Origin of the sequence: Variovorax sp. KBW07, from assembly GCF_003852515.1 — a bacterium.
Classification (GTDB): Bacteria; Pseudomonadota; Gammaproteobacteria; order Burkholderiales; family Burkholderiaceae_C; genus Variovorax.
Genome location: NZ_QAJK01000100.1, coordinates 56,986 through 107,996, shown reverse-complemented (window position 1 = coordinate 107,996; position 51,011 = coordinate 56,986). Strand labels below are relative to the sequence as shown.

The 51,011-nt window shown below is 65.6% G+C and carries 50 protein-coding genes (1 of these 50 running past the window's edge); 41 read left to right on the top strand and 9 right to left on the bottom strand.

All coding sequences use genetic code 11. The features are described 5' to 3' along the window. Positions 1–136: 136 nt before the first annotated feature. On the bottom strand, positions 137–1,321 hold the full coding sequence (gene metK, locus DBV14_RS20490; RefSeq protein ID WP_124461494.1) for a methionine adenosyltransferase: 1,185 nt from the start codon (positions 1,319–1,321) through the stop codon (positions 137–139). A 221-nt stretch (positions 1,322–1,542) separates the two neighbouring features. Here metK and DBV14_RS20485 point away from each other — a divergent pair, with 221 nt between their 5' ends. Together DBV14_RS20485 and DBV14_RS20480 are read left to right on the top strand one after the other, a co-directional pair. Further along, positions 1,543–2,445, top strand: coding sequence for a lysophospholipid acyltransferase family protein (locus tag DBV14_RS20485; protein ID WP_124461492.1), 903 nt, complete (start codon positions 1,543–1,545; stop codon positions 2,443–2,445). Beyond that, positions 2,442–3,326 carry a lipid A biosynthesis acyltransferase gene (locus DBV14_RS20480; RefSeq protein ID WP_124461490.1) on the top strand — a complete coding sequence of 295 codons (885 nt, stop codon included), beginning with the start codon at positions 2,442–2,444 and terminating at the stop codon, positions 3,324–3,326. The genes DBV14_RS20485 and DBV14_RS20480 overlap by 4 nt, the downstream gene beginning before the upstream one ends. Here DBV14_RS20480 and DBV14_RS20475 read toward each other — a convergent pair. Both DBV14_RS20475 and yihA read right to left on the bottom strand, forming a co-directional pair. Beyond that, positions 3,320–4,234, bottom strand: a complete 915-nt coding sequence (locus DBV14_RS20475; RefSeq protein WP_124461488.1) for an alpha/beta fold hydrolase — start codon at positions 4,232–4,234, stop codon at positions 3,320–3,322. The two genes, DBV14_RS20480 and DBV14_RS20475, sit on opposite strands and share 7 nt — an antisense overlap. A gap of 85 nt (positions 4,235–4,319) precedes the next feature. Next, a complete protein-coding gene (gene yihA, locus DBV14_RS20470; RefSeq protein ID WP_124461486.1) occupies positions 4,320–5,072 on the bottom strand; it encodes a ribosome biogenesis GTP-binding protein YihA/YsxC in 753 nt (250 codons plus the stop codon). Positions 5,073–5,144: 72 nt separating this feature from the next. On the opposite strand from yihA, the gene DBV14_RS20465 reads away from it, so the two are divergent. The 5 genes from DBV14_RS20465 to DBV14_RS20445 all read left to right on the top strand — a co-directional run bounded on the left by DBV14_RS20465 (position 5,145) and on the right by DBV14_RS20445 (position 11,276). Next, entirely contained in the window at positions 5,145–5,819 is a 675-nt protein-coding gene (locus DBV14_RS20465; protein ID WP_124461484.1) for a cytochrome c, read from the top strand. A gap of 127 nt (positions 5,820–5,946) precedes the next feature. After that, positions 5,947–8,136, top strand: a complete 2,190-nt coding sequence (locus DBV14_RS20460) for a cytochrome c biogenesis protein ResB (RefSeq protein WP_124461482.1) — start codon at positions 5,947–5,949, stop codon at positions 8,134–8,136. After that, positions 8,133–9,449, top strand: a complete 1,317-nt coding sequence (gene ccsB / locus DBV14_RS20455; RefSeq protein WP_124461480.1) for a c-type cytochrome biogenesis protein CcsB — start codon at positions 8,133–8,135, stop codon at positions 9,447–9,449. Before DBV14_RS20460 ends, ccsB begins: the two co-directional genes overlap by 4 nt. Before the next feature lie 125 nt (positions 9,450–9,574). Beyond that, a complete protein-coding gene (gene msrP / locus DBV14_RS20450) occupies positions 9,575–10,588 on the top strand; it encodes a protein-methionine-sulfoxide reductase catalytic subunit MsrP (protein WP_124461478.1) in 1,014 nt (337 codons plus the stop codon). A 31-nt stretch (positions 10,589–10,619) separates the two neighbouring features. Continuing rightward, on the top strand, positions 10,620–11,276 hold the full coding sequence (locus tag DBV14_RS20445; RefSeq protein ID WP_124461476.1) for a sulfite oxidase heme-binding subunit YedZ: 657 nt from the start codon (positions 10,620–10,622) through the stop codon (positions 11,274–11,276). Positions 11,277–11,305: 29 nt separating this feature from the next. Here the strand turns inward: DBV14_RS20445 and lysA are convergent, their stop codons facing one another. Beyond that, positions 11,306–12,598: a diaminopimelate decarboxylase gene (gene lysA, locus DBV14_RS20440; RefSeq protein WP_124461473.1), complete on the bottom strand. Its 1,293-nt coding sequence runs from the start codon at positions 12,596–12,598 to the stop codon at positions 11,306–11,308. Further along, positions 12,595–12,837: a lipoprotein gene (locus DBV14_RS20435; RefSeq protein WP_311732852.1), complete on the bottom strand. Its 243-nt coding sequence runs from the start codon at positions 12,835–12,837 to the stop codon at positions 12,595–12,597. The genes lysA and DBV14_RS20435 overlap by 4 nt, the downstream gene beginning before the upstream one ends. A 63-nt stretch (positions 12,838–12,900) precedes the next feature. On the opposite strand from DBV14_RS20435, the gene cyaY reads away from it, so the two are divergent. Then, the gene (gene cyaY, locus DBV14_RS20430; RefSeq protein ID WP_124461470.1) at positions 12,901–13,236 is read left to right on the top strand and encodes an iron donor protein CyaY; all 336 of its coding nucleotides are present in this window, start codon (positions 12,901–12,903) and stop codon (positions 13,234–13,236) included. Positions 13,237–13,245: 9 nt separating this feature from the next. On the opposite strand, the gene DBV14_RS20425 is transcribed toward cyaY, so the two are convergent. Further along, entirely contained in the window at positions 13,246–15,654 is a 2,409-nt protein-coding gene (locus tag DBV14_RS20425; RefSeq protein WP_124461468.1) for a penicillin-binding protein 1A, read from the bottom strand. A 239-nt stretch (positions 15,655–15,893) separates the two neighbouring features. Between DBV14_RS20425 and DBV14_RS20420 the strand changes: the two genes are divergently transcribed. The 11 genes from DBV14_RS20420 (at position 15,894) to DBV14_RS20370 (ending at position 26,670) form a co-directional block, all read left to right on the top strand. After that, on the top strand, positions 15,894–16,973 hold the full coding sequence (locus tag DBV14_RS20420; RefSeq protein WP_124461466.1) for a pilus assembly protein PilM: 1,080 nt from the start codon (positions 15,894–15,896) through the stop codon (positions 16,971–16,973). After that, positions 16,970–17,590 carry a PilN domain-containing protein gene (locus DBV14_RS20415; protein WP_124461464.1) on the top strand — a complete coding sequence of 207 codons (621 nt, stop codon included), beginning with the start codon at positions 16,970–16,972 and terminating at the stop codon, positions 17,588–17,590. Before DBV14_RS20420 ends, DBV14_RS20415 begins: the two co-directional genes overlap by 4 nt. A gap of 6 nt (positions 17,591–17,596) precedes the next feature. Then, positions 17,597–18,274, top strand: a complete 678-nt coding sequence (locus DBV14_RS20410; RefSeq protein ID WP_124461462.1) for a type 4a pilus biogenesis protein PilO — start codon at positions 17,597–17,599, stop codon at positions 18,272–18,274. Beyond that, positions 18,271–18,810 (top strand): pilus assembly protein PilP, encoded by a 540-nt coding sequence (locus tag DBV14_RS20405; RefSeq protein ID WP_124461460.1) that lies wholly within the window; start codon positions 18,271–18,273, stop codon positions 18,808–18,810. Before DBV14_RS20410 ends, DBV14_RS20405 begins: the two co-directional genes overlap by 4 nt. Beyond that, positions 18,807–20,969 carry a type IV pilus secretin PilQ gene (pilQ, locus tag DBV14_RS20400; RefSeq protein WP_124461459.1) on the top strand — a complete coding sequence of 721 codons (2,163 nt, stop codon included), beginning with the start codon at positions 18,807–18,809 and terminating at the stop codon, positions 20,967–20,969. Before DBV14_RS20405 ends, pilQ begins: the two co-directional genes overlap by 4 nt. A gap of 23 nt (positions 20,970–20,992) precedes the next feature. Continuing rightward, on the top strand, positions 20,993–21,541 hold the full coding sequence (locus DBV14_RS20395) for a shikimate kinase (protein WP_124461457.1): 549 nt from the start codon (positions 20,993–20,995) through the stop codon (positions 21,539–21,541). A 34-nt stretch (positions 21,542–21,575) separates the two neighbouring features. Then, positions 21,576–22,685 carry a 3-dehydroquinate synthase gene (gene aroB / locus DBV14_RS20390; protein ID WP_124461455.1) on the top strand — a complete coding sequence of 370 codons (1,110 nt, stop codon included), beginning with the start codon at positions 21,576–21,578 and terminating at the stop codon, positions 22,683–22,685. A 73-nt stretch (positions 22,686–22,758) separates the two neighbouring features. Beyond that, positions 22,759–23,889 (top strand): deoxyguanosinetriphosphate triphosphohydrolase, encoded by a 1,131-nt coding sequence (locus tag DBV14_RS20385; RefSeq protein ID WP_124461453.1) that lies wholly within the window; start codon positions 22,759–22,761, stop codon positions 23,887–23,889. A 53-nt stretch (positions 23,890–23,942) separates the two neighbouring features. Further along, a complete protein-coding gene (locus DBV14_RS20380) occupies positions 23,943–25,205 on the top strand; it encodes a CynX/NimT family MFS transporter (RefSeq protein WP_124461504.1) in 1,263 nt (420 codons plus the stop codon). Further along, positions 25,202–25,777, top strand: coding sequence for a DUF1415 domain-containing protein (locus DBV14_RS20375; RefSeq protein WP_124461451.1), 576 nt, complete (start codon positions 25,202–25,204; stop codon positions 25,775–25,777). Before DBV14_RS20380 ends, DBV14_RS20375 begins: the two co-directional genes overlap by 4 nt. Then, entirely contained in the window at positions 25,774–26,670 is an 897-nt protein-coding gene (locus DBV14_RS20370; RefSeq protein WP_124461449.1) for an SAM-dependent methyltransferase, read from the top strand. The genes DBV14_RS20375 and DBV14_RS20370 overlap by 4 nt, the downstream gene beginning before the upstream one ends. 16 nt (positions 26,671–26,686) lie before the next feature. Here the strand turns inward: DBV14_RS20370 and DBV14_RS20365 are convergent, their stop codons facing one another. Beyond that, on the bottom strand, positions 26,687–27,406 hold the full coding sequence (locus tag DBV14_RS20365; RefSeq protein ID WP_124461447.1) for a DUF1266 domain-containing protein: 720 nt from the start codon (positions 27,404–27,406) through the stop codon (positions 26,687–26,689). Positions 27,407–27,474: 68 nt separating this feature from the next. Between DBV14_RS20365 and DBV14_RS20360 the strand changes: the two genes are divergently transcribed. From DBV14_RS20360 to DBV14_RS20255, 22 genes are all read left to right on the top strand, one after another. Further along, entirely contained in the window at positions 27,475–28,170 is a 696-nt protein-coding gene (locus tag DBV14_RS20360; protein ID WP_124461445.1) for a transposase, read from the top strand. Positions 28,171–28,358: 188 nt separating this feature from the next. Beyond that, complete coding sequence (locus DBV14_RS20355) at positions 28,359–33,113, top strand: glutamate synthase-related protein (protein WP_124461443.1); 4,755 nt, start codon at positions 28,359–28,361, stop codon at positions 33,111–33,113. A gap of 35 nt (positions 33,114–33,148) precedes the next feature. Beyond that, positions 33,149–34,627, top strand: a complete 1,479-nt coding sequence (locus DBV14_RS20350) for a glutamate synthase subunit beta (protein WP_124461441.1) — start codon at positions 33,149–33,151, stop codon at positions 34,625–34,627. 67 nt (positions 34,628–34,694) lie between these two features. Further along, the gene (locus tag DBV14_RS20345) at positions 34,695–35,555 is read left to right on the top strand and encodes an ABC transporter ATP-binding protein (RefSeq protein ID WP_124461439.1); all 861 of its coding nucleotides are present in this window, start codon (positions 34,695–34,697) and stop codon (positions 35,553–35,555) included. Then, the gene (gene mlaE / locus DBV14_RS20340; protein WP_124461437.1) at positions 35,552–36,334 is read left to right on the top strand and encodes a lipid asymmetry maintenance ABC transporter permease subunit MlaE; all 783 of its coding nucleotides are present in this window, start codon (positions 35,552–35,554) and stop codon (positions 36,332–36,334) included. Before DBV14_RS20345 ends, mlaE begins: the two co-directional genes overlap by 4 nt. Positions 36,335–36,376: 42 nt before the next feature. Next, a complete protein-coding gene (gene mlaD / locus DBV14_RS20335; protein WP_124461435.1) occupies positions 36,377–36,865 on the top strand; it encodes an outer membrane lipid asymmetry maintenance protein MlaD in 489 nt (162 codons plus the stop codon). A gap of 26 nt (positions 36,866–36,891) precedes the next feature. Further along, complete coding sequence (locus DBV14_RS20330; RefSeq protein WP_260397145.1) at positions 36,892–37,608, top strand: VacJ family lipoprotein; 717 nt, start codon at positions 36,892–36,894, stop codon at positions 37,606–37,608. Between the two features lie 165 nt (positions 37,609–37,773). Further along, positions 37,774–38,442, top strand: a complete 669-nt coding sequence (locus tag DBV14_RS20325) for a phospholipid-binding protein MlaC (RefSeq protein WP_124461431.1) — start codon at positions 37,774–37,776, stop codon at positions 38,440–38,442. 19 nt (positions 38,443–38,461) lie between these two features. After that, the gene (locus DBV14_RS20320) at positions 38,462–38,737 is read left to right on the top strand and encodes a lipid asymmetry maintenance protein MlaB (protein ID WP_124461428.1); all 276 of its coding nucleotides are present in this window, start codon (positions 38,462–38,464) and stop codon (positions 38,735–38,737) included. A gap of 164 nt (positions 38,738–38,901) precedes the next feature. Next, positions 38,902–39,849: an ABC transporter ATP-binding protein gene (locus tag DBV14_RS20315; RefSeq protein ID WP_124461426.1), complete on the top strand. Its 948-nt coding sequence runs from the start codon at positions 38,902–38,904 to the stop codon at positions 39,847–39,849. Beyond that, positions 39,846–40,610 carry an ABC transporter permease gene (locus DBV14_RS20310; RefSeq protein WP_124461424.1) on the top strand — a complete coding sequence of 255 codons (765 nt, stop codon included), beginning with the start codon at positions 39,846–39,848 and terminating at the stop codon, positions 40,608–40,610. Before DBV14_RS20315 ends, DBV14_RS20310 begins: the two co-directional genes overlap by 4 nt. Positions 40,611–40,630: 20 nt before the next feature. After that, the gene (locus DBV14_RS20305) at positions 40,631–40,873 is read left to right on the top strand and encodes a BolA family protein (protein ID WP_007835251.1); all 243 of its coding nucleotides are present in this window, start codon (positions 40,631–40,633) and stop codon (positions 40,871–40,873) included. A gap of 42 nt (positions 40,874–40,915) precedes the next feature. Then, positions 40,916–42,205, top strand: a complete 1,290-nt coding sequence (murA, locus tag DBV14_RS20300) for a UDP-N-acetylglucosamine 1-carboxyvinyltransferase (RefSeq protein ID WP_124461422.1) — start codon at positions 40,916–40,918, stop codon at positions 42,203–42,205. Then, complete coding sequence (hisG, locus tag DBV14_RS20295) at positions 42,202–42,843, top strand: ATP phosphoribosyltransferase (RefSeq protein WP_124461420.1); 642 nt, start codon at positions 42,202–42,204, stop codon at positions 42,841–42,843. Before murA ends, hisG begins: the two co-directional genes overlap by 4 nt. A 16-nt stretch (positions 42,844–42,859) precedes the next feature. Then, complete coding sequence (hisD, locus tag DBV14_RS20290) at positions 42,860–44,230, top strand: histidinol dehydrogenase (RefSeq protein ID WP_124461418.1); 1,371 nt, start codon at positions 42,860–42,862, stop codon at positions 44,228–44,230. 35 nt (positions 44,231–44,265) lie between these two features. After that, positions 44,266–45,081, top strand: a complete 816-nt coding sequence (locus DBV14_RS20285; protein ID WP_124461414.1) for a hypothetical protein — start codon at positions 44,266–44,268, stop codon at positions 45,079–45,081. 7 nt (positions 45,082–45,088) lie between these two features. Beyond that, positions 45,089–45,469 carry a hypothetical protein gene (locus DBV14_RS20280; protein WP_124461412.1) on the top strand — a complete coding sequence of 127 codons (381 nt, stop codon included), beginning with the start codon at positions 45,089–45,091 and terminating at the stop codon, positions 45,467–45,469. Continuing rightward, entirely contained in the window at positions 45,466–46,557 is a 1,092-nt protein-coding gene (gene hisC / locus DBV14_RS20275) for a histidinol-phosphate transaminase (protein ID WP_124461411.1), read from the top strand. The genes DBV14_RS20280 and hisC overlap by 4 nt, the downstream gene beginning before the upstream one ends. Continuing rightward, positions 46,554–47,171, top strand: a complete 618-nt coding sequence (gene hisB / locus DBV14_RS20270; protein ID WP_124461410.1) for an imidazoleglycerol-phosphate dehydratase HisB — start codon at positions 46,554–46,556, stop codon at positions 47,169–47,171. Before hisC ends, hisB begins: the two co-directional genes overlap by 4 nt. Positions 47,172–47,190: 19 nt before the next feature. After that, positions 47,191–47,847, top strand: coding sequence for an imidazole glycerol phosphate synthase subunit HisH (gene hisH, locus DBV14_RS20265; RefSeq protein ID WP_124461408.1), 657 nt, complete (start codon positions 47,191–47,193; stop codon positions 47,845–47,847). A 63-nt stretch (positions 47,848–47,910) separates the two neighbouring features. Beyond that, a complete protein-coding gene (hisA, locus tag DBV14_RS20260; protein WP_013539719.1) occupies positions 47,911–48,654 on the top strand; it encodes a 1-(5-phosphoribosyl)-5-[(5-phosphoribosylamino)methylideneamino]imidazole-4-carboxamide isomerase in 744 nt (247 codons plus the stop codon). A gap of 18 nt (positions 48,655–48,672) precedes the next feature. Then, a complete protein-coding gene (locus tag DBV14_RS20255; protein ID WP_124461406.1) occupies positions 48,673–49,851 on the top strand; it encodes an AAA family ATPase in 1,179 nt (392 codons plus the stop codon). Positions 49,852–49,867: 16 nt separating this feature from the next. Here the strand turns inward: DBV14_RS20255 and DBV14_RS20250 are convergent, their stop codons facing one another. Further along, positions 49,868–50,776, bottom strand: coding sequence for an amino acid ABC transporter substrate-binding protein (locus DBV14_RS20250; RefSeq protein ID WP_124461404.1), 909 nt, complete (start codon positions 50,774–50,776; stop codon positions 49,868–49,870). 11 nt (positions 50,777–50,787) lie between these two features. Further along, positions 50,788–51,011, bottom strand: the 3' end of a protein-coding gene (locus DBV14_RS20245; RefSeq protein WP_124461402.1) for a dicarboxylate/amino acid:cation symporter. Its footprint extends 1,084 nt past the window's final position; 224 of the gene's 1,308 nt are visible here — the last part of the coding sequence; its start codon lies beyond the right edge, outside the window; the stop codon is at positions 50,788–50,790.

The following is a 51,011-nucleotide window of genomic DNA, read 5'->3' as shown; positions in this document are numbered from 1 at the left end:
CAGTCGCACAAACCAAGAATGCCCCCGCCCCCGAATGCACCCGCCCCAAACCACAACGCCATGAAAAAAGCCCCAACGCGAAAGCGCAGGGGCTCTTGGTAACAGGGTCGCCTACAGCAAAGGCGACCGGGGCCGTTCAGCGCAGACCAGCAGCAGCGCGCAGTGCCGCCGCTTGCGTCGTTGCTTCCCAGGTGAACTCCGGCTCTTCGCGGCCGAAGTGGCCGTACGCCGCCGTCTTCTGGTAGATCGGGCGCAGCAGGTCGAGCATCTGGATGATGCCCTTCGGACGCAGGTCGAAATGCTCGCGCACAAGTTCCGCGATCTTCTCGTCGGGGATCACGCCCGTGCCTTCCGTGTACACCGTGATGTTCATCGGTTCAGCCACGCCGATCGCGTACGCCACCTGGATCTGGCACTGGCGTGCAATGCCGGCAGCCACGATGTTCTTGGCCACGTAGCGCGCTGCGTAGGCAGCCGAGCGGTCGACCTTCGACGGGTCCTTGCCCGAGAACGCGCCGCCGCCGTGCGGGCACGCGCCGCCGTAGGTGTCGACGATGATCTTGCGACCCGTCAGGCCGCAGTCGCCCTGCGGGCCGCCGATGACGAAACGGCCGGTCGGGTTGATCAGGAAGCGCGTGTCCTTCAGCCATTCCTTCGGCAGCACCGGTTTGATGATTTCCTCGATGATCGCTTCGTTGAACGAAGCCTTCATCTTGGTCTGCGTCTCGCTCTGGTCGGGATGGTGCTGCGTTGACAGCACGACGGTGTCGATACTGTGCGGCTTGCCGTCCACGTAGCGCATCGTGACCTGGCTCTTTGCGTCGGGACGCAGGAAGGGCAGGCGGCCGTCCTTGCGCAGCTGTGCCTGGCGCTCCACGAGGCGGTGCGCGTAGTAGATGGGCGCGGGCATCAGCTCGGGCGTTTCGTCGCAGGCGTAGCCGAACATCAGGCCCTGGTCACCGGCGCCGGTGTTCAGGTGGTCGTCCGATGCGTGGTCCACGCCCTGGGCGATGTCGTTGGACTGCTTGTCGTAGCAGACCATCACGGCGCAACCCTTGTAGTCGATGCCGTACTCGGTGTTGTCGTAGCCGATGCGCTTGATGGTGTCGCGCGCGACCTGGATGTAGTCGACGTGCGCGTTGGTCGTGATTTCGCCGGCGAGCACCACGAGGCCGGTGTTGGTCAGCGTTTCGGCGGCCACGCGGCTGCGGGGGTCCTGCTCGAAGATAGCGTCCAGGATGGCATCCGAGATCTGGTCGGCGACCTTGTCGGGGTGGCCTTCGGAAACGGATTCGGAAGTGAAGAGGAAATCGTTCGCCATTTGTTCAAAGCTCCTTGAAGTTGATTGGCGCGTTGCCAACTCTGCGGAGCCCTGGCGAACGCTTTAGCAGAGTGTCGAAAGAATCGACGGGGCACAATCGCTTTGCGCTTGTGTTTGTCGCCCTGCAAGTTGTTCCGTAACTCGGCGACAATTTGCATTCTATTCGAGCCGCGCAATACCATGCGCGCGCGTCCGTTTTTCGACTCCCCTCCCGTTTTTCCATGATCACCCTGTTCCGCCTGCTTGCCCGCGTGCCGATGCCGTTGATGCATCGCCTCGGCGCCATGCTGGGCTGGCTGGTCTGGTGGTGCGCGCCGGACTACCGCCGCCGCTTCAAGGCCCACGCCGAGCGCGCGGGCTTCGCGCCCGACCAATACCGTCCCGCCATCGCCGCCGCCGGCAAGATGGCTTCCGAACTGCCCTGGCTCTGGCTGCGCCCGCACGGCGAAACCGTGCTGCCGCGCGTGGTGCGCTGGGAAGGCGTCGAAGCCTTCGAAGCCGCCATGCAGGCCAAGAAGGGCGTGATCCTGGTGGCCCCCCACCTGGGAAGTTGGGAAATGTGCGGCCAGGCCATCGGCGAACGCTTCCTGGCGGCCTACGGGCCCATCACCGCGCTGTTTCGCCCGGCGCGCAAGAAATGGATGGCCAACCTGATCGCCGCGGGTTCGCGCGACAGGCCCGGCCTGCAGACACTGCCGACCAACAACAGCGGCGTGCGCGGCCTGATCCGCACCCTGCGTGGTGGCGGCTACACCGGCATTCTTCCCGACCAGGTGCCGCCGTTGGGGCAGGGCGTCTGGGCGCCTTTCCTGGGGCGGCCGGCCTACACCATGACCCTGCTTCCGCGCCTGGCGCAACAAACCGGTGCCGCCTGCTTCCTCAGCGTGTGCGAACGGCTGCCGCGCGGCGCCGGCTACGTGATCCGCTTCGAGCCCATCGTCGGTACGGCGCTGACCGATCCGGCGGCATCCATCGAGGATGCCGCCGCCGCCATGAACGACGCCATCGGGCGGCTGATCCACAGCCTGCCCGGGCAGTACGTGTGGGACTACGCCCGCTACAAGGAGCCGCGCGCCGAGCGCGTGGCCGCTGCCACCACCGCCTCCACCGGGGAGGCGCCATGAGCCTCGGTTCCCAACTCGGCATCGGCTTCATGCGGGCGATTGCGCCGCTGCCGCTGCCGTTCGTGCGCGGTTTCGGCGCGTTGCTCGGCCGCATCCTGCATACCGTGGCCGTGCCCCGCCGGCGCGTGGTCGACACCAACCTTGCCGTCTGCTTCCCGGAGAAATCGGAGGCCGAGCGCCGTGCCATCGCGCGCGAGACTTTCGTCTTCGTGGCCCAGTCGTGGCTGGACCGAAGCTGGCTCTGGCACGCGCCCGAGAAAGTGGTGGCGAGCCGCCTCAAGGTGGTCGGCGCGGCACCGGAGATCCGCGAAATCGCCGATGGCGACGCGCCCATGATCCTGTTCGCGCCGCATTTCTACGGCCTGGACGCTGCCGCCACCGCGCTGACCATGCACACGGCCCGGCCGTCGGCCACCATCTACACGACCCAGCGCGACCCGATGGTCGATGCCTGGATTCGCGAGGGCCGCACGCGCTTCGGCGACGTGGCCGCGCTGAACCGGGTCGATGGCATCAAGCCGGTGCTGTCGGGCCTGCGCAAGGGCGGGCTGCTGTACCTGCTGCCCGACATGGATTTCGGCCGCGACCAGACCATCTTCGTGCCGTTCTACGGTGTGCAGGCGGCCACCGTGCCCTCGCTCTCGCGTTTCGCGCGGCTGGGCAAGGCCAAGGTGGTGCCGATCGTGTCGAAGCTCACGCCGGGCGGCTACGAAATCCAGGTGCTGCCGACCTGGCAGAACTTTCCCACCGACGATGTCGAGGCCGACACGGCGCTCATGAACGAGCGGCTGCAGGGCTACATCGACACGATGCCTTCCCAGTACTACTGGGTGCACCGTCGGTTCAAGACGCGCCCCGAAGGCGACCCCCCGATCTACTGAGCGCGCTGCAGGAAGGCCTCGATCTCCCGGGCCACCAACTGCGGCTGCTCATGCACGATCCAGTGGGTCGCGTTGGGCACTTTCTTGACTTCGAGCTTGGGCACGTAGTCTTCGAGCCCTTCGAGCAGGCCTGGCAACAGCGCCGCGTCGTCGAGCGCCCAGAACACGAAGGTCGGCACGTTCACCGTGAGCCGTTCGCGCGGCAGCACCGGAATGCCGTCGATGGTCTGGCCCGGCAGCGGCGGCTTCATGGGCGTCACGCGGTACAGGTTGCAGGCCCCCGTGAGGCCCGCGCCCCAGACTTCGCGGTACTTCTGCTTCACTTCTTCGGTGAGCCAGCCGAAGCCATCGGGGCCGGCCTTCATCAGCGTGAAGAAGGGCCACATGCGCTTGAAGTCGTCGGCGGCCAGCAGCGCTTCGGAATCGGGGCGCGCCAGGAAGTTCATGTACGCGCTGGCCTGCTGCTGCGCCGGGTTCTCGCGCAGTTCGCGCGTGAAGGTGCCCGGGTGCGGCGAATTGATGATGACCAGCTTGCCGACCTGCTCGGGAAAGGCGTTGGCATAGCCCCAGCCAAAGGCGCCGCCCCAGTCGTGGGCGACCAGTGCGGCCATGCGGCCGTCGGCGCTTTCGGTGGCGACGAGCTGCTGGATGTCCTGGATCAGCAGTTGCGCCTTGTAGGCGGCCACTTCGGTGGGCGCGCTCGATTTCTCGAAGCCGCGCAGGTTGGGGGCCACGCAGCGGTAGCCCCCATGGGCGGGGTCCGAGAAGTACGCGAGCAGTTCGTCCCAGATGAACGCGGCTTCGGGAAAGCCGTGCAGGAACACCATCAGCGGCTGGCCCGGCTTGCCGGCGGCGCGGCAACTCAGGGTGGTGCCGTTGGGCAGGCTGCGTTGGAAGGTCTCGATCATGCTTCTTGTCTCCTTGGGTTGACTGTCGCTATTCTTTTGATAGTGAACCATGCACGCTGGACGGCCGATGCAGCCTGTTTGGGGTTCAGGCCTCCTCGGGCGGCTCCTGTGCTGGCGTCGGCTGCGTCGCCGGTGCGGCTGCTCCATCTGGATGCACCCAGCGCCACAGCAGCTCGGCCGCTTCGCCCACGCCCTGCTTTTTCAGGGCCGAGAACAGTTTGACCTCGCCGCCGCCGGCGTTCAGTCGCGTAATCGACAGCACCTTGGCGGCTTCGCTGCGCGTGAGCTTGTCGGACTTGGTCAGCAGCACGAGGAACTTGAGCCCTTGCTCCACCCGTGGGCGGATCACGTCGAGCAGGATCTCGTCGAGCTCGGTCAGGCCTTGCCGCGGGTCGCACATCAGCACCACGCCGCGCAGGCTCTCGCGCGTCATCAGGTAGTTGCCCATCACGCGTTGCCAGCGCAGCTTGGCTTCCTTGGGCACGGCCGCATAGCCGTAGCCGGGCAGGTCGGCCAGCACCGCGTCGTCGACCTTCTGCTTGCCGATGCCGAACAGGTTGATGTGCTGCGTGCGGCCCGGTGTCTTGGAGGCGAAAGCCAGGCGCGTCTGCTGCGTCAGGGTGTTGATGGCGGTCGACTTGCCCGCGTTCGAGCGGCCGACGAAAGCGATTTCGGGCAGGTCGACTGGGGGCAGGTGCTCCAGCTGGGGCGCGCTGGTCAGGAAGTGGGCGGTGTGCAGCCAGCCGAGCGCAACACGCTCGCGTTCGGCAACTTGGGGGTCCGCAGGCTGAGCCGCGCGGGGAGGGTAGGCGGCGGACTTGCGCGGCGGGGTGGGCATCTACGGACTTTCGAAACTAGACCCACATTGTAGAATCGTGAGGTTTTGCGCCATAAATTCGAAGCCCCCGATATGAAGTTGTTTGCCAATATTCTGCTTGCAGCCCTCATGGGCGTCGCAGCCAGCGCGAGTTTTGCAGCCGATGAGCATGCAGCGGCCCCCGCCGTCGCAGCGCCCGCGAAGCCGGCCAAGCCCGACCCCGCCAAGGGCGACACGGTGTTCAACGCAACGCCGGCGAACAGCCAGAGCTGCGCTTCGTGCCACAACGCGGATGGCAATTCGGCCATCGCGGCCAACCCGAAGCTGGCGCAACAGCATCCCGAATACATCCTCAAGCAGCTCCAGGACTTCAAGTCCGGCAAGCGCAAGAGCGCCATCATGAAGCCGCTGGCCGCGGCGCTGTCCGAAGAAGACATGCGCAACATCGCCTGGTTCGTGGGCTCGAAGAAGGTCAAGCCGGGCTTCTCGAAAGACAAGGACACCATCGCGCTGGGCGAGAAGATCTACCGCGGCGGCATCGGTGACCGCCAGATCCCGGCCTGCGCCGGCTGCCACAGCCCCAACGGCGCCGGCATGCCCGCCCAGTACCCGCGCCTGGGCGGCCAGAACGCCGAGTACACCGTGGCGCAGCTGGTGGCCTTTCGCGACAACGTCCGCCTGAACAGCGCGCCCATGAACGGTGTCGCCGCCAAGCTCAACGACCGCGAAATCAAGGCCGTGGCCGACTACATCGCCGGCCTGCGCTGATGCCGGCGCGCCTTCGAGCGTGAACTAACCGCCGATAACAACCCCAAACAAAGGGCGGGCCGATCCAGCAGGATGGATGGCCCGCCCTTTTGTTTTTTTCTTCTCTTTTCTTTCTAATTTCCGCCCGATGTCCGTCTCCACTCATGGCCTTCGCGTTCATCGCGGCCCGCAGGTGCTTCGCGCCGGGGTGGAGCTGTTCTCGTCGATGCGCTTCGCGATCGCGCTGCTCACCGTCATCTGCATCGCCTCGATCATCGGCACGGTGATCAAGCAGCACGAGCCGATCAACAACTACATCAACCAGTTCGGCCCGTTCTGGGCCGAGCTGTTCCGGGCCGCCCGGCTCGACTCGATCTACAGCGCCTGGTGGTTCCTGCTGATCTTGCTGTTCCTGGTGATCAGCACCACGCTGTGCATTGCGCGCAACACGCCGCGCATCCTGATCGATCTCAAGACCTTCAAGGAAGACATCCGCGCGCAGAGCCTGAAGGCCTTCGGCCAGCGCGCCGAAGCGCAGCTCGGCGAGGCGCCCGACGCCGCGGCCAACCGCATCGGCCAACTGCTGGTGAGCGGTGGCTGGAAGGTCAAGCTGCAGCAGCGCGAAGCCACCGGTGACGGCAAGTCGGCAGGCGGCTGGATGGTCGCCGCGCGTGCCGGCGGCGCCCACAAGCTGGGCTACATCGCGGCCCACAGCGCGATCGTGCTGGTGTGCATCGGCGGACTGCTCGATGGCGACCTCGTGGTGCGCGCGCAGACCTGGTTCAACGGCAAGAGCGTGTTCACGGGCGGCGGCATGATCGCCGACGTGGCGCCCGAGCACCGGCTGTCGGCCAGCAACCCGACCTTTCGCGGCAACATCCTCGTGCCCGAAGGCGGGCAGGGCAGCGTGGCCATCCTTAACCAGTCCGATGGCGTGCTGCTGCAGGAGTTGCCGTTCTCCATTGAGCTGAAGAAGTTCATCGTCGATTACTACTCGACCGGCATGCCCAAGCTGTTCGCGAGCGAGGTCGTGCTGCACGACCGCGAGACCGGCGAGCAGGTGCCGGCGCGCATCGAGGTCAACCATCCGGCGAGCTACAAGGGCGTGGAGATCTACCAGTCGAGCTTCGACGACGGCGGCTCCAAGGTGAAGCTCAAGGCGGTGCCGATGGCGGCCGCGGCCAAGCCCTTCGAGGTCGAAGGCATCATCGGCGGGCCGAGCACCGAGATCACCAACGGCAAGGAAAAACTCACGCTCGAATATGCGGCGCTGCGCGTGATCAACGTCGAGAATTTCGCCGACGGCGGCGCCATGGGCAGCGGCGCCGACGTGCGCAAGGTCGACCTGCGGCACAGCCTCGAGTCGCGCCTGGGCGCGGCCAACAAGACCAACAAGCCCAAGGTGCTGCGCAACATCGGCCCGAGCATCGGCTACAAGCTGCGCGACGCCGCGGGCCAGGCGCGGGAATACCAGAACTACATGGTGCCGGTCGACACCGGCGACGGCCAGCCGGTGTTCCTGCTGGGCATGCGCGAGAAGCCCGAAGAGCCTTTCCGCTACCTGCGCGTGCCGGCCGACGAGCAGGGCTCCATGGACGGTTTCGTGCGCATGCGCGCCGCGCTCGGCGACGCCGACACCCGCGCGCGCGCCATCGAGCGCTACATCGCCAAGGCGACCGATCCCAAGCGCCCTGAAATGGCCGAGCAGCTGCGCGTGTCGGCCACCCGCGCGCTGGCGCTGTTTGCGGGCAGCGAGCGTGCCAAGGCCGACGCCGCCACGCTGGGCGGCTGGCAGGCGATTGCCGAGTTCATGGAAGTCAACGTGCCCGAGGCCGAGCGCGAGCGCGCCGGCGCGGTGCTCGTGCGCATCCTCAACGACGTGCTGTTCGAGGTGCTCAATCTGAGCCGCGAGGGTGCCGGCCTGCCTGCGGTGCCGAGCGACGACAAATCGCAGGCCTACCTGACGCAGGCGGTGCTGGCCATCAGCGACGCGCATTTCTACCCGGCCCCGGTCGCGATGATGATGACCGACTTCACCCAGGTGCAGGCCAGCGTGTTCCAGGTGGCGCGTGCCCCTGGCAAGAGCGTCGTCTATCTGGGCTGCCTGTTGCTGATCGTCGGGATTTTTGCCATGCTGTACGTCCGCGAGCGCAGGCTGTGGGTGTGGCTGACGCCCCAGGGCGCCGGTTCCGCAGGCAACACAAACAGCGCAAACAACACAACGGCCGCCACGATGGCCTTCTCGGTCAACCGCAAGACCATCGACAGCGATCGCGAATTCGAGCATCTCAAGCACAAGCTGCTCGCACTGAACAAAGAAGAACCGGCGACAAAATGAACACCACGACCCTCACGCTCAATGAAAGCTGGCTCTCGCGCCGCAACCTCTTCGACTGGGTGTTCGCGGCGCTGGTACTGGCGGGTGGCCTGTTCGCCTTCACGCGCTACGCAGGGTCGATGGACTACTACGAGAAGCCGATCCTGGCCGCGGCGGTGATCTCGATGATTTCCATCGGCTGGTTCTGGCGTCCGTTGCGGGTGCTGGCCATCGTGGTGGCGGCGGCGTCGCTGCTGGCCATCACCTCGTACCAGGGCGACCTGGCGCGTGCCGACACCGTGTTCTGGCTCAAGTACTTCCTGTCGAGCCAGTCGGCCATTCTCTGGATGAGCGTGCTGTTCTTCATGAGCACGCTGTTCTACTGGCTCGGCTTCTTCGGCGGCAAGCAGTCGGACACCTTCGACATGATCGGCTCGCGCCTGGCCTGGGCTGCCGTCACGATGGCGCTGATCGGCACCATGGTGCGCTGGTACGAAAGCCACCAGCTGGGCCCGGACATCGGCCACATCCCGGTGAGCAACCTGTACGAAGTGTTCGTGCTGTTTTGCTGGCTCACGGCTGCGTTCTACCTGTACTTCGAAGAGCGATACAACACCCGTGCACTCGGTGCCTTCGTGATGCTGGTGGTCAGCGCGGCGGTCGGCTTTTTGCTCTGGTACACGATCGTGCGCGAGGCGCATGAAATCCAGCCGCTGGTGCCTGCGTTGCAGAGCTGGTGGATGAAGCTGCACGTACCGGCCAACTTCATCGGCTATGGGACCTTCGCGCTCGCGGCGATGGTGGCCTTTGCCTACCTCATCAAGGAGCAGGCCAGCGAAACGCGCTGGTACAAGCTCACGCCGATCTGGCTGCTGGGCGTGGCGCTGTGCTTCGTGCCGGTGGCCTTTCGCCAGCGCGTGCAGGAAGCGGGTGGCAGCTACTGGGTGGTGTACGCGGGAATCTCGGCGCTGATCGCGGCCGGCATCCTGCTCGGGCGCAAGCGCATCGCGGCGCGCCTGCCGGCCAACGAAGTGCTCGACGACGTGATGTACAAGTCGATCACGGTCGGCTTTGCCTTCTTCACCATCGCGACCGTGCTCGGCGCCCTGTGGGCCGCCGATGCCTGGGGCGGCTACTGGAGCTGGGACCCGAAGGAAACCTGGGCGCTGATCGTCTGGCTCAACTACGCGGCCTGGCTGCACATGCGGCTCGTGAAGGGCCTGCGCGGCACTGTAGCGGCCTGGTGGGCGCTCGGCGGCCTGGCGGTGACGACCTTTGCCTTCCTCGGCGTCAACATGTTCCTGAGCGGCCTGCACAGCTACGGCACCTTGTAGGCGCAGGCCCCGGCGGCATCTGGCCTTTTGCGAAGAATTGAAACCACGCGCCGCAATGGCGCGTAACCAAACCAGGGCAAGTCACGAACTACCCTGAGCACAACGATTCACGCGAAAGGCCTGTCATGTCGTTCCATTCCCGTTCGCCCCGCCGCGACACCAGCGGTTTTACGCATCCGCTGTCGAGCGAAATCACGCCGCGCGCCGCCTACGAAGGCCGGCGCGACATGCTCAAGCTGATGGCCGGTGGCATGGCTGGCGCGGCACTGGCCGGCTTTGCCGGGCGCGAAGCATTCGCCCAGGCCGCCGGCCCCCACAAGCTGGCATTGCTGCCGGGCGGCAAGTCGGCGGTGCCGGGTGCGATGTCGATGGAAAAGCTCACCGACTACAAGGACGCATCGAGCTACAACAACTTCTACGAGTTCGGCACCGACAAGGGCGACCCGGTCAAGAATGCCGGCACGCTGAAGACGCGGCCATGGACCGTGGAGGTCGAAGGCCTGGTCAAGAAGCCGGGCAAGTACGGCATCGAAGACCTGCTCAAGCTCAGTGCGCAGGAAGAACGCATTTACCGCCTGCGCTGCGTCGAAGGCTGGTCGATGGTCATCCCGTGGGTCGGCTATTCGCTGGCTGAGTTGATCAAGAAAGTCGAGCCGCAGGGCAACGCCAAGTTCATCGAGTTCGTGACGCTGGCCGATCCCAAGACCATGCCTTTCGTCGGCTCGCGCGTGCTCGACTGGCCCTACACCGAAGGCCTGCGCATGGACGAAGCCATGCACCCGCTGACGCTGCTGGCCTTCGGCATGTACGGCGAGGTGCTGCCCAACCAGAACGGCGCGCCGGTGCGCCTCGTGGTGCCATGGAAGTACGGTTTCAAGTCGGCCAAGTCGCTCGTCAAGATCCGCTTTGTCGAGAAGGAGCCGAGCACGGCCTGGAACAAGGCGGCGGCGCAGGAGTACGGCTTCTATTCGAACGTGAACCCGAATGTCGACCATCCGCGCTGGAGCCAGGCCACCGAGCGCCGCATCGGCGACGGCGGCGGCCTGTTCGCCAAGCGTCGCAAGACCGAGATGTTCAACGGCTACGAAGCCCAGGTCGGCCAGCTCTATGCGGGCATGGACCTGAAGAAGAACTACTGAGCCTGCCACGCCGCCTGAGGGCCATCGTCCCATGAACAAGCTGCTCATGCATCCGGCGACCAAGCCGGTCATCTTCCTGCTGTGCCTGCTGCCGTTCGCGCGGCTGGGCTACGGCGCGTTCACCGACGGGCTGGGAGCCAATCCGGCCGAGTTCCTGATTCGCGCCACGGGCGACTGGACGCTGCGCTTCATCTGCATCGTGCTGGCGGTGACGCCGCTTCGCGTGACGGCCAAATGGAATGCGCTGGCACGCTACCGCCGCATGCTGGGCCTGTTCGCGTACTTCTATGTGGTGCTGCACCTGCTGTGCTACAGCTGGTTCGACATGGGTTTCGAGTGGGGCGATATTGCCAAGGACATCGCCAAGCGGCCGTTCATCCTGGTCGGCTTCTCGGCCTTCGTGCTGCTGACGCCGCTGGCCGCCACGTCGTTCAACCGCGCGATCAAGGCGATGGGCGCGAAGCGCTGGCAGATGCTGCACAAGCTGGTCTACGTGATCGCGGGCCTGGGCCTGCTGCACTTTTTCTGGATGCGCGCGGGCAAGAACAACTTCGCCGAGGTGTTCGTCTACGCCGCGATCATCGCGGTGCTGCTTGGATGGCGCGTTTGGAACTTCGCGAGCAAGCGCAAGGCAAGCAAGCCCCGGGCGGCGGTGGCACGCAGCAGCGAGAAGCCGCTGCGCACCTGATCGATCGCGATCGATCAGGTCAGGTCAGGTCAACCATCGACCTGTTCGTTGCGCAACTGGTCTTCCATCGTCTCGCGACGGCGGATCAGCTTTGCGCTGGCGCCACTCACCAACACTTCGGCGGCGCGGGCCCGCGTGTTGTAGTTGCTGGCCATGCTCATGCAGTACGCGCCCGCCGACAGCACGGCCAGCAGGTCGCCGGCCACCACGTTGAGCGCACGGTCGCGGCCGATCCAGTCGCCGCTTTCGCAGACCGGGCCGACCACGTCGTAGGTCGGTGCGTCGCCGGCGCGGGTGCGCAGCGGCACGATCTTGTGGAAGGCCTGGTACATGGCGGGACGCGGCAGGTCGTTCATGGCCGCATCGACGATGCAGAAATTCTTGTCCTCGCCGGGCTTGGTATAGAGCACTTCGGTCACGCACACGCCGGCGTTGCCCACCAGCGAGCGGCCCGGCTCGATGACCAGCTTGCGCTGGCCGAAACCACGCGCGTCGAGCTTCGCGAGCAACTGCTGCCAGAGGTCATCGGCCTTGGGTGGCACTTCGCCGTTGTAGTCGATGCCCAGGCCGCCACCGAAGTCGAGATGGTGAATCGGCACGCCGGCCGCTTCGATGGCCTCGACCAGGTCGAGCACCCGGTCGCAGGCGTCCAGGTATGGGGAGGCTTCGGTGATCTGCGAACCGATGTGGCAGTCGATGCCGACCACTTCGAGGCCCGGCAGCTTGGCGGCATGCAGGTAGGCCCCGACCGCGCGGTCATGCGCGATGCCGAACTTGTTGCCCTTCAGGCCGGTGGAAATGTATGGGTGCGTCTTCGGATCGACGTTCGGATTGATGCGGATGCTGACGGGCGCGCGGCGGCCTTCGGCCAGTGCCACTTCGTTGAGCACGTCGAGCTCGGCTTCGCTCTCGACGTTGAAGCAGGCGATATTGGCTGCGAGGGCCTGGCGCATTTCCGCGCGGGTCTTGCCGACGCCCGAGAAAATGATCTTCGCCGGATCGGCGCCGACGGCCAGCACGCGCGCCAGTTCGCCGCCCGACACGATGTCGAAGCCGCAGCCCGCCTCGGCGAACACGCGCAGCACGCCGAGCGAGGAGTTGGCCTTCATCGCATAGCAGATGAGTGTTTCGCGGCCCTCGAAGCCGCGCTGGTATGCGGCCAGCGCGTCCAGCATCCATTGCTTCGAATAGACGAAAAGAGGGGTGCCGTGCTCACGGGCCAATGCGTCGAGCGCGAGGCCTTCGACGTGAAGCGCGCCGTCGCGGTCCGTAATGTGCGGGTGGCCGGGGTGGGGTGCGGGAGACGCGGTGCTGCTCGTCATGGCTTGCGCGCTCCGCTGCTGTTGTTGCTGTTGCTGCTGTCGGAGCCCGAGCTCGCGGCTGGGGCGCTGCTGGCTGGGGCCGGTGCCGCCTCTGTCGAAGGCGTCGCCTTCAATCCGCCGGGCGTCAGAAGCTGGGGTAGTGTGGCCCGTTGCGCGGCAGCCGGATCGTCCGGCAGATAGAGAGCGCCCTTTTGGCCGCAGGCAGCCAAACCGGCTGCCCCCACGGCAAGGCAGACCATGAGCGCAGTGCGGGCGCGAGCGCTCACTAGAATTTGGCGGAGATTCAACATGATGAAATTGTAATGACCGACACCGAGTACATGGACCGCGCCGAAGCCGCACTTGCCGCCATCGAGCAGGGCTGCGACCGCATCAACGACGCGACCGACGCCGACATCGACAACCAGAGGGTGGGCGGGATGATCACGATTTCGTTCCCGAATGGCAGCCAGTTGATCGTGAACCTGCAAAAGCCCCTGCAGGAAATCTGGCTTGCCGCGCGTTCCGGCGGCTACCACTACCGACACGATGGCCAGGCCTGGGTCGACACCAAGACCGGCGAAGAGTTCTTCGGCAACCTGTCGCGCGAGGCGACTCTGCAGGCAGGGCAGCCGCTGGCTTTCGCGGCGGCTGCCTGACCGCCATCGTCAGTTCCTGAAGAGGTCGAGGATGCGATTGCGTTCCTCGGGCGGAGGCGGGGCACTGATCGGTGCCCCGGTCAGCGACTCCACCGGCGCGGCAGGCGCCGCTTCCACGCCCAGGCTTGCAACGCCGCGGCCCGGTGCGTAGTCGTCGTAGTACCACTCGCCGCCCACGTTCACGATGCCCGAGGGCGGCGTGGCGGACAGGTCGGTCACGGGCACGCCCTTGATGGCGGTTTCCATGTAGTTGATCCAGATCGGCAGGCTCAGGCCGCCGCCGGTCTCGCGGTCGCCCAGGTTGCGCGGGGTGTCGTAGCCGATCCACGAAATGGCGGTCATCGTCGGCTGGAAGCCTGCGAACCAGGCGTCGAGCGAGTCGTTGGTGGTGCCGGTCTTGCCGTAGAGGTCAGTGCGCTTGAGCATGGCCTGAGCCTTGGCGGCGGTGCCGGCGCGGGCCACGGAATTGAGCAGCGTGTCCATGATGAAGGCGTTGCGCTGGGGAATGGCGCGGTTGGCGTCGTTGAGCAGCGGCGGCTGCTTGTCGACCAGCAGCTTGTCCTTGTGGTCGGTGATGCGGGTCACGAGGTACGGATTGACGCGGTAGCCGCCATTGGCGAATACCGAGTAGCCCACCGCCATCTGCATTGGCGTGACGGAACCGGCGCCGAGCGCCATCGGCAGGTAGGCGGGGTGCTTGTCCTTGTCGAAGCCGAAGTTGGTGATCCACTCTTGCGCATAGCGGGTGCCGATGGATTGCAGGATGCGGATCGACACCAGGTTCTTCGACTTCATCAGCGCGGTGCGCATCGACATCGGACCGTCGTAGCCGCCGCCGTAGTTCTTGGGCTCCCACGGCTGGCCGCCAGTGGTGCCGGCGTCGAAGAACAACGGGCCGTCGTTGATGACGGTGGCGGGCGTGAAGCCCTTTTCGAGCGCGGCCGAGTAGATGAACGGCTTGAAGCTCGAACCCGGCTGGCGCCAGGCCTGTGTGACGTGGTTGAACTTGTTCTTGCCGAAATCGAAGCCGCCGACCAGCGCCTTGATAGCGCCATCGCGCGGGTCCATGGCGATGAACGCGCCTTCGACTTCGGGCAGCTGCGTGATTTCCCAGGTGTTCTTGGGCGTCTTCACCACGCGGATCACCGCGCCGCGGCGGATCTTGATGTTGGGTGGGGCCTTGTCGGACAGGCCCGATTGCGCGGGCTTCAAGCCTTCGCCGGTGATCTGCACCGCGTCGCCATTGCCGCGCACCGCCGAGATTTCCTTGGCGTTGGCCTTGAGCACCACGGCGGCCATCACGTCACCGTTGTCGGGGTGGTCGGTGAGCGCGTCGTCCACGGCCTCGTCGAGCTCCTTGGGGTCGTTGGGCAGATCGACGAACTTCTCGGGGCCGCGATAGATCTGGCGGCGCTCGTAGTCCATGATGCCTTTGCGCAGCGCCTTGTAGGCCGCAGCCTGGTCGGCCGCCACCAGCGAGGTGTAGACCTTGAGGCCGCGCGTGTAGGTGCTGTCGCCGTACTGCGCGTACATCAGCTGGCGCACCGTCTCGGCGACGTACTCTGCGTGCAGGCGGTTCGGGTCGGCGGCATCGCGCAGGTGCAACTCTTCCTTCTTGGCTTCGGCGGCCTGCTCGGCGGTGATGAAGCCGGCCTCTTGCATGCGGTCGATCACGTAGAACTGGCGGCCGCGCGCGCGCTGCGGGTTGTTGACCGGGTTGTTGGCACCGGGCGCCTTGGGCAGGCCGGCCAGCATCGCGGCTTGGGCGATCGTGAGTTCTTGCAGGGGTTTGCCGAAATACGCTTCGGACGCCGCGGCAAAGCCGTAGGCGCGATTGCCCAGGTAGATCTGGTTCAGGTAGATCTCGAAGATCTGGTCCTTGCTGAGCAGGTGCTCGAGCTTGAAGGTCAGCAGCACTTCGTAGATCTTGCGGGTCAGGGTTTTTTCAGAACTCAGGTAGACGTTGCGCGCCACCTGCATCGTGATGGTCGAGGCGCCCTGGCTCTTCACGCGGTTCATGTTGGCCAGGCCTGCGCGCACCATGCCCTTGTAGTCGACGCCCCCGTGGTCGTAGAAGCGGGTGTCCTCGGCGGCGAGCACGGCTTCTTTCACGACCTTGGGAATGGCGGCGATCGGCGTGAGGTTGCGCCGCTCTTCGCCGAATTCACCGATCAGCGTGCCTTCGGCTGAGAAGACCCGCAGCGGCAGCTTCGGCCGGTAGTCGGAGAGCTCCGAGATGTCCGGCAGGTTCGGGTAGGCCACCGCAAGGGCCACGGCGACCACGCACAGGACCGACAGCACACCGGCCGCGGCGATGCCGAACCCCCAGAAAAAGAAGCGCAGCAGCCATTTCAGCCAGGCTGGTCGTGCGGGGGGTGGGGTCTTGGCTGGCCCTTTGGGGCGAGGAGTTTCTTGCATGAGGGCCCGGAGAGTCACCGGACATTATAAAAAGCCGACCCCTTCGCACGATCCGATCTTTGTGACCCTTCTGACGCTCTAATCCAAAAGTTACAGAATGCGGCTTTGACGTCAGGTTTTGACAACGATTGAAGGTTTTGCCCCCCGGGGTTGCTTGGTTGGCGCTACGCCTGCTGCTAGCATGCAACCGAACGCAAATTTTTCCATTGGTTACAAATACAGGGGGAGAGGGACCTAACTTGGCTGCTCTTGGATCATTGTTTCGTCGTCAGAACGCTCCCCTGCTGGGGCTGGACGTCAGTTCGTCCAGCGTGAAGCTGGTCGAGCTCGGCCGTGAGGCCAGCGGCAAGCTGGTTCTGGAACGCTGTGCCATCGAACCACTGGAACGTGGCTGGATCACCGACGGCAATGTCGAGAAGTTCGACGAAGTCGCGGAAGCCGTTCGGCGCGTCGTTCGCAAGAGCGGCACGCGCACCCGCAACGTCGCGCTGGCGCTGCCGCCATCGGCTGTGATCACCAAGAAGATCATTCTTCCGGGCGGCATGAGCGAGCAGGAGCTCGAGATTCAGGTCGAGTCCGAAGCCAATCAATACATCCCTTTCTCGCTGGACGAAGTCAGTCTTGACTTTTGCGTAACAGGGCCGAGTGCCACGTCCGTTGGCGACGTCGAGGTGCTGATCGCGGCCTCCCGCAAAGAGAAGGTGCAGGATCGCGAAGGCCTTGCGGAAGCTGCAGGCCTGAAGGCCATGATTCTCGACGTCGAGTCTTATGCTTCCCGGCTTGCAACAGCCCGCCTGATCGAACAACTGCCCGGCAAGGGCGTGGATTCGATCGTGGCACTGTTCGAGGTGGGCGCTTTCACGACCAGCATGCAGGTGCTGCGCAACCAGGAAGTGCTGTATGACCGCGACCAGGCATTCGGCGGTGCGCAGCTGACCCAGCTGATCGTGCGTCAGTACGGTTTTTCAGCAGAGGAGGCCGAAGCCAAGAAGCGCAGTGGCGACCTGCCGGACGACTACGGCTCCGGCGTGCTCAAGCCCTTTGTGGAAAGCATCGCGCAGGAAATTGCGCGCGCATTGCAGTTCTTCTTTACCAGCACGCCGCACAACCGCGTGGACTACGTGTTGCTGGCCGGCGGTTCGTCGTCATTGCCGGGATTGACCAATGCAGTGACGCGCCAAACTTCGTTCGCCTGCTCGCTCGTGAACCCTTTCGACGGCATGGAGTTCGGCCCGGGCCTGCGCGAGAAGAAGGTTCGTCGTGAGGCGCCTTCCTACCTGACCTCGTGCGGGCTGGCCATGCGGAGGTTTCTGCAGTGATTCTGATCAACCTGCTTCCGCACCGCGAAGCTGCGCGCAAGCGCCGGCGCGAGGCTTTCTATGGATCGCTGGGCGCCGCGGCGGTGCTCGGCGTGCTGATCGCCGGTCTCGGCTATCTCTGGTTCGAGGCTCAGATTTCGGCGCAACAATCGAAGAACGGCTTTCTGCAAGCCGAGATCAAGAAGCTCGAGGTCGAGATCAAGGAAATTTCGACACTGCAGGAAGAAATTGCAGCCCTGCGCGCACGTCAACAGGCTGTTGAAGACCTGCAGGGCGATCGCAACCTGCCAGTTCATTTGCTCAACGAGCTCGTCCGGCAATTGCCCGACGGGGTGTATCTGACCAGCATGAAGCAGGAAAATCAGACTGTCACGTTGCAGGGCATGGCGCAATCGAACGAACGTGTGTCGGAATTGTTGCGTAATCTTGGCAACAACAGTCCCTGGCTGGTGAAGCCGGAGTTGGTCGAGATCACTTCTTCGACGGTGAATCTGAGCCAGCGCGATCAACGCCGCGTGGCGAACTTCACGATGCGCATTGGCCTGACGCGTCCCACTGACGCCCAGAAGGCCGCTGCCGACAAGGCAGTGGCCGCGGCGGCGCAATCCAAGGGGTAACCGATCATGGCAAGCAATCGCCCCTCTCAAAAAATAGACGTCGCCGCCGCATTGCGGGGTTTCGGCGAGCAGTTTCGCGGGCTGAATCCGAACGATCCGTCGGTATGGCCGGCAGTGCCGCGCTATGCGCTGTGCTTTGCGGTGACCGCCCTGGTGCTGGTGGCGCTATGGTTTGTCTGGCTGACAAATTCCAATGACGAACTCGAGAGCGAGCGCGCCAAGGAAGTCGTGCTCAAGACGGACTATCAGAAAAAGGTGGCGCAGGCCGCCAACCTCGATTTGCTCAAGAAGCAGCGCGAGCAGGTGCAGCAGTATGTGACCTTGCTTGAGAAGCAGTTGCCGAGCAAAGCGGAAATGGACGCACTGCTCTCGGACATCAACCAAGCGGGGCTCGGTCGCAGCCTGCAGTTCGAACTGTTTCGTCCAGGGCAGGTGTCGGTCAAGGACTACTACGCCGAGCTTCCGATTGCTGTTCGCGTCACGGGTCGGTACCACGACATGGGGGCCTTTGCTGCCGATGTTGCCGGGCTTTCACGAATCGTGACGCTCAACAATGTGACAGTCACGCCGCAAAAGGAAAAGGACATCCTGACAATGGATGCCACAGCGCGCACCTTCCGCTATCTTGATGAAGAAGAGCGAGCCATTCAGAAACGCGCTGCGGCGCCAAAGGCGAAGAAATGAAGGTCGCAGCCAAAGTCCTGTGGCTGGCGCTGGCCGCACTGGGCCTGAGCGCATGTGACTCCGGCCAGGAAGACCTGCAGCGCTGGATGGCCGAAGAGCGCGCCCAGGTGAAGCCCTCGGTGCCGCCGATCACGGCACCCAAGAAGTTCACGCCGCAAGCCTACACCGAAGCCTCGTCGTTCGAGCCGTTCAACATGCTGAAGCTGACGCAGGCGCTGCGCCGCGAATCGAACCAGCCGAGCACGTCGGAACTGATTGCGCCTGAACTGGCGCGTCGCAAGGAATCGCTCGAAGCGTTCCCGCTCGACTCGATGGCCATGGTCGGCAGCATGAATCGCAATGGCCAGCCAGTGGCGCTGGTGCGTGTCGACAAGCTGCTCTACAAGGTGCGCGTCGGCGAATACCTGGGACTCAACTACGGGCGCATTACCCGTATCAACGAAACCGAAGTCGCCTTGCGAGAAATCGTGCAAGACGCCGCCGGTGAATGGATCGAACGCGTGGCAACGCTGCAGCTGCAAGAGAGTGCGAAATGAACCAACAAAAATCAATGATGGCACAGTGGCTGCGCGCTGCCGGGCTGGGTCTGCTGGCGTTCGGTGCAATGGCCGTGGCCCATGCGCAGAATGCAATCGAAGCAGTAACCAGTTCGACGCAGTCCGGCTCCGAAGTGATCCGGATCGATCTCGCGCAACCGCTGACGGCGGTGCCGGCCGGTTTTGTCGTGCAGGCGCCGGCGCGCATCGCGCTGGACTTCCCGGGCGTCACGAATGCCATCGGGCGCTCAGCGATCGAGGTGAATCAGGGCAACCTGCGTTCGGTCAACGTAGTCCAGGCCGGCGAACGCAGCCGGGTGGTGCTGAACCTGAAGCAAGCTACCGCCTACAAGGCCGAGATTCAGGGCAAGTCGTTGCTGGTCATCCTTGAGCCAACGGCGGGTGCTGCACTGGCGGTTTCCGCGGCGACGACTTTTGCGGAAAACCGCAATCGTGACACTCTGCCTCTTCGGGACGTCGATTTCCGTCTGGGATCCGATAGCACCGGCCGAGTCATCGTGGACTTGCCGAACAACCAGGTTGGTGTCGACGTCAAGCAGCAGGGCAAGAACCTCGTGGTGGAGTTCACCAAGTCGACATTGCCTGAAGGCCTGCGCCGTCGCCTCGATGTGGCCGACTTTGGGACCCCGGTCCAACTGATCACTTCGCAGCAGTCCGGCGACCGGGTTCGCATGACGATCGAGGGCAAGGGCGACTGGGAGCACAGCGCCTACCAGAGCGAGAACCAGTTCGTGGTGGAGATGCGGGCCCGCAAGGTCGATCCGACCAAGCTCACGCAAGGTGCTGGCTACAACGGCGAGAAGCTCTCGCTCAACTTCCAGAATATCGAGATCCGCTCGCTGCTGCAGGTGATCGCCGACTTCACGAACTTCAATATCGTGACCTCGGATTCGGTGAATGGTGCGTTGACGCTGCGGCTGAAAGATGTGCCGTGGGACCAGGCGCTTGACATCATCATGCAAGCGAAGAATCTGGGCATGCGCAAGAACGGCAGCGTGCTTTGGATTGCGCCCAAGGATGAAATCAACGCCAAGGAAAAGCTTGAGTTTGAAGCCAAGGCCGCGATCGAGAATCTAGAGCCACTCCGGACACAGTCGTTTCAGCTTAACTACACCAAAGCTATTGCCATCGCGCAAGGTTTGACCGGCACAGGCGCGTCAGCGGGGGGGAGCGGAACCACGACCCGTATCCTGAGCCCGCGTGGCAGCGTGATCGCCGAGTCGCGTACCAATCAGCTGTTCGTCTCCGATATTCCGTCGCGCCTGGCTCAGGTGACCGAGTTGATTCAAAAGCTTGATATCCCGGTGCGCCAGGTGCTGATCGAGGCCCGGATCGTCGAAGCTTCCGACACCTTCGGCAAATCGCTTGGTGTGAAGCTGGGTGGCGGCGTGATCAATCGCAACAACTCGCTCGGGACTTGGCCTTCAGTTACCGGTGGTGGTTCGACGACTTCGTCAACCACAACGGGCAACACTACAACCAGGACCTCGACCGCGACCAGCCCCACGGTAACTTTTGGCTCCCCGACCAGCAGCAACTTCATCAACTTGCCGGCCGGCGACGCGGGTGGCACGGGCAATGCAGCCGGTTCCTTCGCCCTTTCGCTGTTCAACTCAAGCTTCTCGCGCATGTTGAACTTGGAAATCTCCGCGCTCGAAGCCGACGGCAAGGGCAAGCTGGTGTCCAGCCCTCGCGTCATCACCGCCGACCAGACCAAGGCGTTGATCGAACAGGGTGAAGAAATCCCGTACCAGCAAGCGACGTCCAGCGGTGCAACTTCCATCTCGTTCCGAAAGGCGGTGCTGAAGCTCGAAGTCACGCCGCAGATCACGCCCGAAGGCAACATCATCCTGACCCTGGATGTGAGCAAGGATGCCCGAGGCATCAACACGTCGGCGGGCCCGGCCATCAACACCAAGCACGTGCAGACCGAGGTGCTGGTCGAGAACGGCGGCACGGTCGTCATCGGTGGTATCTTCGAACTTACCGAAACCAATGACGAATCGCGCATTCCGGTGCTGGGTGAAGTGCCCTATGTGGGAGCACTGTTCCGCAAGCGCGAACGCGTTGTCAACAAGACCGAAATGCTCGTCTTTATCACCCCGAAGATGATTACCGACCGCAACGCCGCGCGCTGACGCGCGGGCGTAGCAGCCACCGCGTGGCGGTCGCACTTGTCGGGTTGCCCGGCGCCGGAAAGTCCGCTGTGGGCCGGCGCCTGGGGATGCGGCTGGGCCTTCCCTTCGTTGACACGGACCATGTGATCGAGCACCGCATCGGCTGCTCGATCCGCGACTACTTCGAGCGCGAAGGCGAAATTGCCTTCCGCGACCTCGAGCAATCCGTGATCGCCGACCTCTCGGCCAATGCAGAGGGTGTGCTCGCCACCGGCGGTGGCGCCGTGCTGCGCGAAGCCAACCGCAGCCAGCTGCGCGACCATTTCCATGTGATCTACCTGCGTTCCACGCCCGAGGACCTGTTTCGGCGCCTGCGCCACGATGTCAAGCGGCCCTTGCTGCAGGTGGCCGATCCGCTGGGCCGGCTTCGCGAACTGCACGACGCACGCGATCCGTTCTACCGGGAAACGGCCCACGACGTAGTCGACACCGGCCGGCCGTCGATCGCCATGCTGGTGAACATCATCGTGATGCAGCTCGAGCTGGCCGGCATCGTCGAGCCAGGCGCCCACCCGGAAGAGCCCTCGGCCTGAGCCTGTACGGGCCGCAGCGCCTAAACTCGCGGGCATGCCTTTGTCCGTACTTTCCGCCTCGCCAGAACGCGTCGACATCCAGCTCGGCGACCGCAGCTACCCGATCCTGATCGGTGCCGGCCTGCTGGACGACCCCCAGAGCTTTGCCGCCACGCCCGCGGCCGCATCCGCCCTGATCGTCAGCAACACCACGGTGGCGCCGCTCTATGCCCAGGCGCTGCGCGCCGCCCTGGCAAGCCGGTTCCGCACCGTGCATCTGCTCGAGCTGCCCGACGGCGAAGTGCACAAGAACCTGCAGACCCTGAACCTGATCTTCGACGCCTTGCTCGGCCATGGCAGCGACCGCAAGACCGTGCTGTTCGCGCTGGGCGGCGGCGTCGTGGGCGACATGACGGGGTTCGCCGCCGCGAGCTACATGCGCGGCGTACCTTTCGTCCAGGTGCCGACCACGCTGCTGGCGCAGGTCGACTCATCGGTCGGCGGCAAGACAGCCATCAACCATCCGCTCGGCAAGAACATGATCGGCGCGTTCTACCAGCCGCAGCTTGTGCTGTGCGACCTGGACACGCTGCAGACCCTGCCGCCGCGCGAACTCAGCGCGGGCCTGGCCGAAGTCATCAAGTACGGGCCGATCCACGACATGGCCTTCTTCGACTGGATCGAAGCGAATATCGACGCATTGACGGGGCGCGAACCCGCCGCCTTGGCGTACGCCGTCAAGCGCAGTTGCGAGATCAAGGCACTGGTGGTCGGCCAGGACGAGCGCGAGACGGGCCTGCGCGCCATTCTCAATTTCGGCCACACCTTCGGCCATGCGATCGAGTCCGGCCTTGGCTACGGCGAGTGGCTGCACGGCGAAGCGGTCGGCTGCGGCATGGTCATGGCGGCGCACCTGTCGCAGCGGCTCGGCGGCATCGATGCAGCCTTTGTCGAGCGGCTTACGCGCCTGATCGAGCGCGCCGGCCTGCCCATCGTCGGCCCCGCGCTCGGCGCTGAGCGCTACCTGGAACTGATGCGCGTCGACAAGAAGTCGGAGGCCGGCGAGATCCGCTTCGTGGTGATCGACAAGCCCGGCTCGGCCGTGGTTCGCAGCGCGCCCGACGCACTTGTGCGCGAAGTGCTCGCGCAGTGCTGCGTGGAATGAGCGCCGCGCCGGGCCGCCCCAAGCAAGCTCGCTCCCGCTTGGCGGGAAGGCGCGCAGCGCCAAGGGTGCACCAATGAGCCTCGCGGCCTATGCCTGCCACCCCGCGAAGTCGCGAGGGAGGCGCCATGCCGAGCCGCCCGCGCCCACGCGCGACGCCTTCCAGCGCGACCGCGACCGCATCGTTCATTCGACCGCATTCCGACGGCTGGTCTACAAGACCCAGGTCTTCCTGAACCACGAAGGCGACCTGTTCCGCACGCGACTGACGCACTCGCTGGAAGTGGCGCAACTGGGCCGCTCCATCGCTCGCGCCCTGCGCATCAACGAAGACCTTGTCGAAGCCATCGCGCTGGCGCATGACCTGGGCCACACGCCCTTCGGACACGCCGGGCAGGATGCGCTCAATGCCTGCATGGCGGACCACGGCGGCTTCGAGCACAACCTGCAGAGCCTGCGCGTGGTCGATGCGCTCGAACACCGCTACCCGCAGTACGACGGCCTGAACCTCAGCTTCGAGACCCGCGAGGGCATCCTCAAGCATTGCTCGCGCGCCAACGCCGAGCGTCTGGAAGCGGGCGAGCCGAATGGCGTGGCGCGGCGATTTCTGGACCGCACGCAGCCGGGGCTTGAAGCCCAACTGTGCAACCTGGCCGATGCCATTGCGTACAACGCCCACGACATCGACGATGGCGTGCGCTCGGGCCTCATCAGCGTCGAGCAACTGGCCGAGGTGGAGCTTTTCGAGCGCTACCGCCGCGAGGCACTGGCCGAGCACCCGCAATTGCAAGACCGCCGCGTGCTCTACGAAACCATCCGGCGCATGCTGAGTGCACAGGTCTACGACGTGATCGACGCGACGCGCGCGGCGCTCGAAGCGCTCGCACCGGCAGACGCCGATGCGGTCCGCCAGGCCCCGCCCATCGTCGCTTTCAGCGAAACCATGCAGGCGCAATCGGACGAGCTCAAGCGCTTCCTGTTCCGCAACCTGTACCGGCATTCCCAGGTGACCCAGACCACTGACCAGGCGCAGCAGGTGGTGCGCGAGCTGTTCGACGCCTATCTGGAGCGCAACGACGAGATGCCTGTTTCCTACGCCGACCGCCGCGACAGGCAACGCGCGGTGGCCGACTACATCGCCGGCATGACCGATCGCTTCGCCATGCGCGAGCACGAGCGGTTGACGGGGCGTCGAGGCATCGCATGAGCGCGGCACCCGACCGTTCCGGCGCTGTACGAAGCGCCGACGCAGGCAATGCGATGAACCTCGCCACGCGAGTGCGCGTGCCCGCCGTCGTTTTTGCTGTCCTGCTGGGCGGCGTCAGCGGCGCCTTGCACCTTGGCAAGCTGCCGCCCGCGGTGCCTGCGCTGCAGGCCTCGCTCGGCATCGACATCGTCGAGGCCGGCTTCCTGCTGTCGCTCGTGCAGGTGGCGAGCATGACCCTGGGTCTGATCGTTGGCCTCGCCGCCGACACCATCGGCCTGCGCCGCAGCATGCTGACGGGTCTGCTCGTTCTGACGCTCGCCAGCCTGCTGGGCGGCGCGATCGGCGCCGGCCTCGTGGGTGGAGCGCACGCGGTGCAATGGCTGCTTGTCCTGCGCGCCATCGAAGGCATCGGTTTCCTGCTGACGGTCATGCCGGGGCCGGGGCTGATCCGCGCGCTGACGCCGGCGGGCGCAGACAAAGCCGCGCTGGGTTTGTGGGGCGCCTACATGCCGCTCGGCGTGGCGCTGGCGCTGCTGCTGGGGCCGGCCCTGATTGCTTGGGGCGGATGGGCCGACTGGTGGTGGCTGCTGTCGGCGGTGTCCGCGGTGGCCGCGCTCTGGGTGTGGCTCGCCGTGCCCGCCGACCGCCTGCGCCAGCCTGTCGTCGCAGGCAGCAACGTCTCCGCGGGCTGGATGCCGCGCCTGCGCGCCACGGTCGGCGCGCGCGCGCCCTGGTTGATCGCACTGACCTTCGCCGTGTACTCGGCCCAGTGGATGGCGGTGATCGGTTTCCTGCCGGCCATCTATGCCGGCGCGGGCGTGCCGGCCGGATGGAACGCGGTGCTCACGGCGCTTGCGGCTGCCATGAACATCGTCGGCAACATCGCCGGCGGCCGCTGGCTGCAGCGCGGCGTGGCGCCCGAACGCCTGCTGCAATGGGGTTTCCTGGCGATGGCGCTCGGCGGCGTGGCGGCTTTCGCGCAGATCGGGCAGGGCGCCGACGCCTCGAGCCTGCCGCCGGCGCTGCGCTACATCGCCGTCTGTGCTTTTTCACTGGGCGGCGGCATGGTGCCGGCGACCCTGTTCCTGCTCAGTGTGAGGCTGGCGCCCAGCCCGACCACCGTGTCCACCACGGTCGGCCTGATGCAGCAGGCCTCGTCGCTCGGCCAGTTCCTGGCGCCGCCCGCGGTGGCCTGGCTGGCGCACCGTGTCGGCGGCTGGCACTGGACCTGGACCGCGACGCTGGTCTGTTCGCTGGCCGGCATGGCGCTCGCGCGGCGCCTGGTGCGGAATCGCCCTGCGGCGGAGGCGGCATGACCGGCGCGGCGACAATCGATGCTCCCCAGGCCGAAGCCGACACGCGGCGCTGGCTCAAGCGCGCGGTCATCGGCCTCAACCTGTGCCCGTTCGCTAAAGCGGTGCATGTGAAGGCGCAGATCCACTACGCCGTGTACCTGCCCACTGAAGAGGCCGGCCTGATCGACGTGCTTCTTTCCGAAGCCGACGCGCTTGCCGCCCTCGACGCCACCGTGCGCGACACCACCCTTTTGATTGCACCCAACACCTTGGCGGATTTCCTGGACTTCAACGATTTCACGGCGCGTGCCGAGCGCCGCCTGGCGCGCGCCGGTTTCGACGGCGCGTTCCAGCTCGCGAGCTTTCATCCGCGGTTCCAGTTCGGCGGCACCGAGGCCGACGACATCGGCAATGCCACCAACCGCGCGCCGTACCCGACGCTGCACCTGCTGCGCGAAGACAGCGTGAGCCGCGCGGTCAAGGCCTTTCCCGAGGCGGAGGCGATCTTCGAGCGCAACATCGACACGCTCGAAGCGCTGGGCGCGGCGGGCTGGGCTGCACTCGACGTCGGCGCCGGGAGTGCAAAGCCATGAACACCAAAGCCGCGAACAAGGCCGCGAACAAACCCGTGAAAACCAACAAAGCCGCCAAGGCCGATGCTGAGCTGTCCGAAGTCCTGCGCGAAGGCCAGTCCATCGAGCTGCTGAAAGAGCTGCACATCCTCACGCGCGAGGGCCGGCTCAACCAGGACTCACGGCGCAAGCTCAAGCAGGTCTATCACCTGTTCCAGTTCATCGAACAGCTGCTGCGCGAGCTGCCCGAAGGCGGCGCCGGCGCCACGCTGGCCGACCATGGCGCGGGCAAGTCGTACCTCGGCTTCATCATCTACGACCTGTTCTTCAGAGAGCGCGAGGCAGGCCACGTCTATGGCATCGAGACGCGGGGCGAGCTGGTCGAAAAATCGCGCGCACTCGCACAGCGCCTGGGGTTCGGGCGCATGTCGTTCCTGAACCTGACGGTCGCCGAATCGGCCCAGGCCAGCGAATTGCCCGCGCAGATCGACGTGGTTACCGCGCTGCATGCCTGCGACACCGCCACCGACGATGCCATCGCCTTCGGCCTGGCGAAGAAGGCGCGTTGCATGGTGCTGGTTCCCTGCTGCCAGGCGGAAGTGGCCGCCTGCCTGCGCGAAACCAAGGCACTGGCGTTGTCGCGCACGCCACTGGCCGAGCTGTGGCGCCATCCGCTGCACACCCGCGAAATCGGCAGCCAGCTCACCAATGTGCTGCGCTGCCTGTACTTGGAAGCCAACGGCTACAGCGTGACCGTCACCGAACTGGTCGGCTGGGAGCACAGCATGAAGAACGAGCTGATCCTGGCGCGCTACACCGGCCAGCGCAAGGCCAGCGCGGCAACGCGTCTGGGCGAACTGCTGTCGCAGTTCGGGCTCGACGCGCTGGGTGACACGCGCTTCAGGCTGAACTGACTCAACCGCCCGATGCTCAGGCGGAGCGGGGCGTTTCGCGCGACGCCAGCAGATCGGCCAGCGAATCCCGCTCCGGCCACGCCACCGTCTTCCACGGGCTTCGTTCGCTCTCGAGCAGCTTCTGCGTCATCGACGCCAGCAGTTTGCGGCCGACGAAATTGCTGCCCGGCGCCTCGCGCTCGCCCGCGAGGAAGCTCTGGGCATAGTTGTCCCAGCCGCTGAAGCGTTCGACGGCCAGCTCCACCGCCGGCACCAGCCATTCCAGCGCCGTTCCGGCATTGACATAGCCGACCGCGGCCGCGCCCGTGGCCAGGTGGCTCGCGCGCCCGATCCACAGGGCCAGGTCGTCGTCGCCGGATTGCGAGGGAAGGCTTCCGACAATTTCCGCCACCACCGCCTCGGCGCTCTCGCGATCGGTGACCGAGAAGTCGCGCGACAACAGCTTTTTCCAGGACGCGATCTCCTTCGCCGAAATATCGACACACAGCAGATGCACCGCGCTGCGCTGCATTTCCTCCGCTTCCCGCAGGTCGGACGCGAAGGTCTCGCGATACACGGCGGCCAGCGCCACGGCGAAATTCTCGAAGCGCGACGAGGCTGCAACACGCGCCTCCAGCGCCGCATTGCCTTGCTGCCGCGCTGTGTCGCGCTCGGCGGCCTCCTGTGCCAGTTCGGCTTTGCCTTCCGCCACTCCTTCTTTTGCCGAATCGATCAATTCCTTGAAAAACTTGAACATTCGCCACTCCCTGATCTTGTTGGTAAACGGGCCGCTTAGGATACAAGCCCCGCGCGACAACCCACCCCATGGCCCGTCTACCCCGTCTCACACTGGCCGACATGCCGCACCACGTGATCCAGCGCGGCAACAACCGCCAGCCGATCTTCGTGGACCGGGCCGACCACGAGAAACTGCTCGCGCTACTGGCCGAGAACGCCGTGCGATTCGGTGTCGCGCTGCACGCCTACGTGCTGATGGACAACCACTTCCACCTGCTGGTCACGCCTGGCAGCACCACCGGCCTGCCGCAGTTCATGCAGTCCGTGGGGCGCAGCTATGTGCGCTACTTCAATGACCGCCATGGCCGCAGCGGTACGTTGTGGGAAGGGCGCTACAGGTCGACACTGATCCAGACCGATCGCTACCTGCTGACCTGCATGGCCTACATCGACCTCAACCCTGTGCGGGCGGGCATGGTGATGGATGCGCGCGACTTCCCATGGTCGAGCCACGGCCACTACGCTGGGCTGCGGCACGACCGGTTGCTGACGCCGCATCCGCTGTACTGGGAGCTCGGCAACACGCCGTTCGCGCGCGAAGCGGCGTATGTCGAAATGGTGCGCGGCGGCGTGCGGGCCGCCGACCAGGCTGCGCTGACCGAGGCCACCTTGCGGGGCTGGGCGGCGGGGGACGATGAATTTCTCGACTCCCTCCAGAAGGCGACCGACCGCCGCGTGGTTAAAGCAAAGGCCGGCCGGCCCCCTTCAAACTCCACTTCCTGAGCTTCCGAGCGGCATCAAGCCTTTGCCATGGCTGGATCTTTTGCTCCTGTTTTTAATATGTCCCTAATTTAATTCTGACAAGAAAACTCGGGATTTAATAAGAATCTGACCCCTATTAAAGTGTTTGGCATTCTTTGTGCATCGCAATATGCTCCCTTTCCCTGCGAAAACTGATGAAGGAGTGCGCCATGACGACGGCTGCCGAGATCGAACATCTCCAAAAACACGGTCTGTATTCCGGTGCCGATGAGCACGACGCCTGCGGTGTGGGCTTCGTGGCGCACATCAAGGGCGAGAAAAGCCATGCCATCGTGCTGCAGGGCCTGAAGATCCTCGAAAACCTCGACCATCGCGGCGCAGTGGGCGCTGACAAGCTGATGGGCGACGGCGCCGGCATCCTGATCCAGCTGCCCGACCACCTGTACCGCGAAGAAATGGCCAAGCAGGGCGTCACGCTGCCGCCGCCCGGCGAATACGGCGTCGGCATGATCTTCCTGCCGAAGGAACACGCCTCGCGTGAAGCCTGCGAACAAGAGATGGAACGCGCCATCAAGGCCGAAGGCCAGGTGCTGCTCGGCTGGCGCGACGTGCCGGTCAACCGTGAGATGCCCATGTCGCCCACCGTGCGCGCCAAGGAGCCTCTGCTGCGCCAGGTCTTCATCGGCCGCGGCAACGACGTCATCGTGCAGGACGCGCTGGAACGCAAGCTCTACGTGATCCGCAAGACCGCCAGCGCCAACATCCAGCGCCTGAAGCTCAAGCACAGCAAGGAATACTACGTTCCCAGCATGTCGAGCCGCACCGTGGTCTACAAGGGCCTGCTGCTGGCCGACCAGGTCGGCACCTACTTCATGGACCTGCAGGACAAGCGCTGCGTCTCGGCCCTGGGCCTGGTGCACCAGCGCTTCTCGACCAACACCTTCCCTGAATGGCCGCTGGCCCACCCGTACCGCTATGTCGCCCACAACGGCGAAATCAACACGGTCAAGGGCAACTACAACTGGATGAAGGCGCGCGAAGGCGTCATGTCGTCGCCCGTGCTGGGCGCCGACCTGCAGAAGCTCTACCCGATCAGCTTCGCGGGCCAGTCCGACACCGCCACCTTCGACAACTGCCTCGAACTGCTGACGATGGCCGGCTACCCCATCAGCCAGGCCGTGATGATGATGATTCCCGAGCCCTGGGAACAGCACGCCACCATGGACCCGCGCCGCCGCGCGTTCTACGAATACCACGCCGCCATGCTCGAGCCGTGGGACGGCCCGGCCTCCATCGTCTTCACCGACGGCCGTCAGATCGGCGCCACGCTCGACCGCAACGGCCTGCGCCCCTCGCGCTACTGCGTGACCGACGACGACCTGGTCATCATGGCTTCCGAATCGGGCGTGCTGCCCGTGCCCGAGCAGAAGATCGTTCGCAAGTGGCGCCTGCAGCCCGGCAAGATGTTCCTGATCGACCTGGAGCAGGGCCGCATGATCGACGACGAGGAGGTCAAGGCCACCCTCGCCAACAGCAAGCCCTACAAGCAGTGGATCGAGAACCTGCGCATCAAGCTGGACAGCGTCAAGGCCGAGCCGGTCTCGGCGCCGCTCAGCCAGGTCGCGCTGCTCGACCGCCAGCAGGCCTTCGGCTACACCCAGGAAGACATCAAGTTCCTGATGAGCCCGATGGCGCAGGCCGGCGAAGAAGGCATCGGCTCCATGGGCAACGACAGCCCGCTGGCCGTGCTCTCGAACAAGAACAAGCCGCTCTACAACTACTTCAAGCAGCTGTTCGCGCAAGTGACCAACCCGCCGATCGATCCGATCCGCGAAGCCATCGTGATGTCGCTGGTGTCCTTCATCGGCCCCAAGCCCAACCTGCTGGACATCAACCAGGTCAACCCGCCGATGCGGCTCGAAGTGAGCCAGCCGATTCTCGACTTCGCCGACATGGCGAAGCTGCGCGACATCGGCAAGTACACGCAGGGCAAGTTCAAGAGCTATGTGCTCGACATCACCTACCCGCTCGCCTGGGGCGACGAAGGCGTCGAAGCCAAGCTCGCGTCGCTGTGCGCCGAAGCGGTGGACGCCATCAAGGGTGGCCACAACATCCTGATCGTGAGCGACCGCGGCGTGAGCCCGACGCAAGTGGCGATTCCCGCCGTGCTGGCGCTGTCGGCCGTGCACCAGTACCTGGTCCGTGAAGGCCTTCGCACCACGGCCGGCCTCGTCGTCGAAACCGGCTCTGCCCGCGAAGTGCATCACTTCGGCGTGCTCGCCGGCTACGGCGCGGAAGCCGTGCACCCGTACCTCGCGATGGAAACGCTGGCGGCCATGCACGCCGACCTGCCCGGCGACCTGAGCGCCGACAAGGCGGTCTACAACTACGTCAAGGCCATCGGCAAGGGCCTGTCGAAGATCATGTCGAAGATGGGTGTCAGCACCTACATGAGCTACTGCGGCGCGCAGCTGTTCGAGGCCATCGGCCTGAACACCGCCACCGTCAACAAGTACTTCACCGGCACGGCCAGCCGCGTGGAAGGCATCGGCGTCTTCGAGATAGCCGAAGAAGCCATCCGCATGCACAAGGCCGCTTTCAGCGACGACCCGGTGCTCGCCAACATGCTCGACGCCGGCGGCGAATACGCCTGGCGCACGCGCGGCGAAGAGCACATGTGGACGCCCGATGCCATTGCCAAGCTGCAGCACAGCACGCGCTCCAACAACTGGAACACGTACAAGGAATACGCGCAGCTCATCAACGACCAGAACCGCCGCCACCTCACGCTGCGCGGCCTGTTCGAGTTCAAGATCGATCCGGCCAAGGCCATTCCGGTCGACGAAGTCGAAGCCGCTTCCGAAATCGTCAAGCGCTTCGCCACCGGCGCGATGTCGCTCGGCTCGATCAGCACCGAGGCGCACGCCACGCTCGCGATTGCCATGAACCGCATCGGCGGCAAGAGCAACACGGGCGAGGGCGGTGAAGACCCGGCGCGCTATCGCAACGAACTCAAGGGCATCCCGATCAAGCAGGGCGACACGCTCAAGAGCGTGATCGGCGCGGCCAACGTCGAAGTCGACCTGCCGCTGAACGATGGCGACTCGCTGCGTTCGCGCATCAAGCAGGTGGCGTCGGGCCGCTTCGGCGTCACCGCCGAGTACCTGCACTCGGCCGACCAGATCCAGATCAAGATGGCGCAGGGCGCCAAGCCGGGCGAGGGCGGTCAGCTCCCGGGCGGCAAGGTCACCGAGTACATCGGCAAGCAGCGCTATGCGGTGCCGGGCGTGGGCCTCATCTCGCCCCCGCCGCACCACGACATCTACTCGATCGAAGATCTCGCGCAGCTCATTCACGACCTGAAGAACACCGCGCCGCACGCGAGCATAAGCGTCAAGCTGGTGAGCGAAATCGGTGTCGGCACCATCGCGGCCGGCGTGGCCAAGTGCAAGAGCGACCACGTCGTGATCGCCGGCCACGACGGCGGCACGGGCGCTTCGCCCTGGTCGTCGATCAAGCATGCAGGCAGCCCGTGGGAAATCGGCCTGGCCGAAACGCAGCAGACGCTGGTGCTCAACCGCCTGCGCAGCCGCATCCGCGTGCAGGCCGACGGCCAGATGAAGACCGGCCGCGACGTCGCCATCGGCGCGCTGCTGGGCGCCGACGAGTTCGGCTTCGCCACCGCACCGCTGGTGGTCGAGGGCTGCATCATGATGCGCAAGTGCCATCTGAACACCTGCCCGGTGGGCGTGGCCACGCAAGACCCGATCCTGCGCAAGAAGTTCTCGGGCAAGCCCGAGCACGTCGTCAACTACTTCTTCTTCGTTGCGGAAGAAGTGCGCCAGATCATGGCCCAGCTGGGCATCCGCAAGTTCGACGACCTGATCGGCCGCGCCGACCTGCTCGACACGCGCAAGGGCATCGAGCACTGGAAGGCCTCGGGCCTGGACTTCAGCCGCCTGTTCGCGCTGCCGAACGTGCCGGCCGAGGTGCCGCGCTTCCACGTCGAGAACCAGGACCACGGCCTCGAGCGCGCGCTTGACGTCAAGCTCATCGAGAAGTCGCGTCCCGCCATCGACAAGGGCGAGAAGGTGCAGTTCATCGAAGTGGCGCGCAACGTCAACCGCTCGGTGGGCGCCATGCTCTCGGGCGCGCTGACCAAGGTGCATCCGCAGGGCCTGCCCGACGATTCGATCCGCATCCAGCTCGAAGGCACGGGCGGCCAGTCCTTCGGCGCCTTCCTGGCGCGCGGCATCACGCTGTACCTGATCGGCGACGCCAACGACTACACCGGCAAGGGCCTCTCGGGCGGCCGCGTGGTGGTGCGGCCCAGCCTCGACTTCCGTGGCGAAGCGGTGCGCAACACCATCGTCGGCAATACCGCGCTGTACGGCGCGACCACCGGCGAGGCTTACCTTTGCGGCGTGGCCGGCGAACGCTTCGCGGTGCGCCTCTCGGGTGCCACGGCGGTCATCGAAGGCACGGGCGACCATGGCTGCGAGTACATGACCGGCGGCACGGTGGCTGTGCTCGGCAAGACCGGCCGCAACTTCGCGGCTGGCATGAGCGGCGGCGTCGCCTTCGTCTACGACGAAGACGGCCAGTTCGCCACGCGCTGCAACCTCTCGATGGTTTCGCTCGACAAGGTGCTCACCTCGGCCGAGCAGACCGCCAGCGTGCATCGCAAGATCTGGCACGGTGGCGAGACCGACGAAGCCCAGCTCAAGAAGCTGCTCGAAGAGCACCACCGCTGGACCGGCAGCAAGCGCGCGCGCGAGTTGCTCGACACCTGGGCCGTGTCGCGCACGAAGTTCGTGAAGGTGTTCCCGAACGAATACAAGCGCGCCCTGGGCGAGCTGCACGACCGCAAGGTCGAGCTGGCAAGCAGCGGCAACAACGCGCACGCCGGCCTCGAGCCGCACGCGCTGGCCGCGGCACCGCAGACCGCGCCGGCTTCGGTCTGAGCGGCAACGACACACGAAGAACAGAGGAAAGCACGATGGGAAAGATCACCGGCTTCATGGAGCATGAGCGCATCGAAGAGGGCTACAAGCCGATCGAAGAGCGCGTCAAGCATTACAAGGAATTCGTCGTCGGCCTGACGCCCGAGCAGGCCAAGGTGCAGGGTGCGCGCTGCATGGACTGCGGCACGCCGTTCTGCAACAGCGGCTGCCCGGTCAACAACATCATTCCGGACTTCAACGACCTCGTGTACCGCAACGACTGGCAGAACGCCTTCGCGGTGCTCGACTCCACCAACAACTTCCCCGAGTTCACCGGCCGCATCTGCCCGGCACCGTGCGAAGCGGCTTGCGTGCTCAACGTGAACGACGACGCGATCGGCATCAAGTCGATCGAGCACGCCATCATCGACCGCGCATGGGACGAAGGCTGGGTTGCGCCGCGCGTCGCCAAGCACAAGACCGGCAAGAAGGTCGCCGTGGTCGGTGCCGGCCCCGCCGGCATGGCCGCGGCTCAACAGCTGGCGCGCGTCGGCCACGACGTGACGCTGTTCGAGAAGAACGACCGCATCGGCGGCCTGCTGCGCTACGGCATTCCCGACTTCAAGATGGAGAAGACGCACATCGATCGCCGCGTCGAGCAGATGAAGGCCGAGGGCGTGACCTTCCGTACCGGCGTCATGGTCGGTGCCGCGAAAGATCCGCTGGGCAAGGGCTCCAAGGTCACTAACCTAGCCAAGGAAACCGTCACGCCCGAACAGCTGCAGAAAGAGTTCGATGCGGTGCTGCTCACGGGCGGCGCCGAGCAATCGCGCGACCTGCCGGTGCCCGGCCGCGATCTCGACGGCATTCATTTCGCAATGGAGTTCCTGCCGCAGCAGAACCGCGTCAACGCGGGCGACAAGGTCAAGGGCCAGCTGCGCGCCGACGGCAAGCACGTGATCGTCATCGGCGGCGGCGACACCGGCTCTGATTGCGTGGGCACCAGCAACCGCCATGGCGCTGTCAGCGTCACGCAGTTCGAGCTGATGCCGCAGCCGCCCGAAGAAGAAAACCGGCCGCTGACCTGGCCGTACTGGCCGATCAAGCTGCGCACCAGCTCCAGCCATGAAGAAGGTTGCGAGCGCGAGTTCGCCATCTCGACCAAGGAGTTCATCGGCGAGAAGGGCAAGGTCACCGGCCTGAAGACCGTTCGCGTCGAATGGAAGGACGGCAAGATGCAGGAAGTGCCCGGCAGCGAGCAGATCCTCAAGGCCGACCTCGTGCTGCTCGCCATGGGCTTCGTCAGTCCCGTGGCCAACGTGCTCGATGCTTTCGGTGTCGAGAAGGATGCGCGAGGCAACGCCAAGGCCTCGGTCGACTTCATCGGCGGCTATGCCACCAGTGCACCTAAAGTGTTCGCCGCGGGCGACATTCGCCGCGGCCAGTCGCTGGTTGTGTGGGCGATTCGCGAAGGCCGTCAAGCGGCGCGTTCGGTGGATGAATTTCTGATGGGTTTCAGCGACTTGCCGCGCTGAATTTTGTTTCAATTCGGCGCCCGCCATCGCAGCGCCGTTATCATCCGCTGGAAAACCGCATGCCGGGATGCTTGAAAAAGCGCCCGGCTTTTTTATTGAGATGGACCCAGCCAACCCACCGCTTCCCTTCGTAGAGTTTCGCGACGTCACGTTCGGCTACGGCGCGCGCGCGATCCTTGACGGCGTGTCGTTCACCGTGCCGCGTGGCAAGGTGACGGCGCTGATGGGAGCTTCGGGCGGCGGCAAGACCACGGTCTTGCGATTGATCGGCGGACAGCAACGCGCACAGCGCGGCGAAGTTCTGTTCGATGGTCAGGACGTCGTCAGGTTCGACGCCACCGCGCTCTACGCGGCGCGGCGCCGCATGGGCATGCTGTTCCAGTTCGGCGCTCTGTTCACCGACATGAGCGTGTTCGACAACGTGGCCTTTCCGCTGCGCGAACACACGCAGTTGTCCGAAGCGCTGGTGCGCGACATCGTGCTCATGAAGCTCGATGCGGTCGGCCTGCGCGGCGCGCGCGACCTGATGCCCAGCGAGGTGTCGGGCGGCATGGCGCGGCGCGTGGCGCTGGCGCGCGCGATCGCTCTCGATCCCGACCTGGTGATGTACGACGAACCCTTCGCGGGCCTCGACCCCATTTCGCTCGGCACGGCCGCACGGCTCATTCGCCAGCTCAACGACACGCTCGGGTTGACCAGCATCATCGTGTCGCACGATGTCGAGGAAACCTTCCGCATCGCCGACCACGTGATCATCCTGGCCAACGGCGGTGTCGCCGCACAGGGCGCGCCCGCCGAAGTGCGCGACAGCGCCGACCCGCTGGTCCATCAGTTCGTGAACGCGCTGCCCGATGGGCCGGTGCGCTTTCATTACCCGGGCGCAAGCATCGAAGACGATTTCGGACCCGTGGTCGGAGGCCGGTCATGAGCTGGTGGAAACCTGCCGACATCGGCTATGCGGTGCGCAGCAAGCTCGGCGGCATCGGCTTTGCCGCGAAGCTGTTCCTGCGGCTGTCGCTGCAAGGCGCGCAGAGCCTGCGCCGCTTCAGCCTCGTGCGCGACCAGATTCATTTCCTGGGCAATTACTCGCTCGCGATCATCGCGGTGTCGGGCCTCTTCGTCGGCTTCGTGCTCGGCCTGCAGATGTACTACGCGCTGCAGCGCTACGGGTCTTCCGAAGCATTGGGCCTGCTGGTCACGCTGAGCCTCGTGCGCGAGCTCGGGCCGGTGGTCGCGGCGCTGCTTTTCACCGGCCGGGCCGGCACGTCGCTCACTGCGGAAATCGGCCTCATGAAGGCTGGCGAACAACTCAGCGCCATGGAAATGATGGCGGTCGACCCGGTGCAGCGCATCCTCGCGCCGCGCTTCTGGGCCGGCGTCATCACCATGCCGCTGCTGGCGGCGGTGTTCAGCGCGGTCGGCATCATGGGCGGCTACGTGGTGGGCGTGCTGATGCTGGGCGTCGACCCGGGCGCGTTCTGGGGCCAGATGCAGGGCGGCGTCGATGTGTGGCGCGACGTCGGCAATGGCGTCATCAAGAGCATCGTCTTCGGCTTCACCGTGACTTTCATCGCGCTGCTGCAGGGCTTCCTGGCCCAGCCCACGCCCGAAGGCGTGTCGCGCGCGACCACGCGTACCGTGGTGATGGCGTCGTTGGCGGTGCTGGGGCTCGATTTCCTGCTCACCGCCATGATGTTCAGTATCTAAAAGAGGCTCGGCCTCCATCGTTCTAGCTAGAGAGTGCAAACCATGCAACGTTCCAACAATGACATCTGGGTCGGCCTGTTCGTGCTGATCGGCGGGGCCGCATTGCTGTTCCTGGCGCTGCAGTCGGCCAACCTGCTGAGCCTGAACTTCCAGAAGACCTATTCGGTCACCGCGCGCTTCGACAACATCGGCGGGCTCAAGCCGCAGACCGCGGTCAAGAGCGCGGGGGTGGTGGTGGGTCGCGTGGAATCGATCACCTTCGACGACAAGACCTTTCAGGCCAGCGTGACGCTGGCTTTGCAAAACCGTTACAGTTTTCCCAAGGACAGCTCGCTGAAGATTCTGACCAGTGGCCTGCTTGGAGAGCAGTACATCGGCATCGAGGCGGGCGCCGAGGAGAAGAACTTGCAAGCCGGCGACACCATCACCGCGACCCAGTCGGCCGTGGTGCTGGAAAACCTGATCAGCCAGTTCCTCTATAGCAAGGCCGCCGAGGGAAATGCGGCGCCTGGAACAGCCAATAAAAAATGAAAACACGATTCAATCTGTCATTTGCTATGAAAGACATAGCAAAATACGCCCGTCTGACGGGCGCTGCCGCCGTCCTGGCTGTCGTGGCCGGATGCGCCACGGGCCCCAATGCCAACCCGGCCGATCCGTTCGAGCCCTTCAATCGCGGCGTTTCGCGTTTCAACGACGGTGTCGACGACGCAGTGCTCATTCCCGCGGCCACCGCCTACCAGTGGGCCCTGCCTTCGATGGTGCGCACGGGCGTGAACAACTTCTTCGGCAACATCGGCGATGTCTGGAGCCTGGCCAACAACGTGGCACAGCTCAAGCTGCAAGGCAGCGCCGAGACTTTCATGCGCCTGAACGTCAACACCTTCTTCGGGCTCGGCGGCCTGCTGGACGTTGCCAGCGAGGCGGGCATTGCCCGTCACGAAGAAGATTTCGGCCAGACGCTCGGCTATTGGGGCGTGGGCCCCGGTCCTTATGTGGTGCTGCCGGTCATGGGCTCCTCGACCTTGCGCGACACCGTGGCCAAGCCGCTGGACATCTATGGCGACCCGCTGGCACACGTGGACGACATTCCCTGGCGCAATTCGCTGACCGTGCTGCGCGTGGTGGACACGCGCGCCCAGTACCTGCGTGCCAGCCGCCTGCTCGGCGATGCCGCGCTCGACAAGTATTCGTTCACGCGCGACGCGTTCCTGCAGCGCCGCCGCAGCCAGGTCTACGACGGCAATCCGCCGGACGACGGCGCCGGAAAATAAGGCGCATGGCAACGGCGCGGGGTGAAGCCGCTTGCATCCGGTTGCAAGGCTTCACCTGCCCGACAGGAACCAGGTCGGCCTGCGGTGGCTCGAATCCGTTTCTGTCTGAGTACCGCGCCTCTTGCGCGTACTCCGTGAATTTTCAAACTTGATTGAGGGACTCACATGAACAACAAGACCAAGGCCAAAACCTTGCAACGACGCGATCTCGGCCGCCTGGTGCTGGCCGGTGCCCTGCTGTTCGGCGCTGCCGTCGCTTTCGTCCAGCCCGCGCGCGCGGCCGACGAAACACCCGATGCGCTGGTCAAGCGCCTGTCGACCGACGTGCTGGACACGATCAAGGCCGATGCGTCCATCAAGTCTGGCGACGTCAGCAAGATCATGGTGCTGGTCGACAGCAAGATCATGCCGAACGTCAACTTCCAGCGCATGACGGCTTCCGCTGTCGGTCCGGCCTGGCGCCAGGCCACGCCCGAGCAGCAAAAGCGCCTGCAGGAAGAGTTCAAGACCCTGCTGGTGCGCACCTATGCCGGCGCGCTCGACCAGGTGACCGACCAGACCGTCACGATCCGTCCGTTCCGCGGCTCGCCCACCGACACCGACGTGCTGGTGCGCACCGAGGTCAAGGGCCGCGGCGACCCCGTGCAGCTCGACTACCGTCTCGAAAAGACGCCGGGCCAGGGCGCGGGCTGGAAGGTCTACAACCTGAATGTGCTGGGCGTCTGGCTGGTCGACACCTACCGCACCCAGTTCGCGCAGGAAATCAACAAGAGCGGCATCGATGGCCTGATTGCTGCCCTGGCCGCGCGCAACAAGGGCAACGCCAAGGGCTGACGGGCCCACGGACGCCATCATGCTGGTCCTGCCCACCAAGCTCACCCATGACGAGGCCCCCGCCTGCATGCGCATGCTGCAGCAGGGGCTGAAGGGCCAGACGGATTCGTCGTCGACGGTGGTCGACGCCTCCGCGCTGGCGCAGTTCGATTCGTCGGCGCTGGCGGTGCTGCTCGAATGCCGGCGCGAGTCGAGCGCGATGGGCCGGGGGTTCGCGGTCAAGGGCCTGTCCCCCAGGCTGCGCGAACTGGCGGCGCTGTACGGCATCGCGGGCCTTTTGCCCGCCGCGCCCTGACACTGTCTGCCCCCCGGCTTTTCACTTCGCTTCGCTGCGTGTAATTCGCCACCCCCCGAGGGTGAGGCGCGGCTCGCCTTGGGGCGGCCCGGCGGCGGCCGCATGAGGGCATCGGGCCGCTGCGCGGCAGTTTGTGAAGGCGCCCCGTAAAATCACGGGCTCCCATGCCCGCGATCTCATTCCAGTCGGTCTCCAAGACCTATCCCCCCTCCAAGCAGCAGCGGGCCCAAGGCAAACAAGGGCTGCGCGCGGTCGACGAGGTCAGTTTCCAGATCGAGCCGGGCGAGTTCTTCGGCCTGCTCGGCCCCAACGGCGCGGGCAAGACCACCCTGATCAGCATGCTCGCGGGGCTCGCGCGCCCCACGGCCGGTGCGATCAGCGTCCACGGTTTCGACGTGCAGCGCGACTACGCCGAGGCCCGCCGCCAACTGGGCATCGTGCCGCAGGAGCTGGTGTTCGACCCCTTCTTCAACGTGCGCGAGTCGCTGCGCATCCAGTCGGGCTACTTCGGCATCAAGAACAACGACGACTGGATCGACGAGCTGCTGCACAGCCTCGGCCTGACGGACAAGGCCTCGGCCAACATGCGCCAGCTCTCGGGCGGCATGAAGCGCCGTGTGCTGGTGGCGCAGGCGCTGGTGCACAAGCCGCCGGTGATCGTGCTCGACGAACCCACGGCCGGTGTCGATGTCGAGCTGCGCCAGACGCTCTGGCAGTTCGTCGCCAAGCTCAACAAGCAGGGCAGCACCGTGCTGCTGACCACCCATTACCTCGAAGAAGCCGAGGCCCTGTGCAGCCGCATCGCGATGCTCAAGCTGGGCCGGGTAATTGCCCTGGACCGCACCAGCGAGCTGCTGAAGTCGGCCGCCAGCAACGTGCTGCGCTTCAAGACCGACGCCATGCTGCCCTGGGCCATTGCGCAGCATGCGCGCATCACCGGGCGCATCGTGCAGCTGCCGGCGCAGAACGCCCATGAAGTGGAACAACTGCTGGCCGCGATCCGCGAAGCCGGCGTCGCGGTGGAAGACGTGGAAATGCGCAAGGCCGACCTGGAAGACGTGTTCATCGACCTGATGGCGGGCGAGCAGACGCCGCTGGAGGTCGCGCGATGATGGCCGTCACGGGTTGGCGCGCGCTGCTCTACAAGGAGACATTGCGCTTCTGGAAGGTCGGCTTTCAGACCGTCGGTGCGCCGGTGCTCACCGCGCTGCTGTACCTCATGGTCTTCGGCCATGTGCTCGAAGGCCGCGTGACGGTCTACGGCACCGTCGGCTACACGGCCTTCCTGGTGCCCGGCCTCGTGATGATGAGCGTGCTGCAGAACGCCTTTGCCAACAGCTCGTCGTCGATCATCCAGAGCAAGATCATGGGCAACCTGGTGTTCGTTCTGCTCACGCCGCTGTCGCACTGGGGCTGGTTCTTTGCCTACGTGGGCTCGTCGATCATCCGCGGACTGGCCGTGGGGCTCGGCGTGTTCGTGGTCACGATGTTCTTCGCCATGCCGGATTTCGTGGCGCCGGTGTGGATCGTCGTGTTCGCGCTGCTGGGGGCCGCGATGCTCGGCACGCTGGGGCTCATCGCCGGCCTGTGGGCCGAGAAGTTCGACCAGATGGCCGTGTTCCAGAACTTCCTGATCATGCCCATGACTTTCCTGTCGGGCGTGTTCTATTCGATCGGCTCGCTGCCCCCGTTCTGGCAGAAGGTCAGCCACCTGAATCCGTTCTTCTACATGATCGACGGCTTCCGCTATGGCTTCTTCGGCGTCAGCGACGCCTCGCCCTGGCTCAGCCTGGGCATCGTCGGCACCGCCTGGCTGGTGGTGAGCGCCATCGCCGTCCATTTGCTGCGTATCGGCTACAAAATCCGCGGTTGACCGCTTCTTCTCAAGACCCCATGACCGCCGAACAACTCCAGGCCCTGATCCAGTCCCATCTCCCGTGCGAGCACATCACGCTCGAGGGCGACGGCCGACATTGGTACGCCACCATCGTCTCGGCCGAATTCGAGGGCAAGCGCGCCATTCAGCGCCATCAGCGGGTCTACGCCACCCTCGGTGCGAAAATGCACACCGACGAAGTGCATGCGCTTTCGATGAAGACCTACACGCCCGCCGAATGGGCGGCCGTGGAAAAGTAACTTTCCGGCCCCCGCGGGCCCCCTGATTTCGCTGGAACTTCGATGGACAAACTTCTGATTCGCGGCGGGCGCCAGCTTCGCGGCGAAGTACTCATTTCCGGTGCCAAGAACGCCGCGCTGCCCGAGCTGTGCGCGGCGCTGCTGACCGACCAGCCCGTGACGCTGCGCAACGTGCCGCGCCTGCAGGACGTGTCTACCATGCTCAAGCTGGTGCGCAACATGGGCGTGACCGCCGAGCGCGACGACAACGGCACCGTGCAGCTCGACGCCAGCGACCTCACCAACCCCGAGGCCCCCTACGAGCTGGTGAAGACCATGCGCGCTTCGGTGCTGGCCCTGGGGCCGCTGCTGGCCCGCTTCGGCCACGCCAAGGTGTCGCTGCCCGGTGGCTGCGCCATCGGCTCGCGGCCGGTCGACCAGCACATCAAGGGCCTGCAGGCCATGGGCGCCGAGATCGTGGTCGAGCACGGCTACATGATCGCCAGCCTGCCGGCGGGCCGCACCCGCCTGAAGGGCGCGCGCATCCTGACCGACATGGTCACCGTCACGGGCACCGAAAACTTTCTCATGGCCGCCGCGCTGGCCGAGGGCGAGACGTTGCTCGAAAACGCCGCGCAGGAGCCCGAAATCGTCGACCTGGCCGAAATGCTGATCCGCATGGGCGCGAAGATCACGGGCCACGGCACCAGCCACATCCGCATCCAGGGCGTCGAGAAGCTCCATGGCTGCGAGCATGCCGTGGTGGCCGACCGCATCGAGGCAGGCACCTTCCTGTGCGCCGTCGCGGCCACGGGGGGCGACGTGTTCCTGCGCCACGCCCGCGCCGACCACATGGACGCGGTGATCGACAAGCTGCGCGACGCCGGCTGCACGGTGGCGCCCGAAGAGGGCGGCGTGCGCATCAGCTCCAGGGCACCGGCCAGCGAGCACCTGAAGGCGCAGAGCTTCAGCACCACCGAGTACCCGGGCTTCCCGACCGACATGCAGGCCCAGTTCATGGCGCTGAACGTGATCGCGCGCGGCGCCTCGATGGTCACCGAAACCATCTTCGAGAACCGCTTCATGCACGTGAACGAAATGGTGCGCCTGGGCGCGGCCATCCACGTCGAAGGCAAGGTCGCCATGGTCGAGGGCGTGCCGCAACTGTCGGGCGCCACCGTGATGGCCACCGACCTGCGCGCCTCCGCCAGCCTCGTCATTGCCGGCCTCGTGGCTGACGGCGAAACGCTGGTCGACCGCATCTATCACCTGGACCGTGGGTACGACCGCATGGAAGCCAAGCTGCGCGGCCTCGGTGCCGACATCGAACGTGTGACGGGAGCCGCCGCATGATTACGCTAGCCCTTTCGAAAGGCCGCATCTTCGAAGAGACGATGCCCCTGCTGGCCGCGGCCGGCATCGAGGTCACCGAAGACCCCGAGAAGTCGCGCAAGCTGATTCTCGAAACCACCCGGCCCGACGTGCGCGTGGTGCTGGTGCGTGCCTCCGACGTGCCCACCTACGTGCAGTACGGCGGCGCCGACCTCGGCGTGACCGGCTCCGACGTGCTGCTCGAGCACGGCAACCAGGGCCTGTACCAGCCGCTGGACCTGCGCATTGCCGCCTGCCGCCTGAGCGTGGCCGTGCGCGCCGACTACGACTACGCCTCGGCCGTGCGACAAGGCTCGCGCCTGCGCGTGGCGACCAAGTACGTCGGCCTGGCGCGCGATTTCTTCGCCACCAAGGGCGTGCACGTCGACCTGATCAAGCTTTACGGCAGCATGGAGCTGGCACCGCTCACCGGCCTGGCCGACGCCATCGTCGACCTGGTCTCGACCGGCAACACGCTCAAGGCCAACCACCTCGTCGAGGTGGAGCGCATCATGGACATCAGCGCCCGCCTGGTGGTCAACCAGGCCGCGCTCAAGCTCAAGCGCGAGCCCATCCGCCGCATCATCGACGCCTTTGCGTCGGCCATTCCGTCCGCCTGACTTCCACCCGAACCCCATGACTCTGAAAGCAGCCCCCGCCCGTTTGTCCACGACTTCAGCCAGCTTCGACGCTGAATTCAAGGCGCGGCTGCATTGGTCCGCGGACGCGGATGCCGCCATCGAGAAAGTGGTGGCCGACATCCTGGCCGACGTGCAGAAGCGCGGCGACGAGGCGGTGCTGGAGTACACGCGCCGCTTCGACGGGCTCGGTGCCGCCGCCGTGTCGGAACTCGAACTGACGCAGGCCGACTTCAAGGAGGCCTTCGATTCGCTGCCTGAAGACCAGCGCGCTGCGCTGCAAGCCGCGGCCGACCGCGTGCGCAGCTATCACGAGGCGCAGAAGAAGGCCAGCGGCGAAAGCTGGAGCTACCGCGACACGGACGGCACGCTGCTCGGCCAGAAGGTCACGCCGCTCGACCGCGTCGGCATCTACGTGCCCGGCGGCAAGGCGGCCTATCCGTCCAGCTTGCTGATGAACGCGATCCCGGCGCACGTGGCCGGCGTGGGCGAAATCATCATGGTCGTGCCGACGCCCGCGAAGGGCAGCGTCGCGACCGGCGGCGCTGGTGGCCAATCGTCGGCCAAGGGCGAACGCAACGTGCTGGTGCTGGCTGCCGCCTATGTGGCGGGCGTCACGCGTGCGTTCACCATCGGTGGCGCGCAGGCCGTGGCCGCGCTAGCCTATGGCACCGCTACCATTCCTGCCGTCGACAAGATCACCGGCCCGGGCAACGCCTACGTGGCTGCCGCCAAGCGCCGCGTGTTTGGCACCGTGGGCATCGACATGATCGCGGGCCCGAGCGAAATCCTGGTGCTGGCCGACGGCACCACGCCGCCCGACTGGGTGGCGATGGACCTGTTCAGCCAGGCCGAGCACGACGAGCTGGCCCAGAGCATCCTGCTGTGCCCCGACGCCGCCTACATCGATCGTGTGCAGGCCGAAATCGACCGCCTGCTGCCCACCATGCCGCGCGCGGAAATCATCGCCGCCTCGCTCAACGGCCGTGGCGCGCTGATCCACACGAAGAGCATGGAAGAGGCCTGCGAGATCAGCAACCGCATCGCCCCCGAACACCTCGAGGTCAGCAGCAGCGAACCGAACCGCTGGGAGCCCTTGCTGCGCCACGCGGGCGCGATCTTCCTCGGGGCATTCACCAGCGAAAGCCTGGGCGACTACTGCGCCGGCCCCAACCACGTGCTGCCGACCAGCGGCACGGCGCGCTTCTCGAGCCCGCTGGGCGTGTACGACTTCCAGAAGCGCTCCAGCCTGATCGAGGTCAGCGAAGCCGGCGCCCAGGTGCTCGGCCCCATCGCCGTCACGCTGGCCGAAGGAGAGGGCCTGCAGGCGCACGCCGAAGCTGCCCGCATGCGCCTGCGTAAGATCTGACGCTCCATAAACCCGCTTCGGGAGGAGCAATCCAGATGATTCACCGTCTCTATCGTTCACGTCTGTTCAAGTTCGCGACCGGCCTCATCGCCGGCGCCGCGCTGCTGGTGGCCTGCGGCCAGCAGCCGCTGGCCGTTCGCGATGCACCAGCCACTGCAACGCAGAGCGCCGCTGCTCCCGCACCCGCGCAGCTCGGCACGCAATGGGGAGAAGGCATCGAATCGAAGGTCCGCTCGGTCACGGCCAAGCGCCTGTCCGACCAGCCGGACGACGTGGCTTCGCTGGGCTACAACGAAGCGAATGCCGTGCGCCGCACCGTGGGCAGCAACCCCGAGCGCCGCCTGAACCTGCTGCTGGCCCAGGGCGACATCGAATGGTCGGTGCTCGACGAAGACGGCCGGCCGCTGCCGCTGCAGCGCGCGCGCCGTGCCGAAGACATGTTCCGGCTGGCCGGCGTCGAAGGCGCGCGCTACACGCTGCGCTTTCGCAACCTCAGTGATCGCAGCTACGAGCTGATCGCCACGGTCGATGGCCTCGACGTGCTGAACGGCAAGCCCGGCAGCCTGCGCAACGGCGGCTATGTGCTGGGCCCGCAGCAGGCGCTCACCATCGAAGGCTTCCGCAAGAGCCAGAACGAGGTCGCGGCCTTCCGCTTTGCCGCCCCCAGCCGCGCCTACGCCGCGAACACCGAAGCCGGCGACGTGCGCAACATCGGCGTGATCGGCGCCGCGCTGTTCGAGCTCGAGCAGCCCAACGTGCCGCGCCGTGCCCGCCGCGATGCCACGCCGTCGCAGCCGAGCGCCTTCCCGGCCGATGGCGCGTACGCGCCGCCGCCGCGCTACCGCAAGTGACCTGCCGATGAAACACACCGCCGCCCATCTGTTGCCGCGCCTGCCGGCGCTGCTGCTCGCATTGGCGGCCGGTGTGATCGGCGCTGGCGCGCAGGCCATGAGCATCCGCGAACTGCGCACGCTCGAAGCCACCGAAAAAGACGGCAAGGCCTACGCCAGCTATTACCTGGTCGGTGTGCTCGAAGGCCTGCGCGAAGGCGTCGAATCGTCGCAGCGCAACGGCCAGAAGCCCACCTTCTGCGTCGAGGGACGCCGCCTTGAGCCCTCGATGGCCCGCTCGCTCTATCAAACCGAACTGACCCGCAACGCCGACAGCTACGAAGCCGACATGCCCGTGCAACTGGTCATGTCCGGCGCCTTGCGAAACAGCTACCGCTGCACCCGATGACCATCGCTCCCGACACCGCCCGCTCCCTTCAACGCATCCGCGCCGACGTGCAGTCCATGCATGCCTACGCGGTGCAGGACGCGCGCGGCTTCATCAAGCTCGACGCGATGGAAAACCCCTTCGGCCTGCCGCCCGCGCTGCAAGCCGAGCTGGGTGCGCGGCTCGGAGCGCTGGCGCTGAACCGCTACCCGGGCGATCGCGGCGCCGACCTGCAGCGCGCGCTGGCCACCCACGCGCAAATGCCCGAGGGCTTCAGCCTGATGCTGGGCAACGGCTCCGACGAACTGATCTCGCTGCTGGCCATTGCCTGCGACCTGCCCGGCGCCACCGTGCTGGCGCCCGTGCCCGGTTTCGTGATGTACGCCATGAGCGCGCAGCTGCAAGGCCTGCGCTTCGTCGGCGTGCCGCTCACCGCCGACTTCGAGCTCGACGAGGCCGCCATGCTGGCCGCCATCGCGCGCGAGAAGCCGGCCATCGTCTTCCTGGCCTACCCGAACAACCCGACCGCCAACCTCTGGGACGATGCCGTCGTCGAGAAGATCGTCGAGGCCCAGGGCGCGCAGGGCGGCCTGGTGGTGATCGACGAGGCCTACCAGCCCTTTGCCGCCCGCAGCTACATCGACCGGCTCGGCAAGCACGGCCACGTGCTGCTGATGCGCACGCTCAGCAAGTTCGGCCTGGCCGGCATCCGCCTGGGCTACCTCATGGGGCCGTCAGCGCTGATTGCTGAAATCGACAAGGTGCGGCCGCCCTACAACATCAGCGTGCTCAACTGCGAGTGCGCGCTGTTCGCGCTGGAGCACACCGAGGTGTTCGAGGCCCAGGCGCGGCAGATCCGCGAGGAGCGCGAGCGCCTGATGATGGGCCTCGGCCGCCTGCCGGGCGTCAAGACCTGGCCCAGCGACGCCAACATGGTCCTTTTGCGCGTGCCCGATGCCGCTAAGACCTTCGAGGGCATGAAGGCTCACGGGGTTCTGGTGAAGAACGTTTCTAAAATGCACGAACTGCTGGCAAATTGCCTGCGCCTCACCGTCGGAACGGCCGACGAGAATGCGCGGATGCTCGCGGCACTCGAAGCCTCACTATGACCACCCCCACCACCCTGGGCAACGCCGATCGCACCGCGACGGTCACCCGCAACACCGCCGAGACGAAGATCACCGTCAGCGTGAATCTCGACGGCACCGGCAAGGCCAAGCTTTCGACCGGCATCGGCTTCTTCGACCACATGCTCGACCAGATCGCCCGCCACGGGCTGATCGACCTCGACATCGACTGCCAGGGCGACCTGCACATCGACGGCCACCACACGGTGGAAGACGTGGGCATCACGCTCGGCCAGGCCGTGGCCCAGGCCATCGGCGACAAGAAGGGCATTCGCCGCTACGGCCATGCCTACGTGCCGCTCGACGAAGCACTGAGCCGCGTGGTCATCGACTTCTCGGGCCGCCCCGGCCTCGTGATGCACGTGCCCTTCACCAGCGGAATGATCGGCACCTTCGACAGCCAGCTCACCTACGAATTCTTCCAGGGCTTCGTGAACCACGCCTTCGTCACGCTGCACATCGACAACCTCAAGGGCGTGAACGCGCACCACCAGTGCGAGACCGTGTTCAAGGCCTTTGCCCGCGCCATGCGCGGCGCGCTGGAGCTCGACCCACGCTCGGTCGGTGTCATTCCCTCGACCAAGGGTTTGCTCTGAATCTCCCCAGCGAACAGCCATGACATCAGCTGCCAACACCGTCGCCGTCGTCGATTACGGCATGGGCAACCTGCGCTCCGTTTCGCAGGCCGTGCAGCATGCGGCCGACCAGGTCGGCGTGCAGGTCTTCGTCACCTCCGACCCCGACGTGGTGCGCAAGGCCACCCGCGTGGTGCTGCCGGGGCAGGGCGCCATGCCCGACTGCATGCGCGAGCTACGCGATTCGGGTTTGCAGGAATCGGTGCTCGAAGCCGCGGCCAGCAAGCCGTTGTTCGGCGTGTGCGTCGGCATGCAGATGCTGCTGTCGCGCAGCGACGAAGGCCCGACCGACGGCCTTGGCCTCATACCGGGTGAGGTCATCAAGTTCGACCTGGCCGGTCGCCTGCAGGCCGACGGCAGCCGCTTCAAGGTGCCGCAGATGGGCTGGAACCAGGTGCGCCAGGCCCAGCCGCATGCGGTGTGGGCGGGCATTCCCGACCAGAGCTATTTCTATTTCGTGCACAGCTTCTACGTGCGGCCGGCCGACGCCAGGCACAGCGTGGGCGAGGCGGATTACGGTGCCTGCTTTACCGCAGCCATCGCACGCGATAACATTTTTGCCACCCAGTTCCACCCGGAGAAGAGTGCGGACCAAGGGTTGCAGCTCTATCGAAATTTCCTCCACTGGAACCCCTGACCTACCATTCCCGACCGGGCCGATCCTCCAACAGCCCGGATTTCGCACACTCGCGTCACTTCCATGCTCCTCATTCCCGCCATTGATCTCAAAGACGGCCACTGCGTTCGCCTCAAACAGGGCGACATGGACCAGTCCACCATCTTCAGCGAAGACCCTGCCGCCATGGCCCGCAAGTGGGTCACCGCCGGCGCGCGCCGGCTGCACCTGGTCGACCTGAATGGCGCCTTCGCCGGCAAGCCGCAGAACCATGCGGCCATCAAGGCGATCCTGAAGGAAGTCGGCGACGACATCCCGGTGCAATTGGGGGGCGGCATTCGCGACCTGGACACCATCGAGCGCTACATCGACGACGGCCTGCGCTACGTGATCATCGGCACCGCCGCGGTCAAGAACCCGGGCTTCCTGAAAGACGCCTGCAGCGCATTCGGCGGCCACATCATCGTGGGCCTCGATGCCAAGGACGGCAAGGTCGCCACCGACGGCTGGAGCAAGCTCACGGGCCACGAGGTGGCCGACCTGGGCAAGAAGTTCGAAGACTACGGCGTCGAGTCGATCATCTACACCGACATCGGCCGCGACGGCATGCTCTCGGGCATCAACATCGAGGCCACCGTCAAGCTCGCGCAGGCGCTGACCATTCCGGTGATCGCCTCGGGTGGCCTGTCGAACATGGCCGACATCGACCAGCTGTGCGCGGTCGAGTTCGAGGGCGTCGAGGGCGTGATCTGCGGACGCGCCATCTACTCGGGCGACCTCGATTTCGCCGCCGCGCAAGCCCGCGCGGACGAGCTGGCCGGCGCCTGACGCCTTCCCCAGCAGCGCGTGCTCTCCGCGCTCGCCATTGCCAACTACCGCTCGCTGCGCCAGCTGACGGTGCCGCTCGGCCGGCTCACGGTCGTGACCGGGGCCAACGGCAGCGGCAAGTCGAGCGTGTACCGCGCGATGCGGCTGCTGGCCGATATTGCGAACGGGGGCGTGATCCGCTCGCTGGTGCGCGAGGGCGGGCTGTCTTCCACGCTGTGGGCGGGGCCTGAAAGCTTTTCGGCTGCGATGCTGCGCGGCGATGTGCCGGTGCAGGGAACACGGCGCAACGAGCCGGTCGCGCTTCGGCTGGGTTTTGCGGGCAGTGAAGCAGAAGATTTCGGCTATGCGATCGATATCGGCCTGCCGTCGTCGTCAATGCCGACGAGCTTTTCGCATGACCCCGAAGTCAAGCGAGAGGTGATCTGGAACGGCCCATGGCTGCGGCCTTCGACGCAGTTGGTCGACCGCAAAGGCGCAGCACTTCGCTTGCGCGGCGACGACAGCAAGAACTGGCTGCACGTGGGCCGACCGATCCCCGCCTTCGCCAGCATGATGACCGAGTACGCCGACCCGCATGCGGCACCCGAAATGCTCACGCTGCGCGAGCAGATGCGCTCCTGGCGCTTCTACGACCACTTCCGCTCCGATGCCGACGCGCCCGCGCGCCAGCCGCAACTGGGCACCTACACGCCCGTGCTCGCCAACGACGGTTCGGACCTGGCGGCTGCGCTGCAGACCATCCGCGAAATCGGCGATGCCGGGGCGCTCGACCGTGCCGTGGACGACGCCTTCCCGGGTGCTCGTGTCGAGGTACATGTGAATGGCGACCGCTTCGAAACCCTCATGCACCAGCACGGCCTGCTGCGTCCGCTGACCGCGGCCGAGCTGTCCGACGGCACGCTGCGCTACCTGCTGTGGATTGCCGCGCTGCTCACGCCGCGGCCGCCTTCGCTGCTGGTGCTCAACGAGCCTGAAACCAGCCTGCACCCCGATCTGCTGCCAGCCCTTGGCCGGCTCATTGCCCGGGCTGCGCGCGAGTCGCAGGTGATCGTGGTGTCGCATGCCGCACGGTTGATTGCCGCGCTCGACGACAGCGACGGCCTGCAACCCGTGGTGCTCGAAAAGCAGTTCGGCGAAACCCGCATCGCGAATCTCGACATGAGCGAGATTCCGCGCTGGGAGTGGCCTGCGCGGTAGCCGGGGTGGTGCAGGCCTACTCGGCCTTCACCTTCATCGTCTGGATGATCGTTTCCAGCTGCGCGCTCATGGGCAGGTTGATGCTTTCCCCCGAGGGCAGCTTGCGCAGGAACCAGCGCTTGTACTGCCGCTCGATTTCGCCGTCTTCCGCCAGCACCTGGAAGGTGTCGACGATCACCTTGCCCAGTTGCGTGTCGCCCTTGCGGTACATGATCCCGTAGGGGTCGTAGGAGAGGAAGTCGCCGACCACTTCGTAGTCGGCCTTGGCGGCGTCCTGCGCGATCAGCCCGTAGAGCAGCACGTCGTCGGTGGCGAAGGCATCGGCCTGTCCGCTCTTCACCAGCCCGAACGATTCCGCGTGGTCGCGCGCCACCTGCAGTTGGATGCCGAGCTTGAATTTCTCGGACAGCTCGCGCAGCGTCTTTTCGTTGGTGGTGCCGGCCGTTACCGCGACCTTCTTGCCGGCCAGGTCGCGGAACGACCTGATGGGTGCGCCCTTCTTCACCAGCACCTTGGTGCCCGAGACGAACATGGTCGGCGAGAAGCTCACGCGCTTCTGGCGCTCGAGGTTGTTGGTGGTGGAGCCGCACTCCAGGTCGACCTTGCCGCTGGCGACCGCGTCGATGCGCGAATCGGAAGTGACAGGCACCCACTTGATGGTGAGGCTCTTGTTCACCGTGTCCTCGATGGCCGTCACCAGTGCGCGGCACAGCTCGATCGAATAGCCGATCGGTTCCTTGCGTGTATTCAGGTACGAGAAGGGCACCGACGACTCGCGGTAGCCGATGGTGATGGCGCCCGTCTCGCGGGCCTTGGCCAGCGTGCCGCTCAGGAGCTCCTGCGCGTGCACCGGCAGGGCGGCAACCATCGCAACGGCTGCCAGCAGCCCGGCAAGCAAAACCGATAGCGTGGCCTTGGGCTTCATGGCGTTGCGTCTCACGCGTGGGCCGGGTGGGCGAGGGTGGCGTTGGCTTCCTCGTCGATGGCCCTGGCATTGATCTCGGCATCGCTCTCGGACAGCAGCTCGCCTTCCCACTTGGCGACCACCGCGGTGGCGATGGAGTTGCCCACGGCATTGGTGGCCGAGCGGCCCATGTCGAGGAAGGTGTCCACGCCCAGGATCAGCAGCAGCCCGGCCTCGGGAATGTCGAAGTGGTTCA

Excerpts from the sequence above, each read along its gene's own strand:
- DBV14_RS20460 (WP_124461482.1), top strand. The coding sequence starts at position 5,947 with ATGTCCGTCTCCACTCATGGCCTTCGCGTTCATCGCGGCCCGCAGGTG.
- DBV14_RS20410 (WP_124461462.1), top strand. The coding sequence starts at position 17,597 with ATGGCAAGCAATCGCCCCTCTCAAAAAATAGACGTCGCCGCCGCATTG.
- DBV14_RS20480 (WP_124461490.1), top strand. The coding sequence starts at position 2,442 with ATGAGCCTCGGTTCCCAACTCGGCATCGGCTTCATGCGGGCGATTGCG.
- DBV14_RS20375 (WP_124461451.1), top strand. The coding sequence starts at position 25,202 with ATGACCGGCGCGGCGACAATCGATGCTCCCCAGGCCGAAGCCGACACG.
- DBV14_RS20330 (WP_260397145.1), top strand. The coding sequence starts at position 36,892 with ATGAAAGACATAGCAAAATACGCCCGTCTGACGGGCGCTGCCGCCGTC.
- DBV14_RS20435 (WP_311732852.1), bottom strand. The coding sequence starts at position 12,837 with ATGGTCTGCCTTGCCGTGGGGGCAGCCGGTTTGGCTGCCTGCGGCCAA.
- DBV14_RS20370 (WP_124461449.1), top strand. The coding sequence starts at position 25,774 with ATGAACACCAAAGCCGCGAACAAGGCCGCGAACAAACCCGTGAAAACC.
- pilQ (WP_124461459.1), top strand. The coding sequence starts at position 18,807 with ATGAACCAACAAAAATCAATGATGGCACAGTGGCTGCGCGCTGCCGGG.
- DBV14_RS20250 (WP_124461404.1), bottom strand. The coding sequence starts at position 50,776 with ATGAAGCCCAAGGCCACGCTATCGGTTTTGCTTGCCGGGCTGCTGGCA.
- mlaE (WP_124461437.1), top strand. The coding sequence starts at position 35,552 with ATGAGCTGGTGGAAACCTGCCGACATCGGCTATGCGGTGCGCAGCAAG.
- murA (WP_124461422.1), top strand. The coding sequence starts at position 40,916 with ATGGACAAACTTCTGATTCGCGGCGGGCGCCAGCTTCGCGGCGAAGTA.
- DBV14_RS20425 (WP_124461468.1), bottom strand. The coding sequence starts at position 15,654 with ATGCAAGAAACTCCTCGCCCCAAAGGGCCAGCCAAGACCCCACCCCCC.
- DBV14_RS20485 (WP_124461492.1), top strand. The coding sequence starts at position 1,543 with ATGATCACCCTGTTCCGCCTGCTTGCCCGCGTGCCGATGCCGTTGATG.
- yihA (WP_124461486.1), bottom strand. The coding sequence starts at position 5,072 with ATGCCCACCCCGCCGCGCAAGTCCGCCGCCTACCCTCCCCGCGCGGCT.
- metK (WP_124461494.1), bottom strand. The coding sequence starts at position 1,321 with ATGGCGAACGATTTCCTCTTCACTTCCGAATCCGTTTCCGAAGGCCAC.
- DBV14_RS20360 (WP_124461445.1), top strand. The coding sequence starts at position 27,475 with ATGGCCCGTCTACCCCGTCTCACACTGGCCGACATGCCGCACCACGTG.
- DBV14_RS20380 (WP_124461504.1), top strand. The coding sequence starts at position 23,943 with ATGAACCTCGCCACGCGAGTGCGCGTGCCCGCCGTCGTTTTTGCTGTC.
- DBV14_RS20315 (WP_124461426.1), top strand. The coding sequence starts at position 38,902 with ATGCCCGCGATCTCATTCCAGTCGGTCTCCAAGACCTATCCCCCCTCC.
- hisA (WP_013539719.1), top strand. The coding sequence starts at position 47,911 with ATGCTCCTCATTCCCGCCATTGATCTCAAAGACGGCCACTGCGTTCGC.
- DBV14_RS20405 (WP_124461460.1), top strand. The coding sequence starts at position 18,271 with ATGAAGGTCGCAGCCAAAGTCCTGTGGCTGGCGCTGGCCGCACTGGGC.
- DBV14_RS20325 (WP_124461431.1), top strand. The coding sequence starts at position 37,774 with ATGAACAACAAGACCAAGGCCAAAACCTTGCAACGACGCGATCTCGGC.
- DBV14_RS20355 (WP_124461443.1), top strand. The coding sequence starts at position 28,359 with ATGACGACGGCTGCCGAGATCGAACATCTCCAAAAACACGGTCTGTAT.
- ccsB (WP_124461480.1), top strand. The coding sequence starts at position 8,133 with ATGAACACCACGACCCTCACGCTCAATGAAAGCTGGCTCTCGCGCCGC.
- hisD (WP_124461418.1), top strand. The coding sequence starts at position 42,860 with ATGACTCTGAAAGCAGCCCCCGCCCGTTTGTCCACGACTTCAGCCAGC.
- msrP (WP_124461478.1), top strand. The coding sequence starts at position 9,575 with ATGTCGTTCCATTCCCGTTCGCCCCGCCGCGACACCAGCGGTTTTACG.
- hisB (WP_124461410.1), top strand. The coding sequence starts at position 46,554 with ATGACCACCCCCACCACCCTGGGCAACGCCGATCGCACCGCGACGGTC.
- DBV14_RS20475 (WP_124461488.1), bottom strand. The coding sequence starts at position 4,234 with ATGATCGAGACCTTCCAACGCAGCCTGCCCAACGGCACCACCCTGAGT.
- DBV14_RS20320 (WP_124461428.1), top strand. The coding sequence starts at position 38,462 with ATGCTGGTCCTGCCCACCAAGCTCACCCATGACGAGGCCCCCGCCTGC.
- DBV14_RS20350 (WP_124461441.1), top strand. The coding sequence starts at position 33,149 with ATGGGAAAGATCACCGGCTTCATGGAGCATGAGCGCATCGAAGAGGGC.
- DBV14_RS20310 (WP_124461424.1), top strand. The coding sequence starts at position 39,846 with ATGATGGCCGTCACGGGTTGGCGCGCGCTGCTCTACAAGGAGACATTG.
- DBV14_RS20305 (WP_007835251.1), top strand. The coding sequence starts at position 40,631 with ATGACCGCCGAACAACTCCAGGCCCTGATCCAGTCCCATCTCCCGTGC.
- DBV14_RS20385 (WP_124461453.1), top strand. The coding sequence starts at position 22,759 with ATGAGCCTCGCGGCCTATGCCTGCCACCCCGCGAAGTCGCGAGGGAGG.
- mlaD (WP_124461435.1), top strand. The coding sequence starts at position 36,377 with ATGCAACGTTCCAACAATGACATCTGGGTCGGCCTGTTCGTGCTGATC.
- hisG (WP_124461420.1), top strand. The coding sequence starts at position 42,202 with ATGATTACGCTAGCCCTTTCGAAAGGCCGCATCTTCGAAGAGACGATG.
- hisH (WP_124461408.1), top strand. The coding sequence starts at position 47,191 with ATGACATCAGCTGCCAACACCGTCGCCGTCGTCGATTACGGCATGGGC.
- hisC (WP_124461411.1), top strand. The coding sequence starts at position 45,466 with ATGACCATCGCTCCCGACACCGCCCGCTCCCTTCAACGCATCCGCGCC.
- DBV14_RS20345 (WP_124461439.1), top strand. The coding sequence starts at position 34,695 with ATGCTTGAAAAAGCGCCCGGCTTTTTTATTGAGATGGACCCAGCCAAC.
- lysA (WP_124461473.1), bottom strand. The coding sequence starts at position 12,598 with ATGACGAGCAGCACCGCGTCTCCCGCACCCCACCCCGGCCACCCGCAC.
- DBV14_RS20280 (WP_124461412.1), top strand. The coding sequence starts at position 45,089 with ATGAAACACACCGCCGCCCATCTGTTGCCGCGCCTGCCGGCGCTGCTG.
- DBV14_RS20365 (WP_124461447.1), bottom strand. The coding sequence starts at position 27,406 with ATGTTCAAGTTTTTCAAGGAATTGATCGATTCGGCAAAAGAAGGAGTG.
- cyaY (WP_124461470.1), top strand. The coding sequence starts at position 12,901 with ATGACCGACACCGAGTACATGGACCGCGCCGAAGCCGCACTTGCCGCC.
- DBV14_RS20465 (WP_124461484.1), top strand. The coding sequence starts at position 5,145 with ATGAAGTTGTTTGCCAATATTCTGCTTGCAGCCCTCATGGGCGTCGCA.
- DBV14_RS20445 (WP_124461476.1), top strand. The coding sequence starts at position 10,620 with ATGAACAAGCTGCTCATGCATCCGGCGACCAAGCCGGTCATCTTCCTG.
- DBV14_RS20285 (WP_124461414.1), top strand. The coding sequence starts at position 44,266 with ATGATTCACCGTCTCTATCGTTCACGTCTGTTCAAGTTCGCGACCGGC.
- aroB (WP_124461455.1), top strand. The coding sequence starts at position 21,576 with ATGCCTTTGTCCGTACTTTCCGCCTCGCCAGAACGCGTCGACATCCAG.